The organism is Bradyrhizobium sp. Ec3.3 (genome assembly GCF_000472925.1).
Lineage (GTDB): Bacteria > Pseudomonadota > Alphaproteobacteria > Rhizobiales > Xanthobacteraceae > Bradyrhizobium.
Window position 1 is genome coordinate 1 of sequence record NZ_AXAS01000010.1, and the last position, 55,206, is coordinate 55,206.

The 55,206-nt window shown below is 61.4% G+C and carries 55 protein-coding genes and 2 pseudogenes (1 of these 57 only partly in view); 27 read left to right on the forward strand and 30 right to left on the reverse strand.

Features of this window, described 5'->3' with window-relative positions; translation table 11 throughout:
* Window positions 1-246 precede the first annotated feature (246 nt).
* From YUU_RS50660 to YUU_RS58580, 7 genes and pseudogenes are all read right to left on the reverse strand, one after another.
* Entirely contained in the window at window positions 247-1,548 is a 1,302-nt protein-coding gene (locus YUU_RS50660; protein WP_051389694.1) for a PHB depolymerase family esterase, read from the reverse strand.
* Between the two features lie 374 nt (window positions 1,549-1,922).
* The gene (locus tag YUU_RS0111405) at window positions 1,923-2,882 is read right to left on the reverse strand and encodes a hypothetical protein (protein WP_027522483.1); all 960 of its coding nucleotides are present in this window, start codon (window positions 2,880-2,882) and stop codon (window positions 1,923-1,925) included.
* A gap of 576 nt (window positions 2,883-3,458) precedes the next feature.
* On the reverse strand, window positions 3,459-3,653 hold the full coding sequence (locus YUU_RS58575) for a hypothetical protein (protein ID WP_156944234.1): 195 nt from the start codon (window positions 3,651-3,653) through the stop codon (window positions 3,459-3,461).
* Between the two features lie 176 nt (window positions 3,654-3,829).
* Window positions 3,830-5,008, reverse strand: a pseudogene (locus YUU_RS50665) (IS3 family transposase).
* A 229-nt stretch (window positions 5,009-5,237) separates the two neighbouring features.
* Window positions 5,238-5,453 carry an ABC transporter substrate binding protein gene (locus tag YUU_RS62685; RefSeq protein ID WP_371260482.1) on the reverse strand — a complete coding sequence of 72 codons (216 nt, stop codon included), beginning with the start codon at window positions 5,451-5,453 and terminating at the stop codon, window positions 5,238-5,240.
* Window positions 5,404-6,300 (reverse strand): ABC transporter substrate-binding protein, encoded by an 897-nt coding sequence (locus YUU_RS0111430; RefSeq protein WP_198031733.1) that lies wholly within the window; start codon window positions 6,298-6,300, stop codon window positions 5,404-5,406. The genes YUU_RS62685 and YUU_RS0111430 overlap by 50 nt, the downstream gene beginning before the upstream one ends.
* A gap of 94 nt (window positions 6,301-6,394) precedes the next feature.
* Window positions 6,395-6,640 (reverse strand): hypothetical protein, encoded by a 246-nt coding sequence (locus tag YUU_RS58580; RefSeq protein WP_156944235.1) that lies wholly within the window; start codon window positions 6,638-6,640, stop codon window positions 6,395-6,397.
* A 1,228-nt stretch (window positions 6,641-7,868) separates the two neighbouring features.
* On the opposite strand from YUU_RS58580, the gene YUU_RS61130 reads away from it, so the two are divergent.
* The 3 genes from YUU_RS61130 (at window position 7,869) to YUU_RS0111445 (ending at window position 11,198) form a co-directional block, all read left to right on the forward strand.
* Entirely contained in the window at window positions 7,869-8,078 is a 210-nt protein-coding gene (locus YUU_RS61130) for a GDCCVxC domain-containing (seleno)protein (protein ID WP_084801414.1), read from the forward strand.
* Between the two features lie 383 nt (window positions 8,079-8,461).
* Window positions 8,462-9,175, forward strand: a complete 714-nt coding sequence (locus YUU_RS60170) for a DUF1330 domain-containing protein (RefSeq protein WP_198031734.1) — start codon at window positions 8,462-8,464, stop codon at window positions 9,173-9,175.
* A 1,177-nt stretch (window positions 9,176-10,352) separates the two neighbouring features.
* Window positions 10,353-11,198 (forward strand): c-type cytochrome, encoded by an 846-nt coding sequence (locus YUU_RS0111445; RefSeq protein WP_027522487.1) that lies wholly within the window; start codon window positions 10,353-10,355, stop codon window positions 11,196-11,198.
* A gap of 371 nt (window positions 11,199-11,569) precedes the next feature.
* Here YUU_RS0111445 and YUU_RS0111450 read toward each other — a convergent pair whose 3' ends face one another.
* From YUU_RS0111450 to YUU_RS0111460, 3 genes are all read right to left on the reverse strand, one after another.
* A complete protein-coding gene (locus YUU_RS0111450) occupies window positions 11,570-11,902 on the reverse strand; it encodes a hypothetical protein (protein WP_027522488.1) in 333 nt (110 codons plus the stop codon).
* 294 nt (window positions 11,903-12,196) lie between these two features.
* Window positions 12,197-13,036, reverse strand: coding sequence for a universal stress protein (locus YUU_RS0111455; protein ID WP_027522489.1), 840 nt, complete (start codon window positions 13,034-13,036; stop codon window positions 12,197-12,199).
* Window positions 13,037-13,482: 446 nt separating this feature from the next.
* Window positions 13,483-13,896 carry a S41 family peptidase gene (locus YUU_RS0111460; RefSeq protein WP_027522490.1) on the reverse strand — a complete coding sequence of 138 codons (414 nt, stop codon included), beginning with the start codon at window positions 13,894-13,896 and terminating at the stop codon, window positions 13,483-13,485.
* A gap of 652 nt (window positions 13,897-14,548) precedes the next feature.
* Between YUU_RS0111460 and YUU_RS0111465 the strand changes: the two genes are divergently transcribed.
* Both YUU_RS0111465 and YUU_RS50670 read left to right on the forward strand, forming a co-directional pair.
* Window positions 14,549-16,330 carry an alpha/beta hydrolase gene (locus tag YUU_RS0111465; protein WP_027522491.1) on the forward strand — a complete coding sequence of 594 codons (1,782 nt, stop codon included), beginning with the start codon at window positions 14,549-14,551 and terminating at the stop codon, window positions 16,328-16,330.
* A gap of 2,089 nt (window positions 16,331-18,419) precedes the next feature.
* Window positions 18,420-19,106 (forward strand): hypothetical protein, encoded by a 687-nt coding sequence (locus tag YUU_RS50670; RefSeq protein WP_035662059.1) that lies wholly within the window; start codon window positions 18,420-18,422, stop codon window positions 19,104-19,106.
* Between the two features lie 230 nt (window positions 19,107-19,336).
* Here the strand turns inward: YUU_RS50670 and YUU_RS50675 are convergent, their stop codons facing one another.
* Window positions 19,337-20,194, reverse strand: a complete 858-nt coding sequence (locus YUU_RS50675) for a L,D-transpeptidase (RefSeq protein WP_051389710.1) — start codon at window positions 20,192-20,194, stop codon at window positions 19,337-19,339.
* 616 nt (window positions 20,195-20,810) lie between these two features.
* Here YUU_RS50675 and YUU_RS0111485 point away from each other — a divergent pair.
* Window positions 20,811-21,545 carry a class I SAM-dependent methyltransferase gene (locus tag YUU_RS0111485; protein WP_027522493.1) on the forward strand — a complete coding sequence of 245 codons (735 nt, stop codon included), beginning with the start codon at window positions 20,811-20,813 and terminating at the stop codon, window positions 21,543-21,545.
* A gap of 124 nt (window positions 21,546-21,669) precedes the next feature.
* Entirely contained in the window at window positions 21,670-22,863 is a 1,194-nt protein-coding gene (locus YUU_RS58585; RefSeq protein WP_156944236.1) for a hypothetical protein, read from the forward strand.
* A 38-nt stretch (window positions 22,864-22,901) separates the two neighbouring features.
* Here YUU_RS58585 and YUU_RS61135 read toward each other — a convergent pair.
* Window positions 22,902-22,973: pseudogene (locus tag YUU_RS61135) on the reverse strand (peptide deformylase); the annotation flags it as partial.
* Window positions 22,974-23,104: 131 nt separating this feature from the next.
* On the opposite strand from YUU_RS61135, the gene YUU_RS0111495 reads away from it, so the two are divergent.
* A complete protein-coding gene (locus tag YUU_RS0111495) occupies window positions 23,105-23,320 on the forward strand; it encodes a type II toxin-antitoxin system Phd/YefM family antitoxin (RefSeq protein ID WP_027522495.1) in 216 nt (71 codons plus the stop codon).
* Window positions 23,321-23,368: 48 nt separating this feature from the next.
* On the opposite strand, the gene YUU_RS0111500 is transcribed toward YUU_RS0111495, so the two are convergent.
* The 7 genes from YUU_RS0111500 to YUU_RS0111530 form a co-directional block, all read right to left on the reverse strand.
* Window positions 23,369-23,866 carry a peptide deformylase gene (locus YUU_RS0111500; RefSeq protein WP_027522496.1) on the reverse strand — a complete coding sequence of 166 codons (498 nt, stop codon included), beginning with the start codon at window positions 23,864-23,866 and terminating at the stop codon, window positions 23,369-23,371.
* An 81-nt stretch (window positions 23,867-23,947) separates the two neighbouring features.
* Window positions 23,948-24,865, reverse strand: coding sequence for a MurR/RpiR family transcriptional regulator (locus tag YUU_RS0111505; protein WP_027522497.1), 918 nt, complete (start codon window positions 24,863-24,865; stop codon window positions 23,948-23,950).
* A 14-nt stretch (window positions 24,866-24,879) separates the two neighbouring features.
* Window positions 24,880-25,938: a C45 family peptidase gene (locus tag YUU_RS0111510; RefSeq protein ID WP_027522498.1), complete on the reverse strand. Its 1,059-nt coding sequence runs from the start codon at window positions 25,936-25,938 to the stop codon at window positions 24,880-24,882.
* Complete coding sequence (gene glnQ, locus YUU_RS0111515; RefSeq protein WP_027522499.1) at window positions 25,928-26,656, reverse strand: glutamine ABC transporter ATP-binding protein GlnQ; 729 nt, start codon at window positions 26,654-26,656, stop codon at window positions 25,928-25,930. Before glnQ ends, YUU_RS0111510 begins: the two co-directional genes overlap by 11 nt.
* The gene (gene glnP, locus YUU_RS0111520; RefSeq protein WP_027522500.1) at window positions 26,653-27,309 is read right to left on the reverse strand and encodes a glutamine ABC transporter permease GlnP; all 657 of its coding nucleotides are present in this window, start codon (window positions 27,307-27,309) and stop codon (window positions 26,653-26,655) included. The genes glnQ and glnP overlap by 4 nt, the downstream gene beginning before the upstream one ends.
* Window positions 27,310-27,368: 59 nt before the next feature.
* Window positions 27,369-28,121, reverse strand: a complete 753-nt coding sequence (gene glnH, locus YUU_RS0111525; protein ID WP_027522501.1) for a glutamine ABC transporter substrate-binding protein GlnH — start codon at window positions 28,119-28,121, stop codon at window positions 27,369-27,371.
* 194 nt (window positions 28,122-28,315) lie between these two features.
* Window positions 28,316-28,936, reverse strand: coding sequence for an ABATE domain-containing protein (locus tag YUU_RS0111530; RefSeq protein WP_027522502.1), 621 nt, complete (start codon window positions 28,934-28,936; stop codon window positions 28,316-28,318).
* A 354-nt stretch (window positions 28,937-29,290) separates the two neighbouring features.
* On the opposite strand from YUU_RS0111530, the gene YUU_RS0111535 reads away from it, so the two are divergent.
* The 3 genes from YUU_RS0111535 (at window position 29,291) to YUU_RS0111545 (ending at window position 32,268) form a co-directional block, all read left to right on the forward strand.
* On the forward strand, window positions 29,291-30,145 hold the full coding sequence (locus tag YUU_RS0111535) for an alpha/beta fold hydrolase (RefSeq protein ID WP_027522503.1): 855 nt from the start codon (window positions 29,291-29,293) through the stop codon (window positions 30,143-30,145).
* Window positions 30,146-30,211: 66 nt separating this feature from the next.
* Window positions 30,212-31,192 (forward strand): zinc-binding alcohol dehydrogenase family protein, encoded by a 981-nt coding sequence (locus YUU_RS0111540; protein WP_027522504.1) that lies wholly within the window; start codon window positions 30,212-30,214, stop codon window positions 31,190-31,192.
* Between the two features lie 320 nt (window positions 31,193-31,512).
* Window positions 31,513-32,268, forward strand: coding sequence for an SDR family oxidoreductase (locus YUU_RS0111545; RefSeq protein ID WP_027522505.1), 756 nt, complete (start codon window positions 31,513-31,515; stop codon window positions 32,266-32,268).
* A 9-nt stretch (window positions 32,269-32,277) separates the two neighbouring features.
* Here YUU_RS0111545 and YUU_RS50680 read toward each other — a convergent pair whose 3' ends face one another.
* Entirely contained in the window at window positions 32,278-33,252 is a 975-nt protein-coding gene (locus tag YUU_RS50680; RefSeq protein WP_084801408.1) for a LysR family transcriptional regulator, read from the reverse strand.
* A 91-nt stretch (window positions 33,253-33,343) separates the two neighbouring features.
* Between YUU_RS50680 and YUU_RS0111555 the strand changes: the two genes are divergently transcribed.
* A complete protein-coding gene (locus tag YUU_RS0111555) occupies window positions 33,344-33,856 on the forward strand; it encodes a hypothetical protein (RefSeq protein ID WP_027522506.1) in 513 nt (170 codons plus the stop codon).
* A 34-nt stretch (window positions 33,857-33,890) separates the two neighbouring features.
* Here YUU_RS0111555 and YUU_RS0111560 read toward each other — a convergent pair whose 3' ends face one another.
* Window positions 33,891-34,289: an MAPEG family protein gene (locus YUU_RS0111560; RefSeq protein ID WP_245287996.1), complete on the reverse strand. Its 399-nt coding sequence runs from the start codon at window positions 34,287-34,289 to the stop codon at window positions 33,891-33,893.
* A gap of 91 nt (window positions 34,290-34,380) precedes the next feature.
* Window positions 34,381-34,788 (reverse strand): GFA family protein, encoded by a 408-nt coding sequence (locus tag YUU_RS0111565; protein WP_027522508.1) that lies wholly within the window; start codon window positions 34,786-34,788, stop codon window positions 34,381-34,383.
* A gap of 245 nt (window positions 34,789-35,033) precedes the next feature.
* Between YUU_RS0111565 and YUU_RS0111570 the strand changes: the two genes are divergently transcribed.
* The gene (locus tag YUU_RS0111570; RefSeq protein ID WP_027522509.1) at window positions 35,034-36,254 is read left to right on the forward strand and encodes an MFS transporter; all 1,221 of its coding nucleotides are present in this window, start codon (window positions 35,034-35,036) and stop codon (window positions 36,252-36,254) included.
* Window positions 36,255-36,276: 22 nt separating this feature from the next.
* On the opposite strand, the gene YUU_RS50685 is transcribed toward YUU_RS0111570, so the two are convergent.
* Both YUU_RS50685 and YUU_RS0111580 read right to left on the reverse strand, forming a co-directional pair.
* Window positions 36,277-36,624, reverse strand: coding sequence for an ester cyclase (locus YUU_RS50685; protein WP_051389696.1), 348 nt, complete (start codon window positions 36,622-36,624; stop codon window positions 36,277-36,279).
* A 94-nt stretch (window positions 36,625-36,718) separates the two neighbouring features.
* Window positions 36,719-37,591, reverse strand: a complete 873-nt coding sequence (locus tag YUU_RS0111580) for a bifunctional helix-turn-helix transcriptional regulator/GNAT family N-acetyltransferase (protein WP_027522510.1) — start codon at window positions 37,589-37,591, stop codon at window positions 36,719-36,721.
* A 203-nt stretch (window positions 37,592-37,794) separates the two neighbouring features.
* On the opposite strand from YUU_RS0111580, the gene YUU_RS0111585 reads away from it, so the two are divergent.
* Together YUU_RS0111585 and YUU_RS50690 are read left to right on the forward strand one after the other, a co-directional pair.
* On the forward strand, window positions 37,795-40,251 hold the full coding sequence (locus YUU_RS0111585) for a DEAD/DEAH box helicase (RefSeq protein WP_027522511.1): 2,457 nt from the start codon (window positions 37,795-37,797) through the stop codon (window positions 40,249-40,251).
* A 24-nt stretch (window positions 40,252-40,275) separates the two neighbouring features.
* The gene (locus YUU_RS50690; RefSeq protein WP_051389697.1) at window positions 40,276-40,914 is read left to right on the forward strand and encodes a hypothetical protein; all 639 of its coding nucleotides are present in this window, start codon (window positions 40,276-40,278) and stop codon (window positions 40,912-40,914) included.
* 28 nt (window positions 40,915-40,942) lie between these two features.
* Here the strand turns inward: YUU_RS50690 and YUU_RS0111595 are convergent, their stop codons facing one another.
* Window positions 40,943-41,626 carry a VOC family protein gene (locus YUU_RS0111595; RefSeq protein ID WP_027522512.1) on the reverse strand — a complete coding sequence of 228 codons (684 nt, stop codon included), beginning with the start codon at window positions 41,624-41,626 and terminating at the stop codon, window positions 40,943-40,945.
* A 208-nt stretch (window positions 41,627-41,834) separates the two neighbouring features.
* Here YUU_RS0111595 and YUU_RS0111600 point away from each other — a divergent pair, with 208 nt between their 5' ends.
* Both YUU_RS0111600 and YUU_RS0111605 read left to right on the forward strand, forming a co-directional pair.
* Window positions 41,835-42,467, forward strand: coding sequence for a PadR family transcriptional regulator (locus tag YUU_RS0111600; protein WP_027522513.1), 633 nt, complete (start codon window positions 41,835-41,837; stop codon window positions 42,465-42,467).
* A 12-nt stretch (window positions 42,468-42,479) separates the two neighbouring features.
* Window positions 42,480-43,127 (forward strand): O-methyltransferase, encoded by a 648-nt coding sequence (locus tag YUU_RS0111605; RefSeq protein ID WP_027522514.1) that lies wholly within the window; start codon window positions 42,480-42,482, stop codon window positions 43,125-43,127.
* Here the strand turns inward: YUU_RS0111605 and YUU_RS0111610 are convergent.
* Both YUU_RS0111610 and YUU_RS0111615 read right to left on the reverse strand, forming a co-directional pair.
* Window positions 43,108-43,350 (reverse strand): 4-oxalocrotonate tautomerase family protein, encoded by a 243-nt coding sequence (locus tag YUU_RS0111610; protein ID WP_027522515.1) that lies wholly within the window; start codon window positions 43,348-43,350, stop codon window positions 43,108-43,110. The two genes, YUU_RS0111605 and YUU_RS0111610, sit on opposite strands and share 20 nt — an antisense overlap.
* A 35-nt stretch (window positions 43,351-43,385) precedes the next feature.
* Window positions 43,386-44,126 (reverse strand): SDR family oxidoreductase, encoded by a 741-nt coding sequence (locus tag YUU_RS0111615; RefSeq protein ID WP_027522516.1) that lies wholly within the window; start codon window positions 44,124-44,126, stop codon window positions 43,386-43,388.
* A 102-nt stretch (window positions 44,127-44,228) separates the two neighbouring features.
* On the opposite strand from YUU_RS0111615, the gene YUU_RS0111620 reads away from it, so the two are divergent.
* A complete protein-coding gene (locus tag YUU_RS0111620) occupies window positions 44,229-45,122 on the forward strand; it encodes a LysR family transcriptional regulator (RefSeq protein WP_027522517.1) in 894 nt (297 codons plus the stop codon).
* Between the two features lie 140 nt (window positions 45,123-45,262).
* Here the strand turns inward: YUU_RS0111620 and YUU_RS0111625 are convergent, their stop codons facing one another.
* Complete coding sequence (locus YUU_RS0111625) at window positions 45,263-45,616, reverse strand: MmcQ/YjbR family DNA-binding protein (protein ID WP_027522518.1); 354 nt, start codon at window positions 45,614-45,616, stop codon at window positions 45,263-45,265.
* 148 nt (window positions 45,617-45,764) lie between these two features.
* Between YUU_RS0111625 and YUU_RS0111630 the strand changes: the two genes are divergently transcribed.
* From YUU_RS0111630 to YUU_RS0111650, 5 genes are all read left to right on the forward strand, one after another.
* Window positions 45,765-46,928 (forward strand): MFS transporter, encoded by a 1,164-nt coding sequence (locus tag YUU_RS0111630; RefSeq protein ID WP_156944237.1) that lies wholly within the window; start codon window positions 45,765-45,767, stop codon window positions 46,926-46,928.
* 118 nt (window positions 46,929-47,046) lie between these two features.
* Window positions 47,047-48,696, forward strand: coding sequence for an acetolactate synthase large subunit (locus tag YUU_RS0111635; RefSeq protein ID WP_027522520.1), 1,650 nt, complete (start codon window positions 47,047-47,049; stop codon window positions 48,694-48,696).
* Between the two features lie 11 nt (window positions 48,697-48,707).
* A complete protein-coding gene (locus YUU_RS0111640) occupies window positions 48,708-49,043 on the forward strand; it encodes a hypothetical protein (RefSeq protein ID WP_027522521.1) in 336 nt (111 codons plus the stop codon).
* A gap of 75 nt (window positions 49,044-49,118) precedes the next feature.
* Window positions 49,119-49,460, forward strand: a complete 342-nt coding sequence (locus tag YUU_RS0111645) for a Lin0512 family protein (RefSeq protein ID WP_027522522.1) — start codon at window positions 49,119-49,121, stop codon at window positions 49,458-49,460.
* Window positions 49,461-49,465: 5 nt separating this feature from the next.
* A complete protein-coding gene (locus YUU_RS0111650) occupies window positions 49,466-50,158 on the forward strand; it encodes a GNAT family N-acetyltransferase (protein ID WP_027522523.1) in 693 nt (230 codons plus the stop codon).
* Window positions 50,159-50,191: 33 nt separating this feature from the next.
* On the opposite strand, the gene YUU_RS0111655 is transcribed toward YUU_RS0111650, so the two are convergent.
* Window positions 50,192-50,731, reverse strand: coding sequence for a hypothetical protein (locus YUU_RS0111655; protein WP_027522524.1), 540 nt, complete (start codon window positions 50,729-50,731; stop codon window positions 50,192-50,194).
* A gap of 245 nt (window positions 50,732-50,976) precedes the next feature.
* Between YUU_RS0111655 and YUU_RS0111660 the strand changes: the two genes are divergently transcribed.
* Window positions 50,977-52,164 (forward strand): serine hydrolase, encoded by a 1,188-nt coding sequence (locus YUU_RS0111660; protein ID WP_027522525.1) that lies wholly within the window; start codon window positions 50,977-50,979, stop codon window positions 52,162-52,164.
* Window positions 52,165-52,239: 75 nt separating this feature from the next.
* Here the strand turns inward: YUU_RS0111660 and YUU_RS0111665 are convergent, their stop codons facing one another.
* Window positions 52,240-53,580, reverse strand: a complete 1,341-nt coding sequence (locus tag YUU_RS0111665; RefSeq protein ID WP_027522526.1) for an RtcB family protein — start codon at window positions 53,578-53,580, stop codon at window positions 52,240-52,242.
* 152 nt (window positions 53,581-53,732) lie between these two features.
* On the opposite strand from YUU_RS0111665, the gene YUU_RS0111670 reads away from it, so the two are divergent.
* The 3 genes in view from YUU_RS0111670 to YUU_RS0111680 are tightly spaced (at most 34 nt apart) and all read left to right on the forward strand, a layout consistent with a single transcriptional unit that may run on beyond the window.
* Window positions 53,733-54,080 carry a helix-turn-helix transcriptional regulator gene (locus YUU_RS0111670; protein ID WP_198031735.1) on the forward strand — a complete coding sequence of 116 codons (348 nt, stop codon included), beginning with the start codon at window positions 53,733-53,735 and terminating at the stop codon, window positions 54,078-54,080.
* Window positions 54,081-54,091: 11 nt separating this feature from the next.
* Window positions 54,092-54,625, forward strand: coding sequence for an SRPBCC family protein (locus YUU_RS0111675; protein WP_027522528.1), 534 nt, complete (start codon window positions 54,092-54,094; stop codon window positions 54,623-54,625).
* Between the two features lie 34 nt (window positions 54,626-54,659).
* Window positions 54,660-55,206, forward strand: partial view of a thioredoxin family protein gene (locus YUU_RS0111680; protein ID WP_027522529.1) — the 5' portion only. 194 nt of this gene lie beyond the right edge of the window; 547 of the gene's 741 nt are visible here — the first part of the coding sequence; the start codon lies at window positions 54,660-54,662; its stop codon lies off the right edge, out of view.

Consider the following 55,206-nt stretch of genomic DNA (forward strand, 5'->3'; position numbering starts at 1 on the left):
ACGGCCGCACCATGCGTTGCGTAAGTGGCGTCCGTCGCGTTGGTTGCGTCAGGCATCAGTGCCAGGGCGTCTCCGCAGCCCATGCCGGGCAGGCGGCCAAAAGATCGCGAGCCCAAATTTTCAGATCACAGCCCCGCTGAGAGCGTCGATCCTACCGACTTCTGCAACAAAATCGGCCACTAGGCGACATCGCTGGCCGTTCGCTCCACTGTACCGTCCCACGGTCAGGGCGAGTGCTGGGCGGAATTAACTCTGCACCAGCCCAGCTGCCTTCAAGGCCGCCGCGATGATCGGGCCGGGTGCAACGCGCGGTCGCGTGCCGGGCGGCGCTCTGGGAACCTCCGGAACCGGGAGACCCGCGGCCTTGAAGGCCGCCGCGATCACGGCGTTGGGGTCGAGCGGGTAACGGGTCTGCCGCTCTTCACCCTCTGCAAGCGAGGCTTCGGCCGAACCGTGCGCGCTCTCGGCGGCGGCCCCAGCGATGACTAAAGCACCGCGATCAGTTGGAGTCTCAATGGTTGCTAACACCGGCGCCGCGACGCGCGGCATTTCAACCAGAGACTCGTGCAGGCAAAAGAAGCGTGCGATGTGATCCGTAGAGGAGATTCCCACATCGAGGAAAAATGCACCGGCAGAGCCGCAACTCTCCTTCGTCGTCGTCGCGAGCGGTACGCCATGCGCCATGCCGCTGATAGAAAACGCCTCGATCAATGCCTGACCGTTTGCGCTGCTCCATACGCGGTGCGCGTAGCCCTTGATGAATTCTTGACGTGCGGGTCTCTCCGAAAGCCCGTGCACGTTGGTCCATTGCCGAATGATGTCTTCACCGTTGGAGGGTCTTACAATCGGATCGCTGGTGCCATGCCAGACTGAGATTTTCGGCCACGGCCCGCGATGCCTAGATGCGGCCCGCACGCGATCGCCAAGCGCCCGCGCAGCATGCCCCTGCTCGGTGAACATGGCCTCGAATGCTTGTTGAACGTTGCTGGCGCACCCATAGGGCAGTCCGGCAATGATGGCGCCGCCAGCAAAAACCTCCGGATATGTTGCGAGCATAACCGAAGCCATGGCGCCGCCGGCAGAGAGGCCGGTCACGAAGACTTTTCGGCGGTCAGCGGCAAATGTCGCGATGGCATGCTCGATCATCTCCCTGATCGAAAGCGCCTCGCCGTGACCGCGCGCGGTATCATCCGGCAAGAACCACGAGAAACAATTTTTCGGATTGTTGGCGGCCTGCTGCTGCGGATAGACGACCGCGAAGCCGAGGCTGTCGGCGATCGACGACCAGCCGGTACCGTGGTCATACTCGGCGGCGGTCTGGGTGCAGCCATGGAGCGCGATCAGCAATGGCGCCTTTGGTGGCAGGTCTTTGGGAGCGTAGGTGAACATACGAAGGTTGCCGGGATTTGCACCAAACCCGGTCAGTTCGCGCAGCCGTGTCGGGCGTTCGGGCGCGCGTGCCGCCTTCTTTCGGGCCGCTGCAAGAAGACCTTCGAATTTGCTTCGAAATTCTTGAAGAGGGGCAAGAACCTCGCGTAAATCGCGCATAGGCGCACCCCTATATTGCGTCGCAAATACTTTGTGCATCGCAACATGACAGGGGTAGGGATCGGAGTCAAGAACCGAGTAGGAAATCCGGGAAGTCGGCTCCGGGTCTTGGCTGTGTGAAAACTCCAAGACGCTTCAGCTCGATAGAAGAAGTTATTCGTCCAGAACCGTTCTAGCGCTCAGGCTCGCAACCGCCTTCAGCTTAGACGGCGAATTGAAGAATGTAATTCTAGCCGTGTTTCGATCCTTCGCGTTTTTACACAGCCAGGGTCAAAAGCGTCGTTCTGAAAGTCAGTCGGCTTCTTCCGGTGTTCACCGATAAGCAGACGATTTGAGAGCCACACCGGACTTCGCATGAGGGCCAATACCAGACATCATCTCGGCGGTCGCAGCTTGCTGTTGTCGTATGATGATGGGACGCCCGAGGCTTGCCGCTCCTTCGCTTCGTAGTACTCGGCTGAGAACTTGATAGACCATCGTGAGAAGAACGAACGCAATTTCCGAGTACGCTTCTCGACGCCGAAGTGTTCGGTGACATGCGCCTTGCGCAGCCACAATACCGCCGATGCGAGGCCGGCGGTGCGCTCGAGCCTTTCAACCGCCGCGATGCTGGCAACCTCCGCCTGCCGATAGCGAAAGCTAATCTTCCTGATCGCATGCACGCGCTGGATGGCTCGACAGATCCTGAATACGAGCTGAACGAACGGATGTCTCTTGGCTTGTGGCCAGGCTGCCGGGTACACCGGCACCACCAAAAGCTTGCTCTTGGCGATGATCGTTGCAACCGGATGCAAGAGTTGCGTCCAAGCAGGCCAAGACGCGACATTGGCAATCAGCACCGCGTGCATCACCGTTGCAGCCGCGAGAGAGATCGGAAGCCAAAGCACCGCGCCCAGTATCACGAGCAATGCGGTGTTCGGCGTGAGGTGCCGGCATTCTCTGAACACCCATGCCATGCTGCTTTCAAAGGCATCATGCACGGCTTGTTCGAACGCCCGATAGCTGATCCTCCGCCGTAACCACGACCAATTTCGGCGGATCCGCATGCGCCACTGTCGGCGTTTTGCCTCGGAAAGGGGAAGGAAGCGGAAAGCGCTGCTTATTAGAGCAACGACGACATTACCAAGAAGCTTGGCCGCAAAGAGCGGAAACCAGACAATCCGCACTGCGAATGGGAAGGCGTAGTCGAGCAGCCGCATCAAGATGGAAATAATGAAATGCAGGATTTTGTTTGCAACGAGTGCAACACAAACAAGCGGGATGATAATCACATCGTCGAGGGAGCCGCGGAAGCGGCCTTCGTCGGTCCATGCCGGATTAGGATAATCGGTCATGGTGCAACGTTTCCGGGCTGAAGACAGGGTCGTGCCGGCGCAAATTGGTATAGCACAATGTAATGGCCAGGACGGCCTCAAATTGCCGGTCGTTGATCAGTAGCTTGTTGTCTGCCAAGGGTCATGAGCGTGACCCTTCGCGATAGACGCGGCCTCTCGATTTCCGCTATCGCCCGAGAGCGACCGGGGACGTGTGGCGTTGCAATACGTCGCGAAGGGCCATTATCGGAAGTACCGAATGCGATGTTGCGGCGTAAGCAGAAGCAGCGCCCAGCGCACAAGATGAGCGCCGCCATGCAAGCGACACTACGAGCAGCCAGCCGGGTCTTCGCTTCTTCAGCACGGCTCGTCAAAGAAGGCCCTCCGCACCCATTTTGGAAGGTGGGAGGGCCAAGTTTACCTGTTACTCTACGTCCTCGGCGAGGGTATCACAGCCCTCACCGACGCTTGGCTCATTAGCCACCGAAGCCTGAGAGGTCCAATTTCTTCTTCGTAAGGTTACACCAGCCTCGCCAAGGACTGCGCTGAGCGAACCGGTGCTACATGGTCGTCTATCCGTCGCATCCGGCCGTAGTCTCAATCCAGGTATTCAGCAATCTCTTCAAGCGATGCATCAAAGCGCTCGCCAAGCACGACGAGATTGCTATCCTCCTTGACGAGCGCGTATCTGCCGAGATTGTCCTCGTGGATCGAACGTGATCGTGACTTATGGATAGCGTAACCGAGTTTGCGTGCACGCGCGCGCAACGCTTTTTCCTTCACAGAGCCCACGCGGGCGTCCTCGTGTCAATTGAGGCTGGTCTGGGCCCCGTTGCAGTCGCTTTCACAAACTCAGGCTCATGCCAAGCGCCTTTATGATGTCTTGATGCAAACTCCAGCATTACATGACGCTGGCCGTCGCATTAATGTTTTGAAATGAATGGGCATGGTGACCTGCCACTGAATTTTCATCCAGCAGCGGTTAGAGTCTCGGGGTTTTGTACGCCAAGTGGCGCGGGTGGAGCAACGGACGATCGGCGGAGCTGGTCGGGGTTGCGCAGCCGATCGTCCGTTGCGGTGAGGTGGGCGGCATAGGCCGCGGGGGTCAGGTATTTCAGCGACGAGTGAGGCCGCCGGATATTGTAGTCGGCGACCCAGCTGGTGATCTTGGCGCGGGCGTCATCCAGATCGAAGAACAGGGTCTCGTTGAGCAGTTCATCGCGCATCCGGCCATTAAAACTCTCGATGAAGCCGTTCTGCATCGGCTTTCCCGGCGCGATAAAGTGCCAATCGATGACCGTGTCCTTGCTCCAGGCGAGCATGGCGTTGCAGGTGAATTCGGTGCCATGGTCGGACACGATCATTCCTGGCTTGCCGCGTCGCTCGACAATTGCCGTCAGTTCGCGGGCGACGCGCCGTCCTGAGATCGACGTCTCCGGAATGGCGCCCAGGCATTCCTTAGTGACGTCGTCGACGATGTTGAGAATGCGGAAGCGCCGGCCGTTGGCGAACTGGTCGTGGACGAAGTCCAGCGACCAGCGCGCGTTGGGCCTCGCCTCGATCAGGATCGGGGCACGGGTCCCCACAGCTTTGCGGCGAGCCCGCCGCTTGCGGACGGTGAGCCCTTCCTCGCGATAAAGCCGGTAGATCCGATTGATCCCCGAGGGCTCTCCCTCCCGTCGCAGCAGGACGAATAGCCGGCGGTAGCCGAACCGCCGCCGCTCGTTGGCGAGATCGCGCAACCGGCCGCGCAGAGCCCCGTCCGCAGGGCGACTGGAGCGATAACGGATCAACTTCCGATCCGCGCCCACGATCGAGCAGGCCCGCCGTTCCGACAGGCTCATGACGGCTCGCGACCGCAGCGCGCTTGGCGGCGGGCCCTACCATTTTTTTGAAAGCAGCTCGCGAAGGGCGGCCGCGTCGAGCATCTGCTCAGCCAGAAGCTTCTTCAGCTTCGCGTTCTCCTCTTCCAGGGCCCTCAGCCGCTTCGCCTCGGAAACATCCATGCCACCGAATTTGGCCTTCCAATTGTAGATCGTCGCTTCGGAGATCCCATGCTTGCGAGCCAGGTCAGCCGTCTTCGCCCCAGCCTCATGCTCCTTCAATACCGCGATAATCTGCTCTTCCGTGAACCTTGCTCGCTTCATCTGTCCGTCCTTCTTCTGGCCGGACTCTAACTCCTTCTGGAGGAAATACTCAGTGGCAGGTCAATGGCCCGCAGAAGACGCCGGAGACGCCACAGGACACCGTGACCGACTAGGGCGTGTGCTCATCAAGCGTCTGGCCGACCGATGTCCGCTCAACCTCCAACAGCGGCCGAAAAGCGGACATCGGACGAAGTCGCAGAAGGGCCAAAACCGGGAAGTCATCGTGACTTCATTCGATGACCTTGTCAGCCCGAACCATAATACTGTCCGGAAAAGTTAGGCCAAGCGAGGCGGCAGTTTTGAGGTTTACCGCCAGCTCGAAAATGACCGGCTGCTCGACGGGGAGTTCAGCCGGGTCCGCTCCCTTGAAAACCCTATCGCAGTATTGCGCCACCTTAACATAGATCGCCTCTAGCTTGGGGTGGTAGCTGGCTAGTCCGCCCAAGGGTACGTAAGGGCCTGACTGGTAGATTGCTGGTATCCTTGATCTTGCGGCACGTTACAATCGTCGGCCGTGTCACATCTGCAAGTACAAATAGGGCATCACAGTTCTCCTGCTTGATCGTTTCAAAAGCCTGGTCAAGATCACCAGGAGTAGGTGCGACGACGCGAACGGCCGCAAGTCCCAAACTTTTGATGGATGTTTCGGCCAATTCACATTGCTGCGGATGAGTTGGATTGTTGGACATGAGCACAGCAATACGTCGCGCGGACGGCAGGAGAGTGTGGAGAAGTTCAACGCCCTTTCCGATGGCGTCGCCAACCATATTAGCCGTGCCCGTAATGTCTCCTCCGGGCCGAGCAAGGCTCTTTACGAAGCCAGAACCGATTGGATCGGTTGCCGGAGCCATGATGATGGGGATCGTTGATGTTGCCTTCTGGGCGGCCGCTATGGCAGGAGTTGTGATCGCAACAATAACATCGGGATGGAGAGCAATCAGCTCGGTTAAGAACGAAGGCAGTCGTTCAAGCTTCCCGTCGGCGCTTCGCTGATCGATTATGAGGTTCTTGCCTTCGATATAACCGAGCTCTCGCAGTCCCCCACGAAAGGCATCGTACATGGCACGGTCCGGGGGATTATCCAACTTTCCCGGATATATGTGTGCAATGCGCCAAACCTTGCTAGATGATTGTTCTGCCATCGCGATCAACGGCCACGCAATTGTGGTGTAGCCCACGCCTCTGATGAAATTGCGCCGCCGCATTTGAACTGCCTCCACGCCCAATAATTTGAAATCCAGTATGCCGTAAGCGAAACGTCCATCTTGAATAAGCGCGTGGAATTTGTACAACAGTTGCTTCGTCCGCTTAAGCCGGCAATAGTTCATCAACGATTGAGGAGCATGCTGACGAGGTCGCGGGGGATTCCGTGCCCAAGCCCCTTCCTTACCGCGACCGGACATGAAATCCCGTCGGCGCCAATGCCGGCGGGTTTTTCCTTTTACAACTCCAGCTCCATCGCTGGATGACTGCGGTTCTTCGTGGTGCGGCGAAATAGACCGGGACGCCGTGGTAGCCCATGTCGCGCATGTCGCGGAAGGTGGTCTTGACCGCCCGGTCACCGGGGCCGGTCACCGGGCGGTGTGCTGCTTCGGCGCCGCGAATCTTTTCCACACCGCCGAAATTTTCCACACAAAGTGCCGTGCCGCGACATGCCCCGTCACGATTACGCCGTGATCGGACCAAATACGATTCAGGGTACTTAACCCATTTCGGCAAAGGGCGGGGACGGCCCGTAAGTCATCATGTCGACCTTACAAGCGATGTGTTTTGGGGCGATGCTGGCATGGACGCCGGGGCTCCTTTGGTTCGCCTACTTGCTTTGGCGCGAACCGCAAGAACTGGACGAACCTCACGACCAGCTGTCGATCGCAGTTGACGCACAACAGGACCAGCCAAGGACGACCTAAACGCCGGTTCATCCCGAGTGATGGGCGCACGGGACGCACCCAAGACAGCAATTGCTTTCGACATTGCGTACTCCTACGACCCGACAAGAATAGCTCAGCAAATCACTTTCTGCTTCGAGCATTGAACGTGGCTCCACAATTAGTTGTGCCGGCCGTCGAGTTCTCTTCACCTCGCTTCTGATCTTCAGGTGAGTTCCGGTATGGGTCTTGGCTGTGCGAAAACGCCGAGGCGCTTGGTGGTGATAGAAGAAGTTATGCGTCCAAGACTGTCCTAGCACTCAAACTCGAAAGCGCACTCAACTTAAGAAGCGAATTGAAGAATGTAGTTCTCGCCGTGCTTTGATCCTTCGCGTTTTCACACAGCCAGGGTCAATCGCGACTGTGCTGGCCGAGCGGAAATTCCGGTGATGTCCGCTATGCTCTGGAAACGGAAGTCAGCGGGCACACGCGTTTTGCTATGCAAGCCCCTTGACCTCCATCCGCCAATGCAAGGGTGCCGCGAGACAAAACGCGACGTCGCGTGGTTCCTATGGACCTTTTGGGGTTCGCCACGCATGGGAGGAGATCATCACGTCAGAACCTTTGCAGCAGATGCCCGAACGTCGCCACGGGCCGGATCGGCAGCAGCCCCTCCCGCGCCTTCGGGAGTCTGGCGGGAGTCCTTCCCTCCACGAGCAAGGGAGGTAGCCTTGACCCCACACATACTTACCCATGGACTCCGCTGAGTCACAGAGAGGCATCGTAGTCGGAAGCAAGCCAGCATCCCGTACTTAAAGCCGGCGGCGCTGCGGCTCTGCCTCGACTAGGGCCTCTACTCACAAATACCCTGCGTCTGCTTTGAGGCACAGACCAACATTTGACCCTCACCGGAAGTTCGGGTCGGTGTCGGTGTTTATCTTTCGGAACGGCCCCAGCATCAGTCCTTGGCCCTTTTCGCTTACAAGGCGCAAATGCAATTGCAATCGATACTGACCTGCCCCAAATGCGGTCATCAGGCCACAGAGATCATGCCAACCGACGCCTGCCAGTTCTTCTATGACTGCCCGGCTTGCGGAACACGGTTAAAGCCGAAGCCCGGTGACTGCTGCGTGTTCTGCTCATACGGGTCAGTGCCATGTCCGCCAATACAAGAACACGGCAAGGGAGGCTGCTGTGGCTAGAGCCGCATTCGCCCCGCTTCGGATGTCGCCTGTTGGCCATCAGCGAAGTGGCCGCGCGCCTCGTTGATGTCCGGTCTGTGGGGTATAGCAGACTTGATTTGCTCACGTTGAGTTCTTCGCATCTTGACCGATAGCAGAACTCGGCACTCGGCGAGCACTATGGGACGCTAGGCCACTTTCCGACTACGTCTATAGGCCGACGCTGCTATTTATCCAGTCTCCGTGAACTGAAAGCGAATGCGAAGCGGCTTGCCGTCGTAAGCCACATAATCGAGCTCGACGCCGAGATTGATGCCGGGACTTACAGTACCCCTAGAAATGCCCCACTGCCGATCGGCCGATCCCGTGATAGGCTTCTGGCCGGGCTATGCGGGAGAGCGGTCATGCCGAAGGCTTACTTGATTGCTGAGCACATCATCACCGAGCCCGCTGTGTTTGAGGAGTACCGGGTCAAGGTTGGACCGATGATCGAAAAATACGGCGGGCGGTATCTGACGAAGGGCAGCGCACATCAACTCCCCGAAGGCGGCCATTGGGAGCCGGAGCGCGTTGTCATCATCGAGTTTCCCGATAAGCAATCGCTGGACGCTTGGTACAATTCACCTGAGTATCAGCCCCTGATTAAGTTGCGGAAAGAAAGCACTAGCGATCTCGACATGCTGTTCACGCTTGAGGGCGTAGCCGCAACGAGTGAGGTGAACATGGAGATTACCAAAGTGCTTGGCTCGAAGTACGACGACATAGCGCCCGATGGATCGGAAGTTCGGTTGCTGCCGGAGATGACACGAGGCGGCATGGCACACTTCGCATTAGGCCCTCGCAATGTATCGAAAGCCGTTGCTCACAAGACGATCGAGGAGATTTGGTACTTCATACGCGGAAGAGGTCGCATGTGGCGCCGCCCTGGTAACAGCGAAGGTGAAGGGCAGATTGTGGACGTATTCCCCGGAGTGTCGATCACCGTTCCGACAGGCACACAATTTCAGTTCAGAAACGACGGCGATGAGGCGCTCGAAGCCATCGGCGTCACAATGCCACCTTGGCCCGGCCCTGACGAGGCTTTTCAGGTTAAAGGAATTTGGCAGCCGACCGTATGAACCCCGCTCTGCGCGATCGACAGACAGGACGCACGACGCTTGCCGGAAGGGCTGCTTCTGGCCCTTCTGCGAAGTGGCCGCGCGCCTCGTCGAGGTCCGGACACGCGGGTATAGCGGACTCGATTTGCTCACACTGGAGTTCTTCGCATTTTGACCCACAACGGACTCCGGCCACCTGCGCGAGAAACTAGGCGGGTATGGGTGCGCTGCGGTTCGGAGCAGTCTAGGGCGCGCCTCAATAGAGTACCGTAACAGCGTTTTCATGTATCGTCCGATTTAACCGGCGGAGATAAGAACGTGCGATATGCTTTGGTCATCGCGGTGTTGCTTGGGTCGACGCTTCTTGCTCAGGCGGAGCCTATCGATCGTAACAAGTGGATCGCGCAGACTGGAAGAGCGAGCAAATCCTGCCTCGCTAAATTTCGGCAGAAATTCGGGGAAGACAACGGACACCAATACTCAAACTGTATGACAGATCAAACTAACAAAGCGATCGATGACTGCGTTGGCAGTAGTGAGTTTTCTAGCTGTGTTTTGGAAAAATCATTGAGGGTATTGGAAGTCTGCGACCTATCGAGCTGCTGAAAGTACACGTTTTCAGGTTGGGCCTTACCTAATACCGTGAGGGGGACTCGAGAGGCGATTGAATAACATCGGTATGTCGCCTATTGGCCCGTCGCGACATATTGCATCGCGACACCAAGTAGGTCGCTAACGGGGCATAGCGGAAGTTGGTAGGCAGCCGTCTTTTGCAGAACACGACACTCATGACCCGACTCGGACTTCGCACGCTCTCTGGTTCTTTTCCCAATCAACCGCGTAGCTGCCCACGCCCAGCATCAACCGAGAGTCAGGGATCGATCAACTGGCGCCAAATGCACAGCGAGCAATACTTGTGATTGACCTACTCAGGAAGGTCTACCTCGTTTGATCAAATTGACATTCTCGCCTGCGAGTTTTGTCTCGGCTGTGGAGGGGCATGCCCGCTTTGGCCGCCGAGGCTCTAGGCCCAACTCCTACGAGGGTACCCTAGAGCTGGCTTCTGTTGCCCCAATGCCCAGGGCGCCGATGCGGCGATTTCTCCTTAGAGTTGGCGCGGGTTGGCCGAGGGCAGAAGTTGCGCACGCATAGTAAGAACTGAATTTAGTCGCCGAAAAACAATTGGGAGAAGTTTGGTATGCTCAAGCTCTTTATGACCTCGGTCATCGCTATTGCCACCACGCTCGGTGTCGCCCGTGCCCAGTCCGATCTGGTTAAGCGAGGCGATTATTTGGTCAACGGTTTTCTAGCCTGTGGCAATTGCCACACGCCAAAGGGCCCAGATGGTGACATCTTGGAAAAGGCTTTCTCCGGCGGCGCGTCCTTTGACGAGCCGCCGTTCAAGGTAACTGCCTCGAACATCACGCAAGATAAAGAGACCGGCATCGGAAACTGGAGCGACGCCGACATCAAGAAGCTCATTCGCACTGGCGAAACGCCGAAGGGATGGCATATCGCCATGATCATGCCGACCGGCTTCTACCACATCATGACCGAACATGATCTCGACGCGGTCGTCGCATACTTACGTACAATCAAACCAATCAACAACAGAGTGCCTGATCCGATCTACAGGACCGCGCAAATCGAGACCGTCCTGCCCGGGGGCGAAAAGGCGTTCACGGAATCGATGATGAACGACAAAGTGGTGAAGGGTTTCTATCTTGCTACCATCGCGCATTGTATGGCGTGCCATACACCGATGGGACCGGGAGGGCGCGAGTTCGCCGACAAGCTCGGCGCGGGTGGCTACGAGTTCCGCGGCCCCTGGGGCGTCTCGGTTTCACGCGACATCACCCAGAGCAAAAGCAAGGGTATCGGCGAATGGACAGACGCCGAAATCAAGCGCGCAATCACCCAAGGCATCAGCCGCGACGGTAGCCGTCTCAAGCCACCGATGGGCTTCCACTACTACGCCACGATAAGCCCAGATGATCTTGATGCCGTGGTCGCCTATCTGCGCACGCTGCCGGCGAAGGAGTAACGCTCGAACTGCCGCAGGTCGCGTCCCGTCGAGCCCAAACTGAACCGTCGAAGCAACGGAATGCCAAGCGTCGTGCGGTAGCCGGCGATCTCCGAAGCGATCTTTGTCGGCAGCGACGGGGCATTCCGCGACGATTGCTCCGTTTTGCTTTACTCCGCGGTCCTTTCTATCCGCTTCTCCAGTCAAGGACGTAGTAGTCCGAGGAGCGTTGCGAGCCATGCTTCCAAAAACGAGCCACGGTTTTCCTGACCGTTGACGGTACGAACCGCTGCTGCAGCGGTTGCGAGCCCAAGCGAGGTGAGGTCCGTGGTTTCTCGCGATGCGACGTGGCGTGAGGTGGCGGTCGTGTCGTCCATGGACTGTGTGACGACCTAGAGTTCACGCGCTGGATGAGCCTTCACGAACGATGACGCATCCGACTCTATATCCACCAGAACTTCCCCGGCGAGAATTTCGGGGTCTCCAAGATCAAGGTCATGCAAGCTTGCTTGAACAAATGCCAGTACTCTATCGTTCGCCGCGATGGCGCTTTCTCGGTCGTCGAATATCATCACAGCAACGCCGACGCCTTCGCCCCCGTCCAATACATAATAAGATCTGAAGCCGTGCGATTCCCTTAGGATCTGACCGATGCCACTTTTCGCGCGGCGAGCAGCATCCGCGACCGAACGAACCTTGGTGTACTTTCGAATGACCATGTACATGAGGCCACCTGCGCGTTTCCGGCTCCTTGCATCAAAGCATATCGGGCCATCACTGGACTAGGGTCTCCTTCCAGGAGATGTGTCAAACATGCGACCTCGTGGAGGGCAGCTCGTGGCGCAAACCGGACCTAGTCAGGGATGGATCTCTTATCGGTCAGAGATAAAGCCAAAGGCCCTAAGGAATTGCCGCGGCTGACAGGGCGAGGAAGGCGCACTCCTGCGTTGGGCAAGCTGAGGTAGAAAGCAATTCTACGCCCAGTCGCGCCGCATAGCGTGCGAATTATAAGCGCGGTTCTAATGCGCCATTAGGACGGGCAAATCCGCGTGCTCCATGATATAGCTGGTCGCGCCACCGAATATCATTTGCCGCAGTCTATTGCGGGTAAAGGCGCCTTTTATCAGCAGATCGCAGCCTTGTGCTCTGGCCGCATCAAGGACCGCCTCACCAGTGTCGCGGTCTTCCAGTTCAACGCTCACTAGCTTGGCCGCAACGTCGTTGTACAGCATTTGCCGGACTATCTGATCGGCAGATGGGCCTGGTACCTCTTGTCCGCCAATCACGGTTAGCACCGTTACCCTTTCTGCCAGACGAAGAAGCGGCATAGCAAAAGCGTTGACCCGGGCCTGCTCGGTACTACCGTTCCAGTGGATCACAATGTTTGTCGCGATGCTTTCTGGCGCATCTAGTGGCGCCAGTAGGAGGGGTCTGCCGCTCTCAAACAGTGCGGACTCAATGGCGCGCCGGTGAGGGCCGGCAGCATCAACGTCGGATCGTGGCATCACAATGACGTCGAAAGCACACCCATAACTTCCAACGAAGTCTTCACCCTCAGGCGCGGTTTCCAACCAGCCGAAGCATGGTCGGCTCGAGCCTGCAGTGACTGGAGGAATATCGTGCTTCAGCATGAACGCTTCGAACAAACGGTGCATTTCGGCCAATTCTTCTTGGCTCTTCGCATGGTAAGAATCCAAAGAGATGCCGGTAGCCAATTCTGCGACTAAATATTGAGGGATGCCGAACCGGAGCGGAAAGCCTTCGATGTAGGCGCCGGTACGTTCCGCAAGACGTGCAGCGGCCTCGAGTACGGACGTCATGAGCGCAATGTTTTGGATCGGGACCAAGATCGTCTTCATTCTCAAACCCCCGTGTTTCAGGTGAACATTGACTTACAACCTCTAGTCGCCTTTGAAGGCTAACGGCTTGCGACTGAGGCCGATAGATTCCTCCGATCGCGGTGCAGATCGGAATCAAAATGCCGAGCGATTAGCCCTCCATGTTAGCACTGCCCGGCGTGTTGTTCGACATCAGGCGTGGTAGATCACGATCGTTCGTCCGACCCGTGCTTACCTTGGCAATGACCTGTATGGCGAACCGGGCAGGCCATTCTCATATGGCAGCTCTTGGCGGGCGCAAGCTGAACATTCGGCCGGCCCGGAACGTCTCACAGGGGCCATGAGCGGACTAACTCTTGCCTGGCTGCCGTGGGAGCGAAATGCTCTAGCAAGAAACGCAGCATTTCACTTGTGGCGTCCGGTCCTCGCGGATCAGGGGCAGAGCTGGCAGGGTTGCCTCCCGAGGATCAGGCCACGGATAGGACTGCGATTGCACGATTGAGTTGAGGATCACCTAGACCCATAGAGGCCGGGTCAGCTTGGACCTCGATCGTGGGGGCGACGCCATCGCCTTCCAGCCGCTCGCCGTCGACCTGCACGTGCCCGACCGCGAGCAACAGCAAGCCGCCGTCAATGAGAAATGCCGTCGCAGCGAGGACAGCTCCCTCGGTCCGGCTACCGATGACCTCGCCAAGCCCATATTTCTTGAAGCCATAGGCAAGGATCTCCTTGCCGCTGCGGGTTCCACCGTTGACCAGCATGGCGACAGGCTTGCGCCACTTCACGTTCTCGAGCTCGCTGGCGCTATTGCGATCAGTGACCTGTCGGCGCTCGCGTGTTGAACAAATCAAGATACTCGGGAATCGCGCCGCCCCAGCCATCTCGCAGGTCCCAGATCAGCGCGTCGTCGGCGCGGGCCGAGTAGCGCCTAAGAGGTGGGACGCCAGGCCATCTTGTGCTGTGCCGCAGCCCGGCGAGGACACGAGGACGCGCAGCAAATGCCGTTCGAGGGGCAGCCGCTTTCATTGAACCGTCCCATCGCGTTGACGGAGGATACCACAGTTCCCGTCTTGGGGCGCCCAACGTCCGGTTGGGGTCAAGACGCCATTTTGACCGCAGGCGAGCCACTTCCCGTTTACCTCGACAAGCGGACAGTTTCCGTCCGGTTGGCATGTCCCATACGGGCCCAATAACAGACGTCTCACCATTGATAAAGCACGGGCCCTGTGCTGGCAGTAGGACTGCGAGCGCGACGTGAACTCGCCGTCGAACTTGTCGTAAATGCCTGCGACGCGACCCCAGTTGACGCGACGTCCGCCGTATAGCGGCGGAAGCTCCGCTCGCCTCCCATTTGAGACGATCCAGGCGGGTTACCTCCGCCGTGCCTTCTGATCAAAAGCATCGCCAAAGGTTTACCTCTACTTATTAGAAACCGAACATCTGGTATCGAGTTAGTGTTTCCCTGGTGCCGTATTTATTGTTTTTCGAAGTGACTGAGCGGCGCTGGTGCGGCCTTTCAGCATGGAGAGACCTATGGCCGACAACCGGGTGCAGCCCATCTGGGATCCGATTGCCCTTGCAGCGCAGCTGCATAACATCTCAAAACAAAGCCAAATACTGATGCGGCACTTCGTGTCTCATGAGCCGGACGCGATCAGGTTCGGCATGGGCGAAAGGTCACCGCTTGGTCTTGAGTTTTTCGAGCTGATGACGAGGATGATGTCCGATCCGGTGGTAGTCGCCAGCGCCCAGATCGCCCTGTTCCACAACATGCTAGGCATCTGGCAGAAAACCGCGGAACGCATGCTCATGCTGCGTGCACGCGAGGCCGATATCCCAAAAGATAAGCGGTTCAAGCATCCGGAGTGGAGCGAGAATGCTGTCTTTAATTTTGTGAAAGACAGTTATCTCGTTGCGGCAGCGTCGGTTCTTTCTGCAATCCGCGAAGTCAAAGGCATGGACGAGGCCGCTGCTCGCAAGGTCGACTTCTATGCCCGCCAGTTCATTGATGCCTTGTCGCCTTCCAATTTCGTCGCCACCAATCCAGAGGTCCTCAACGCAACGCTGGCATCAGGCGGACAGAACCTACTGCGTGGTTTGGAGAACCTTCTTTCCGATCTGGAGCGTGGCAATGGCCGTCTTGCGATTACGATGACCGACATGAAGGCTTTCCGCCTCGGCGAAAACATCGCAACGACTCACGGAAAAATCGTCTACCAAAACGAGCTCATGCAATTAATCCAATATGCTCCGTCGACAAAAGAAGTTCGCAGGCGGCCACTCCTCATCGTACCCCCATGGATCAACAAGTTCTATGTTCTCGATCTGCAGCCGAAGAACTCTTTCATAAAATGGGCCGTCGATCAGGGACATACTGTCCTCGTCATCTCCTGGGTAAATCCCGACGAGAAGCTCGCTGACAAAGGCTTTGAAAACTACATGCTCCAGGGTCCCTTGGCGGCCCTCGACGCTATCGAGCGTGCGACCGGAGAGCATAGCGTCAACGCGATTGGCTATTGCCTCGGCGGAACATTGCTTGCCTCAACGCTGGCCTATTTGGCCGCGAAGAGCGAGGACCGGATTACAAGCGCCACCTATTTCGCGACGCTTGTCGATTTTACCGAGGTTGGAGATATGGCTGTCTTCATAGACGAAGAGCAATTGGCATCTCTCGAAAGACGGATGCTCGAGCGTGGATATCTGGAAGCGCATCACATGGCGACGACGTTCAATATGTTGCGCGCCAATGACCTGATCTGGTCGTTTGTCGTCAGCAATTATCTGCTCGGCAAAGAGCAAGTGCCCGTTGACCTTTTGTTTTGGAACTCCGATTCGACGCGCATGCCCGCGGCGATGCATTCATTCTACTTGCGTAAGATGTATCACGATAATCTACTGGCAAAACCCGACGGTATCACGCTGGCGGATACGCCGATAGATCTGTCGAAAGTCAGGACTCCGAGTTTTATTCTGGCTACGCGCGAAGACCACATCGCACCGTGGAAATCGACCTATGCGGCGACACGCTTGTACTCGGGGCCGGTTAAGTTCGTTTTATCCGATGCGGGCCATATGGCTGGCGTTATCAGCCCACCAGGCACCAAATACGGCCACTGGGTGAACGACAATTTGCCGCGCACTCCGGACGAATGGTTTGCCGATGCTGCGCCTCGTCAAGGGTCGTGGTGGTCGCTTTGGGAGGAATGGGTCACGTTATTTGACGAAGGCCGCGTTCCGGCTCGCGAACCCGGCAGCGGTGGGCTGCCGATTATCGAGAACGCACCGGGTTCCTACGTCCGCGTGAGATACTCGTAGCGGGGAAGGGACCTCGATTAATGCTCGAACGCCAAGCAGAAGGTTTGTAATCGCAAAGGTGGCTTAGGCCCGATGACCTGAACCCATTCGATCGCCCATGCTGGGCACGCTTGAGATGGCGGCCTGACGGCAATGCTTCTAAACGCTGTTCTGGTCGATCGCCGCGGCGGGCGCTAGTGGCGCATCGCTGAAAGGCCGACGCCGGTCAAACCGGCACGGACATTCGCCTGGTGACGACTAGACTAAACAACCTCTGCCCTCAATGGGGAGCTTGAGCTTCGGCAAAGGAGATGTGCATTGTGAGGCGAACCGGTCAGCCAGCCGAGGTCGCCTTTGGGGCATTCGCGACTGAGCTAGACGGCGGAAATTCCGATGAAGTCCGCTATGCTGCCGAAGCGGAAGCAATTTCAAAAGATAAATTGCTGCCCCGGTGTTCGCCATGCGGCCGGTATGGTCCCCAAAGAGCGTTCCAATATCGAGCGTTCCAATATCGCGTAGCGCTCAGTGAGCCTGCTAAGCATCCGACCCATAGGCGCCCATCAGGCGGGCACGTCAGCCGCGAAAGAACGCGACCAGCTTTCGGCTGACCTCGCCAAGGTCTGGAATTTGGCGCCCCGATGCGACCTGTGTACGACGATCATCATCCCGCAAGCTGGAACACGGAGCAAGGTCGCTACGGCACTGTTGGAGAAGCTCGACGGAAACACCCTCGCTAATGGCCACGGGACAACATTGTGAAGCCTCGCGCCCGGCATAAGGCGATTTGGAGCCCGCCCAGCCAATTGCAGTCACTTGCCCGGCGAGTTCTGAAGCGATCGACGCACTTCTTGGAACAAAGGGGGGTTTGCCACGAGTAGTACCGGACGAGACCAAACTTGCCATCACAAACTGCGCATCGGACGGTTCTGCCAGAACCAAAACTCTCGGAGCAGTGGGGCATTGTTGTCTCCTCCTGGGTTTCTTAGACGGGCCGCTCCGGAAACGGGTCCGGACGGTCTACCCAAGCATCGTTTCGACGAACGTGTTTAGTTTTTTTGTTTCAATAAACAAAATACTAAATTCGAAAGGGCGTCAAGTGGCTTTTCTTGGAGACCGATGAAAATTGTTGATGTTGGCGCGCGTACTGACACTCGCCGCAGTACATCACCAAAGCTTGGTGTGATTCGATCGTTGCGAAGCAGCGGCGCGAAAAAATGAGGAGCCGCTCGGAATTTCCTCCAACCTCTAGATAATGGACAGATTAGCGACAGTGATCTTGATCGATGTGCGGGCGGACTAGTTCGCTCTCCTCACGGCAACGAACGTTCAAGGCGACCACGGCTTCCAGGAAATTCGTCTGATAGCAACAGCGCACCGCCCCAGCGCGCAGCGAGAACGACTTCGAGCTTGAGAAGCTATGTTTAGTAACACGTTTTACTGAACGTTAGGTCCACGACAACCCGTAGCGGTCATTCGAGGGAGCCGTAGAGCCAGCCCAACGCGTCATCGGGCTATTCCAGCTCATACCAGAACACATAATCCCATTGCTGCCTCGCCCAGGTGCATCCATGAGCAGGCGGTGGGCACCTCGGGCATCTTACGGGCCCCTATTTGCTCCCCAGGGGCCCCTTTGTGGTCGCCCCCTGCATCGGCTTCAAGTGCTGGAGTTCAAATTCTGCGGCAGCTGCGGAGACTACGTTCTACACACGAGGGCGCGTTGATCGACGTCCGCAATGCCCCGGTCGCGATTAATTCCTCTTCGCACCGAAGTGTCGCGATGGGCCCAATAGGCGACATCCCCTCTAGCGGCATGACGCAGCCGTCACTGCGTTGGAAGTCAGGAGTTCTAATCTCTTCGTGCGCGCCATTTCGGCACCAAAACTGGTCACGCCGAAAACGCGTCCGGCTGCAAATTGCCAGATCGGCGCAGACTGGTATTCGTCAGACGGTGCCATGATCTGCCGGATCGTGTTGCTCGTGGGATCGTCGCCGAGTTTCTTGGATGATCGATACGAGCCCTACCGCGCCCTTCGCCAGGCGCCGCACACATAGAACTCGGGCTGAATTGGCTCGTTTGCTTCTTGCCTCCACGGCTGGCCGGAGTACGGTCATGCTTCAATATGCAATCGAGACGGTCATGGCCCCGGTGCTGCGGCTCTACGAGGATACGCTGTCCAACTTGGCCGAGGCGGTGGGGCTGCCGCCGGTGCCGCGCACGATCTTCGTCGTGCACGGCGTGGCGACCATCGGCGGCAGCGCGGTGAGCGACGGCGAGGCTTGGCACGGCGAGGCCAACGCGATGCTCGCGCCGGGAGTCGGCGGAGTCACCGTCTGGCGCTTCGAGCTCGCACCGGAGGGCGCCGGCGATGCCCCGCTGCTCGCTGTCGGCATCCGCTCGCAACTCAAGCTCGCGACGCGGCTCGATACCCTGCGGGCAGGCGAGCTGCTGATGCGCGGCGACAGCGTCGCCTTCCCGCCCGGCGGCTGCGCCTACCTGCACCGCCACCAGGGACCCGGTATCCGCTGCCTGATCGAGGGCGGCATCCGCATCGACACCGACGGCCGCTCTACTTCGTATGGCCCGGGCGGCGCCTGGTATGAGTCCGGCACGGCCCCGGTATTCGCCCAGGCGGCTGCCGATCGGCCGAGCCGCTTCATCCGCGTGTTGATCCTGCCGCGCACGCTCCTCGGAAAGAGCTCGATCGAATACGTCAACGAGGATGACAAGGCGAAGCCCAAGTCGCAGCAGTACCGCGTCTTCGTCGACGCGCCCATTGCGCGCGATCCGGCCGATTGAGCGCTTCACATGCTGTTCGGATGGATGATCGAACGAGCCGCGTGCCGAATGACCGCTCAGGGTTAGTCGCGTCTCTTTGACCGTGGCCCGGCCACTTCGGGTATACCCCGATTAACGGACATCTTCAGAACCGGTTGGCATGTCTCAAACGGGCCAGAAGCTGACTTAAAAGCGACGACTTGAATTGCCTCCTTGTCCTCAGTTGCAGACCGAGGGGACGGAGGATTGAGTTACTGGACCTCGGCGATCTTCGGTCCAGATGACAGCATCTGCGCGTTAGTTGCCGAGGGCCGGTTCGACGGCGATGCCGGGTCCGGCGATCGGAAAGCGGCGTCGGGTGACGCTCCTCCCTGGGATGGTCGACGGACAGCGGTTGCCGGAAGCACGATCACTTTCGCTCCGACTTTCACCCGCTCATAAAGGTCCACGACGTCCTCATTGATCAGCCGGATACAGCCGGACGAAACCCGCTTCCCGATCGTATCGGGCTTGTTGGTGCCGTGAATTCTATATTCGGTCTCGCCTAGATACATCGCCCGAGCGCCGAGCGGGTTGCCGGGGCCACCTGCCATAAACCGCGGCAGATAAGGCTGACGCGAGACCATCTCCGCAGGCGGATGCCAATCCGGCCATTCTGCTTTACGGGCCACAGTCTGCTCACCGGACCATGTGAAACCTTCGCGGCCGACACCGATGCCGTAGCGCATCGCCTGCGCGTCGTTCAGAACGAAATAAAGGAATGTGTTTTTGGTATCGATGATCACGGTGCCCGGCGCCTGATGGCTGGCGTAGTCAACCACCTGCCGGACAAATGCTCCGGGACCATCAGCGGCTTTCGGCGGTTCGGCCAGAGGCGCCGGGGCCAGAATCGGAGCCGGAGCTGATGCATGGACTGGAGTTGACACGTAAACTGGAGTTGACGATGTCATGGCCTGGGGCGCGGACGGCTTCCGTATCGGTTGCACGCTCGCCGGGCGAGACAGCAAACTGTACCCCAGCGCGGCGACGGCCACGGCGCCAATTGCAACTCTCGCGACCATTGGTAGTGCGTGCGTCTCTGCCTTTCCACGTTTGGCCCGCTTACTCATGTCCTCCCCCAGGTCACCATGCCTGGAAGAGGTACCCAGCAAAATTTAAGAAACTTCGAAGCGATTTCGCTCAGGCTGGAACCGTCAGCGGTGGTTAACGCCGAGCTCTTGTTCGGCAACATAGAAATTGGGAGTACCACTCGATATTTAGGTAGCGACGTGGACGACGCGCCTCTCATCGCGGAACGAGTCAAGGTCTGAATTGCCCAGCGGAGCGAACACGCTCCGCTCTTTCGTTAACGGTGGCTTTGGGTCACGAAGCGAACTGACTGAGAGGGCGGCATTTTGAATGCGAAGCGAACTGTATGGCCGGCGCGCACCAGGGGGAACGGCGCCGCGACCGAAGGTGTGTTCCTGATCTCTGACGGCATCGGACAGTGCGAGCTGCATCAGTCTTGATTACGCGCGCGGCGCGCCATCCTGTCGATAGACTCCGATAGGTAGCGGAATTGCCAGTGCTTCGCGAGAAGCAATTTTTTCTGTGAATTCAAGACCAAAAAATTGCGGCAGGTATACCGTCGGCATTTGTCCGTCAGGCGTCAAAATTTATGCATGCAAATCAACGACGAAACGTCGTCCGATATGTTTGAGTGGGAGTAGGGTGCAGGCGGCCGAGATGGGCAGCGACATCTACGATCCGAGCTTCGTCAAGGGCGTGTTTGATCGTTGCTCTGATCGCTACATTACATTCAGCCTGATCTGCTCGTTCGGCTTCACTGAGCGCTGGCGCGAACAATGCGTGGCGGCAATGCCTGCGCCAACGACTGGCGGCGCCCGCGGCTATGATCTGATGGCGGGGACCGGCGAGGTCTGGCCGCATTTGTTGAAGCGCTTCGACGATCTCGGCGCGATCACGGCCGTGGATATTTCTTCCGGCATGCACCGTCGCGCCATGGAGCGGCTTCACGCCCACCGTGCCCACCGCATTGAATTCATCGAGGACGACGTGCTGGCAAGCGATCTGCCGTCGGAGAGCGCAGACTTCGTCATCTCCACCTTCGGGCTGAAGACATTCAATGCCGAGCAGCATGCCCGGCTGGCGGCCTTGATTGCACGCGTGCTCAAACCCGGCGGCGTCTTCTCCATGATAGAGGCTTCCGATCCCAAGGGATGGTGGCTTCGGCCGCTGTACCTGCTCCATCTCAAGGTGGTTTTGCCGCTTATCGAGCGCATCTTCCTTCGCGGCGCGCAGGATTTTGCGATGATCGGCACCTACAGCACCAACTTCGGCACTGCGGCCCAAGTGGCAGGCATGTTGCGTGACCACGGTCTCGAGGTAGAGTTCTCAAAGTATTTCTTTGGTTGCGCGACCGGAGTCGCGGGCCGCAAGGGCAGGGCGGAGGATGGGTAGAGCGCAGCGAAACCCATCGCGATTGCGGTCAGGAATTGACGTGTATCGCTTCGCTCCACCTATCCTGCGCGCTCCGCCAGAAAATCATGTGATGCGAAATCGGCATTCATCGGCGGCGTGATTCATGAGTGCTGGTGGCGATGGAATAGTTGGTGTCGAGCCGCTTGTTGAAGTGGCCTTGCCCGCCGGCGTTGATGCTCCATTCATACCGCGCCGGTTTCGGGCAGGTGGTCGGCTGAATGTGCAAGACAGCCCGAATATACAAAGCACGCGGTTAGTAACTTGTGTTTTGTGCGGAGGCGTAATTGCCGACGGAGATTCTACGCTAGAGCATCCTTTGCCTCAGTGGCTCCATCGATTTGCCGGCGATGTTGGGGAAAAGTCCGCGAGGTCTTTTGTGGTAGGAAGCAAGGAGTCCACTTGGAGGCAGCTTTGTTTAGACGCTCATCGCAAATGCAATACTGAGTTCGGAAGACGAATCGAAAACCCAACCATCAATTCGCTCAAAGCTATTGTTGAGGGAAAAACACTGACGTGGAGCCAGGTTGATGCCGTGTTCGACTGGCTAGATAAAGTGAAGTCATCCACTGCTCACATGGGGATTGCCCTTCAAGGGCACAGAACGCGACTTGGATATGACAATCTCTCTTTCCCAAATGTGAGGACCGGTGCATTCGATCGGCTAGCGCTTTTCTTCCGGATCTCCGATACGACTTCGTCTCTTGATCTTTGGGAATGCTTGAATGAAGGGTTTTTGACGACGCCAAGTGCGATCGCGCTGCGAATAAAAGATCTCGTAATTGTGTACGCCAGCAACAACTATCTCCTGTCAAAGGCTTTTGGCCTCGGATTTGGAGTTCCGAAAGATGGAAAGCCGACCTTTGTAAATGGGACTGGAGTGTTTGCTTCCGGCTTCGGGTCACGAGTGACGCGTCTGCCAGCTGCAAAAATAATCGCTCAGCCCATGCGTCGCCAACATCTGAAGGAAGGCTTTCATCCGAGTTCAGATGCACTTCAAGAGAACGGCGACGGGAAGATATATGAACTGGAGGGAATGAGATGGAGTCGAGTCCGCAGTACCAGCTTCAGTCGGCTTCCGAAATTGCGGTATCAAATAGGATACGCTCTCGCCGGCCTTGAAGTCGTTGAATGGATCATACTGTCCAAAGAGCAGGATTATTCGAGGTATGGGAGTGAAAACAGCTTCTTTATGAAGAGTATGCCTAATCTGCTTGCGGAGAAGACTCTGTTACTGGATTTGGTCGCTAGCTTGCGGGGTGGATTGCGACCCCAGCAAGACGATCGAGATGTCGGATAGCCGACAAGGTTCGTAACCCTGCCTGCCCGCTGAGGTCTTCACCCCCGCGACATCTTCTCAAACCTCTTCACCAACCTCTCCCGCTTCAGCCGCGACAGCCGCTGAATCCAGCGCGTAGGATGGGTAGAGCGCAGCGAAACCCATCGTGATTGCGGTGGGGAGTTGATGGGTATCGCTGCGGTCTGCCCAACCTAAGAGTTACGCTTCTGTCTATGTCGCTCCAATCAAATCAGGTGCTAGGATGCGAGAGATCAAGCTGCGCGATGCAAAGACCAGATTGTCCGCCTTGGTGGACGAGGCGGCGCAAGGCGGCACCGTGGCGATTACGCGGCGCGGCAAGAGACAGGCCGTATTGTTGGGCTATGACGAGTGGCTGCGGCTGTCGCGAGTTCCGAGCTTCGGGCGTCTGCTGATGGCAGCGCCGATGGTTGCGGACGATCTGCCACCGCGCGCTTGATGGCTCTGACTACAGGTTGGCAGTTTGCCGGTCATTTCACTCGATTGTTCAACCCCGCAACATCTTCTCAAACCGCTTGATCAGCCGCTCCCGCTTCAGCCGCGACAGCCGCTGAATCCAGAACATCCCATCCAGCTGATCGATCTCGTGCTGGTGGCAGACGGCGCGCAAGGCCTCCGACTCCTCGGTCTGCATGTTGCCGTCGACATCCTGATAGCTGATCCGCACGCGCGCGTGGCGCTGGACCTCGTCGTTGACGCCGGGCATCGAGACGCTGCCTTCGCGGTGCAGGATCATCTCGGGCGAGGCCCATTCGATCTGCGGATTGACGTAGGTCCGCGCGCCGTCCTTTGCGTCCAGCTCGAGCACCACGACGCGCAAGGGGATGCCGATATGCGGGGCCGTGATGCCGATGCCGGGCGCGGCGCGCATCGTCTCGAGCAGATCCTGTGCAAGTTCTCGCAACGCGTCGTCGAACACGGTCACGGGCCGTGCCGGGATCGCAAGCCGGCGGTCGGGATAGCGGACGATCGGGCGGATGGTCATGATCTCTGGTGTTCGACGGTGACGATTCCAAAGCAGCGTGGCGCGGGTGGCGTTGCTGCCATAAGCAGGCCGCCGCACGGGTCAGCCGACCTCTATGTTCATCTCCGCGATCAGCCGCTCGCGACCCGCCAGGGAGTTCAGCGCCTTGTCACCCAATTCCCTCGCAACAAGGTTGAGCAGCGCTTCACAGAAGACGACATAGGCGCCCATGCTGTTCGAATAGAAGCTGCTCGCGTGGGGGATGAAAAAGGCATGCTTGGCGGGAGGAACGAGCGGTGACGACCGGGAATCCGTAATCGCGATGACCGTCTGGCCGTTCGAAGCCGCGACCCGGCCGACCTCCGCGACGCTGCGCGTATAAGGCGCGCAGCTGGCGACGATGACGACGTCGCCCGGGTCGAGCTGTGACAATGCCTCGGCGACGCCGAGGCGCGGCGCGTCGAGAAGCGCGACGTCCGAGCGCACCATTCCCAGGCAGTAGGTGAGAAAGCTCGCCAGCGAATGGAATTGGCGAACGCCATGAACGCGAATGCGGCGGGCGCTTGCCAGGAGCCTCACAGCCCCTTGCAGAGCGGCTCCGTCCAGCTGTCCGAGGAATCCGTCGACATTCGCTGCCGTTTCCCGCGCCAGCTGCGCGAACGCCTCGACTTCGGCATTGCCGACGGACGGCGTGGCCATGAGCCGGCCGGCCTGGCGACTATAAAAATATTGCTGCTCGTTCGCGATGGCCTTGCGGAAGACCGCCTGGAAATCGCTGAAGCCTTCGAAGCCGAGACGCTTCGCCAGTCGGGTCAGCGTCGACGGATTGATGCCGAACTGATCGGCAAGCTCCGAGATCGAGCGTACCGCCGACTGTTCCGGCGCTTCCACCAGCTTTGCGAATACATCATGCGCTTTGGCGCCGAGCGAGAAGCCTGCCTCGTCACGGCCGATCGAGAGCGCGAGTGCCCTGAGATCCTCGATGGTGCGCGGCGGCTCCGCGACGGCTTCCTCTGGCATCGCCCTGATCCTGTTCACGCCGCGAAGGGCACCAGCCCATCCCGCATATCGAAGCGAACTGCTTCGTGCGATCCATCGTAGACAGACCACTCGACCTTGTCAGCCCCGACACGGAAGACGGCGCTTGCGAGCGTGTTCTCGACGTCGCTATCGGCCGGGTCTGTGCGGTAGATCGGCAATTCCGCGTCGGCTGCGTCCCACAATATGCCGAGCGCGCGGCCTTGCGGCTCCGACTGGTGCGTTTGGTCGAGCAGCATCTCGCCGCGCCGTTGTCGCACGCCGGAAGAACCGGTGACGATCTGCGACATGCGCCCGGTGTCGGCATGGATCAGATGATTCGAATGGACACGCGGCGCCTCGACCCGATCGACCGACAGGGCCCGGGCGGTGAACTCGACGCTGAGAAGCCGCTCGTCCCCGGCCTGCGCCAGAGTCAGGTGAAATGCGCCGGCGCGCGGCGTGGATTTGAGCACGGTGAGCGCCCCGTCGATATCAGGTGCGTCGAGGATCGCACGGGCGAGCACCATGCGCGGCGTGCCGGCGCCGCCGGCCAGCGGCCTGATGTTGTTGACGGTCTGGACCACTCCCTTCGACGTGGCCGCAAATGTGTGTCCCGGCAGCGAGCCTGGGTACACAAAGGCGGTGAACGGTGTGCCTCCTTCGGATGCAAGATGGGCGAGGGCGCAGTGGCCGGCAAAGTCGGGATCGCCATCCTCGTTGTGGCCGATCACATGGGGAGAGCCGGGCAATTGCACGGTCGTGCAGCCATCCGGCGCCATCGCCCAGATATCGCCGCGGCAGTTCCACAGGAAAACGTCGTCGAAAGGCAGCGCCAGCCCGACAGCGAGGCCCTGCAGCTCAGCCCAGTATCTTGGAAACCGTTCCCGAACGATGGACGCCATCTCGCCGATCAAGGGATTGCCGCGGTGCGTGCTGAGTTCGCGCCACGCAGCAGAGGTACGGAAATGGTCCTGCAGGGCCGCTCGGCCGAAGCGCCCGAGAGCTGCTCCGACATCAAATGGTGAACCTGCGACATCGATGAAGGAAAGCCGGCGGCCGGCGTCAGACGACATGTTGCAGAAACTCTTTCAAGCGAGGATTTTGCGGATTGGCCAGCAGCTCCCGTGGCTCGCCGTCGACTGCGATCTTGCCACCTTCCATGAAGATCAGCCTGGTGCCGACCTTGCGGGCGAAGGCCATCTCGTGGGTGACCACGATCATGGTCATGCCTTCCTCGGCCAGCGCCTGCATGACGCGCAGCACTTCATGCCTCAGTTCTGGATCGAGTGCGGACGTGGGCTCGTCGAACAGCATCAGCTTCGGCTTGACGGCAAGCGCGCGGGCGATCGCGACACGTTGCTGCTGGCCGCCGGAAAGCTCGCTCGGATAGTGGTGAGCCCGGTCGGCGAGGCCGACCTTGGCGAGCATTTCCAGCGCCAGCTTTTGCGCATTCTGCCGTGACTCGCCGCGCACGCGGCGCGGGCCAAAGGCGACGTTCTCGAGCGCCGTCATTTGCGGAAACAGGTTGAATTGCTGGAAGACCATGCCGGCTTCCTGGCGGATCAAGCGGACCATGCGGCCGCCGGCCTTGACGCTGATGCCGTCGACGACGAGATCACCGCCATTGATCTCCTCCAGCGCGTTGATACAGCGGAGCAGCGTCGACTTGCCGGAACCGGAGGGACCGATCAGCACGACCTTCTCGCCAGGCTCTATCGACAGGTCGACCTCGTTGAGGATCGTGACCTGGCCGAACCGCTTGGTGACTTTCTTGAACTCCACGATGCTCACAGGATGCGCATCCTCTTTTCGGTCATCCTGAGGATAAGCGTGAGCGCGCCGGTCATGATCAGGTAGAACATCGCCACGGCGGACCAGATTTCGACGGCGCGAAAGTTGGCCGCCATGATTTCCTGGCCTTGCCGCGTGAGTTCGCCGACACCGATGACGATGAAGAGCGACGTATCCTTCAGGCTGACGATGAACTGGTTGCCGAGCGCCGGAATCATGCGGCGGAAGGCGAGCGGGCCGATGATGTAGAGAAGCACCTTCCAGAGCGGCAGGCCGAGCGCCAGACCGGCTTCCCGCAATCCTTTATGGACGGAGAGAAACGAGCCGCGCACGATCTCGGCGATATAGGCTCCGGCGTTGACGATGATGGCCATGATTGCCGCCGCGAGCGGGTAAATGCGGACATTCGCGAGGATCGGCAACGCGAAATAGATGAACATCACCTGCACGATGATCGGCGTGCCGCGTATGAGCTCGACATAGGCGAAGGCTATGGCGTTGAGGACGGCATTGCCGTAGGCGCGCGCCAGGCCGGCCGCGAAGCCGATCACTAGGCCACCGGCGAGCCCGGCCAGCGCGATCAGCACGGTGAGGCGGGCACCTTTCAAGAGCTCAGGCAGGGCCTGCCAGATAACCGACCACTCGAAATCCATGAGAGCTTTCCTCTCGGGAAGGCGCGCCGGCTAGGCCGGCGCGCGCCACGGAACGTGGATCAGCTCTTCGGCGGCTCGGCGCCGAACCACTTCTTGTAGATGGCGGTGTAGGTGCCGTCGCCCTTCAGCTTGACCAGCGAGGCGTTGACCTTGGCGATGAGCTCGCTGCCCTTCGGGAAGGCCATGCCATATTGCTGGGCCATCATCTGCGGGCCTACGGTCTTCACTTTCCCCTGACCGTTGGTCTTGATGTAGTAGAGGACGTTGGGGGTGTCGTGCATGGCGGCGTCCGCGCGTCCGGTCGCGACTTCGAGATAGGCGTTGTCGCTGTTGGGGAAGAGGCGGAGCTCCGTCCCCTTGAAGTGCTCCTTGGCGTAGTCGGTCGCCGACGTGCCGGTCTTCACGGCGAGCGTCTTGCCGGGAAGGTCTTCCGGGCCCTTGATCGTGCTGTTGACCGGCACCATCAGCAGGAAGCCGCTGTCGTAATAGCCGTCCGAAAAGTCGATGACCTTCTTGCGCTCGTCCTTGATGGTGATGCCGGCCAGCCCGACGTCGACCTGCTTGGTCTGCAGCGCCGGGATGATGCCGTTGAAGTCCATCGGCTGCAGCGTGTAGGTCACGCCGATATCCTTGGCGATGGCGGCCCACAGGTCGATGTCGAAGCCGACATACTTGTCGCCCTCCTTGAACTCGAACGGAACGAAGGCCGTGTCTGTTGCGACGATCAGGTCGCCGGCACGAGCGGGCTGGCCGAGGGCCAGGGTTGCCGCGACGGCCGCGGCGGCGGTCAGGCTGGCAAGCGCGAACTTCATTTTAGGGGTCCCCTTTTGCTGGGATGGCCACGAAACCCCCACATCGTCGCACAGATGACGAAAATATAAAATGCATCTTTTTAGGCGATGCATTGAGAATTTGTATATTTTGGGGGCAGTTGATCCCATCGCGGTTCCGAGGTGTGGATGCCTCAGGCGGAGCCCCAGTCGGCGCGCGCCGGTCTCCGTGCGGCCTACTGCGCCCTGATCCGCTGACGGTGCGCGGCCTGTTTGGCGCGATTGCCGCAGATCGCCATGCTGCACCAGCGTCGCCGATGACCGCGCGTGTGGTCGGCGAAGAGCAGCGTGCAGGCCGGTCCTTCGCAGGCCTTCACGTTCGAAAAATCTTCCACGCAGACGAATTGTGCCAGTGCCTCTCCAATGGGAGCGAGAAGAGCTTCGGGCGTGCGCCATCGGCGGATCGACTGCCGCTGGAGAGGCGACGGTGCGCCCTTCGGCGCAGCCACGATGCGGTCGAAGGAATCATCCCGCTCCAGCAGGCGATTGAGCGGCTCGAGTTCGGCGAGAGTCTTTGCCGTCAGGGGACGGCCCTTGTGCTTGCGCACAAAACCTCGGAACCACTCGCGCAGGCTCCTTGCCTGATCTGCAACCTTGTCCAGTTCGCCGGGCAGCGCCTGTGAGCGAATGCTGACAAGCGCATCTGCAGGCACGAGCTGCGCCTGCTCGAGCCAGTTCAGCAGGCCCTCGCCATCATCGATCCAGTCGAAGGGCGTATCGACCGGAGTGGCGATTGAATTCAGGAAATCCAAACCGGGCGCATCGCCGACGAAGATCGCGGGAGGATGTTGGTTCATCGAAGGCTCCTGTTCCGGGCGCTGCCCAATTCCTTCACCCAACAGTGAACGTTGTTCCGTAGATAACCGCTTTGTTGTTGTTGACAAGTTACGTCCAACAAGAGTAACCGTCTTATAGCTAATAAAGAGGTTACTGACGCAGGCCGCTCTGATCCGAGAGGACTGATGTCCTTGAACGATCTAAGCATGCTGATCGCCCGTGGATCATGGGCCTGGCGATGGGGTTGGGCAAAACTCGGCGGCTCCGTGGCCGCGTTTCATGCTGTAGAGGTCGCCGCGGCGAAATGGACCGCGCATTCAGGACGTAACCTGATTTCGAGATCTTAAAAAGTTACCCAACGGAGGAGAAAGCTCATGGTTGCCATCAACTATCGTACCGCCGACGTCGACGGCTGGAGAATCTTCTATCGTGAAGCCGGGCGTGCGGATGCGCCGACGCTGCTGCTGCTGCACGGCTTCCCGAGCGCCGGCCACATGTTCCGCGATCTCATCCCGTTGCTCGCCGATCGCTTTCACGTCGTGGCCCCCGATCTGCCGGGCTTCGGACAGTCGGACAAGCTGGCGCGCGGCATGTTCGCCACCACCTTCGATCATATTGCCGAGGTCATCGACCGCTTCACCGAGGTGATCGGTCTGGAGCGCTTTGCGATCTATGTCTTCGACTACGGTGCGCCCACGGGCTTTCGGATCGCTGCAAAACATCCGAAGCGTGTCACGGCGATCATCTCGCAGAACGGCAACGCCTACGAGGAAGGCTTGAGCGACGGCTGGAATCCGATCCGGGCTTATTGGCAGGATGCATCGGACAAAAACCGGCAGGCGTTGCGCGCATTCCTCAAGCCGGAGACGACGATCTGGCAATACACTCACGGCGTCCCCGACGCGACCAGGGTTTCGCCGGACGGCTATTCGCTCGACAACTACTATCTTTCGCGGCCCGGCGCCGACGAGGTGCAGCTCGATCTGTTCGGCGACTACAAGAGCAACGTTGCGTTGTACCCAGCCTTCCAAAATTATTTTCGGACCCACAAGCCGCCGCTCCTGGCGGTGTGGGGCAAGAACGATCCGTTCTTTCTGCCAGCGGGGGCGGAGGCGTTCATGCGCGACATACCGAATGCGACGGTGCGTTTCTTCGACACCGGCCATTTCGCGCTGGAGACACACGCCGCCGAGATCGCTGCTGTGATCCGCGACTTCCTTTCCCGCTGACATCAACAAATCGCGCCTGCCACGCCGTGCGAGCGGGCACGGCGTCCAACGCACGGAGACCTCAACATGCGTGCCATCGTCCTCGAGAAATTTGGCGGCCTCGACAGCCTCGTCTACAGGGATATCCCGGAGCCGGAGCCCAAGGCCGGTCATGCCGTCATCGAGATCAAGGCGTTCGGCCTCAACCACGCGGAACTGCACATGCGTCGGGGCGAGTGGGCGGAGGCCGCGCCAGTGAGCGGCATCGAATGCGTGGGCCTCGTGAAGTCCTGCCCCGGCGGAGAGTTTCCGGTCGGCGCGAAAGTCGCAGCTCTGATGGGCGGTCTTGGCCGCACCATCAATGGCAGCTACGCCGAATGCACCCGCGTCCCCGTCTCGAATGTCGCGCTGATCGAGGCGGACCTGCCGTGGGCTGAGCTGGCGGCCATTCCCGAAACCTACGCCACGGCCTGGACCTGCCTGTTCCGCAATCTGGAGATCAGGAAAGGGCAGCTCCTCGTCATTCGCGGCGCGACGTCGTCCTTCGGTCAGGCCGCTCTCAAGATGGCGGTCAATGCCGGGGTTCGCGTGATCGCGACGACCCGCAGCCGCGAACGCTTCGCGCTTTTGGAGAAACTCGGCGCCGAACGCTGCGAAATCGAACGCTCCGACCTCTCGAAGCATATTGCCGAAGCAAAAGAGATCGATGCGGTGCTGGACCTCGTCGGCAACAGCGTCGTGCTGGACTCACTCGCCATGCTTCGCCGTGGCGGCCGTTCGTGCCTGGCCGGCTGGCTCGGCGGCCTCGATCCGATCCCCGACTTCAACCCGCTGCTGCAGATGGCGAGCGGCGTCTACCTCACCTTCTTCGGCAGTTTCGTGTTCGGCACGCCGGGCTTCCCGCTGTCGGACGTGCCGCTTCAGCAGATCGCGCAGGACGCAGCCGACGGTCGGCTCGACGTCAAGCCGGCCCGCGTCTTCCGCTTCGACGAGATCCGAGAGGCGCACCGCGTCATGGAGGCCAATGAGGCGCGCGGAAAAATGGTCGTGGTCCACGACCGACACTGACGTGTTCGGAGGAGGATTCAGAGGCCGAGACCAGTCGCTCTCATCACCGGCGCCAGCCAGGGCATCGGCAAGGCAGCCCCCGGCTACTTTGCATGGGGTTGTTTTCGAGTGTTTTTGTCGAGGGGCACAAAGCTTCAAGTCGGACCTATTTTATCCGCGGCTTTGAACGGTAATCCAGCAACGAGATTCGTTTTACGCGAAATTCCCGTCTGGGCTGCGCGGCAAATGCGACATCAAATGGTCTGATGCGCGCTGCAGGATGCACCGCATTGAGGCCCGGACAAACCTCAATTGCATCAAACCTCGACAATGGAGGTCCCATGAAGATCGTCGTCATCGGCGGCACCGGCCTGATCGGCTCGAAAGTGGTCGCCATTCTGCGCCAGGGTGGCCACGAAGCCGTCGCTGCATCGCTTAGGAGCGGCGTCAACATCATCAGCGGCGAGGGGCTCAAGGAGGCCATGACCGGCGCGGAAACCGTGGTCGACCTTGCCAATTCGCCCTCGTTCGAAGACAAGGCCGTGCTGGAGTTCTTTGAGGTCGCCGGCCGCAATGTGCTCGCGGCGGAGGCCGCGGCCGGCGTCCGGCACCATGTCGCGCTCTCCATCGTTGGAACCGACCGGACACCCGAGAACGGCTATTTCCGCGCGAAGGTCGCCCAGGAGAAGCTGATCGAGGCGTCCGGCATCGCCTACACCATCGTTCGCGCGACCCAGTTCATGGAATTTCTCGGCGCAATCGCCGCATCGAGTGTGCAAGGAAATACGCTCAGGGTTTCACCCGGCCTGTTTCAGCCGATCGCGGCGGAGGATGTCGCCAGGTTCGTTGCCGATGTGGCGCTCGAACCGCCGCGAAACGGCATTGTCGAGATCGCCGGGCCCGACCGCGCGCCGTTCGATGAAATCGTCGCCCGCTACCTGAAGGCGACAGGTGACGGGCGTGCCGTCGTGCGCGATCCGGAGGCGCGATATTTTGGCGGCCTGGTCGAGCAGCATTCTCTGGTGCCGTTGGGCGAAGCGCGCCTCGGCCGCATCAGTCTCGACGAATGGCTCCGGCAGGCGCGGACGAAGGCCTGAGTGTTGCCGTCAAGGGCTCCTTGCACGCTTGGGCGTGCGAGCTCCAGAGGCGTTCGTTGCGCCTCGCGGCGTATCGGCGCCGCGGTATTTGATGTGCTCGATGAAGGCGCGCAGTTTTGGCAGGACCTGACGTTTTCCCGGATAGTACAGAAAGACCCCAGGTCCCATGACGGCGAAGGGAGTGAGCATCGCTTGCAATCGGCCGTCGGCAATCGGCGCTCTGGCGAGCGGGGCGGGCACCTGCGCAAGTCCGACGCCTCTGATCGCCGCACCGAGCAGAGTGGCATAGTCGTGAGCGATGAGCGGCCCCGAGACGATGGCCTCGACGGCCTTGTTGCCGTCGACGAAAGGCCAGGGCGCGATCGATCCGTTGGCGCGTCGCAGGCGGAGGCAAGCGTGCTGACGAAGATCGTCGATGCGCTGCGGCCGCTTCCGCCCGCGCAAATAGTCTGGGCTGCCGACGACCATGAACGGGAACGGCTGCGTCAGTCGCACGGCGATCATATCCGGCGCAATAAGCTGGCCGAGACGGATGCCGGCATCGAAGCCGCCTGCGGCAAGATCGACCATCTCCTCGCTTGCGGCGATCTCCACCTCGATCTCGGGATAGGCCTGGCAGAAGCCGGCGATGACAGGCTCGAGGATCAGCGGGACGACCGAGCGGGGAACGGCGAGGCGGAGCAACCCGGCCGGTCGCTGCCCAAGATCGCGCGCGGCTTCGCCGGCTGCGACGATCTCCTCGAAGGCGGGTTTTGCGCGCGACAGGAATCGTTCGCCGGCCTCGGTCAGTCCGACACTGCGCGTCGTGCGGGCGAACAGCGCGGCGCCAATGCGCGCCTCGAGTGTGCGCACGGCCTGGCTGACCGCCGACGGGGTCACGCCGAGCTCGGCGGCCGCGCGACGAAAATTGCGGTGCTGGGCAACGGCAAGTGCCGCCTCCACGCCGTCGAGCGCACTCTGCCTGACTGTGAAGTTCTGCTTCATAGCCTGTTGAGATTATCCCGGATAGTCGCGCGCCGGAAGCAGTCCTATTTGGGTCGGCGAGAACCCGGAGCTTTCACCGAGAGGACGCCAGATGTCGCCGGCCACAATCTTCCAGATCCATCTGGTTTTTGGCTACGTCCCGTGGCTGCTTCTCTTCGCTGCGTATGGCTGGCCCTGGCTCAAGTCGATGGACCCGCTCGAGGCGCAACGCGCCATCGCCACCTTGCACAGCTTCCGCTTCTTCGGACTCGCCTTCCTGGTCCCCGGTGTAGTCGGGCCGAATCTGCCCGCGGGCTTCGCCTCCTTTGCCGCCTATGCCGACTTCGCGACAGGATTGCTGGCCATGCTGGCGCTTCTCACCGTGCGGGTGCGTGCGCTCTTCTGGCTGTTCGTCGTTACCTTCAATCTCGTCGGGGCAGTCGACATCCTCGTCGACTACTATCACGGCAATCAGCTCGGCCTTGCGCCGCTGGCAGGGGAGCTGGGGGCCGTTTACGCGATCCCGATCATCTATGTCCCGTTGCTGATGATCACGCACGTGGCCGCGTTCTATTTGATGGTGTATCGTCGGGGCCGCCAAGTGTCCGCCGTGGCGGCCGGATAGAAGAAATCGAAGGCATGCTCCATCGCCGCGCGCTTCAGTGCGACACGAAGGGCGCGGCTAGAACCGCGAGCATGCCAAAGGCGGCGATGTTCCAGAACAGCGAGCGGATCAGCGGTATTCCGCAGATGTAGAGCGCGGTGTAAGCGATGCGCCCGCCGAGATAGGCAAGCGATCCCCAATGGGTCAGCTCGTTGTGAACGCCAGTCGCCTGAGCGGCGAGAACTGCCGCTGCAAAGAACGGAAACGTCTCCATGTAGTTGCGGAAATTGCGGTCGATCCGCCCGGGGATGGGCTTGAGCGCCGGCATCTCAAGGTCGCGCGGGCTCGCAGCCCATCTGAGGCCGTACTGCGCGTTTGCGGCTTGCGCGGCAGCGACAAGCTGAAGGAAGCCCCAAAGGCTCGCAGCTGCCAGCACCACTAGCTCGAAGCTCATTCCCATCCTTTTGTCCTCCTCCAAAAAGGGCGGCCGGATTTCAGCAGCGCAGGATAGGTGAGCTCGACCAGACTTACGAGTTACGAACTCTCTAGCTCGCATGCCATTCCGGCAGCTTCGGCACGTCGGGGTCGAGGAAATCCCAGGCATATCCGCGCGCCGCGTAGAAGATTGCGGCCGGCTTGAACGTCGTGGCGTCGTCGAGGCTGCCGACATAGATGCCGATGAACTCGGGCTTCTCGACCGGCTTGTTGTAGATCGCAACCCCGCAAATGGGACAAAAGCCCTTGCGCTTGGTGGCGCCGCGGTCACTCGTGCGCGCGATCTCGCGAACCTCGCCCGAAACCGTCAGTGCGTTCCGCGGAAACACGAACACCGAGCTGTGCCCGCCACCGGAGTCCATCTGGCAATCCCGGCACTGGCATTGGAAGCCGCGTACGGGCTCCGCATCGATGTTGTAGCGAACCGCGCGGCACGAACAGCCGCCCGAAAATCCCATGCGTCCCTCCATCATCACGGCCTTTCGCAAGACGTTTGGAGTGACGTAGGGGCAAGCGCGTAGCCGCACAAGGCGGCAGCGTCCTGGTGTTGCGCATGGCAACAGGCGGCAGCAGGAGCAGCAAGCGTTGACTGCGTAAAGCGGTTCCAGCCCCGCAAGAAATTTCGCTGGTATGATGGTGGTCCTGTCGGATCGCGCGAGGCCTGTTCGTCTTCATCCAGAGACATCTGTATGGGAGACCCAAAATGAACCCTTCCAACTATCGCTGGGTGATCGTCGCCGCCGGCGGACTGCTTGGCTGTGTCGCGATCGGCGGCATGTTTTCGTTGCCGGTGTTCCTGCAGCCGATCGCCAAGGACACCGGGTGGTCGGTGACGGGCATCTCCAGCGCGATGACGATCGGTTTTCTCGCGATGGCCTTCACCAGCATGGCCTGGGGCACGCTGACCGACCGGTTCGGACCGCTGCCGGTGGTACTGACGGGATCGGTCGTGCTGACGCTGAGCCTGACGCTCGCGAGCCACGCGACCTCGCTGATCGCGTTCCAGTTCATCTTCGGCCTCTTGGTCGGTGCCTCCTGCGCTGCGATCTTCGCGCCGATGATGGCGACAGTGACCGGCTGGTTCGACACCCACCGCAGCCTTGCGGTCTCGCTGGTGTCGGCCGGCATGGGCATGGCGCCGATGACGATGGCACCGTTCGCGGCCTGGCTCGTCTCCAGCCATGACTGGCGCACCTCGATGCAGCTCGTAGCGCTGGTGGTCGGCGCCATCATGATCCCGGCCTCGCTTCTGGTGCGCCGTCCGCCTGCGCTGGCAAACTCGCAGGCCGCAGCATCCGATGCCGGCGCGCCGCAGGCCGAGATGTCGCTGTCGGAGGCGCTGCGCTCGCCGCAATTCCTGATCCTGGTCGCGACGAACTTCTTCTGCTGCGCGACGCACTCGGGCCCGATCATCCACACCGTCAGCTACGCCGTGAGCTGCGGCATTCCGCTGATCTCGGCGGTGACGATCTACAGCGTCGAGGGGTTTGCGGGCATGGGCGGGCGGATCGCGTTCGGTCTCATGGGGGATCGCTTCGGCGCCAAGCGCGTGCTGGTCTCGGGCCTGCTTGCGCAAGCGTTCGGCGCGCTGGCTTACGTCTTCGCGCACCAGCTCGCGACCTTCTACGCGGTCGCCGCCGTGTTCGGCTTCATCTATGCCGGCACCATGCCGCTCTACGCCTCGCTGGCGCGCGACAATTTTCCGCTGCGGATGATGGGGACGGTAATCGGCGGCACGGCGATGGCCGGCAGCCTCGGCATGGCGACCGGCCCGCTCGCCGGCGGCCTGATCTATGATGCGTTCTCCAGCTACGCCTGGCTCTATATCGGCTCCTGGGCGATGGGGCTCGGCGCGTTCCTGATGGCGATGACGTTCCGCCCGTTTGCCAAGCCGCAAGGAGAGCCCGCGCCGGCGACGGCGTGAGCGAGGCCGCCGAGGCGCGGCGCTAGAGCTGCGCCTCGATTGCCGCCTTGTCGATCACAGACCACACCTGCCAAATCTTCTGGTCTCTGAATTCGTAGAAGACGTTCTCGCAGAAGGACACGCGCTTGCCGTTGACGCCGAGCCCAAGAAAAGTCCCCGCCGGCGTGCAATCGAATGTCAGGCGACAGGCGATGCGGGGCGGATCGGATATCAGTAGCTCGATATTGAAGCCGAGATCGGGAATATCCCGAAAATCCTTCTCCAGCATCGCGCGGTAGCCGGCGAGCCCAAGCGCCTTCGCGTTGTGGGAGACGTCGTCGTGGACGAACTGGCCGAGCGCCGGCCAATCCTGCCGGTTCAGGCAGGCGATGTAGCTGCGGTAGAAGTCGGCGAGGTCGACTGGTCATGGCGATGCTCCTGCGGCTCCAACGATAACGCAGCAGGAGCTGGATTCGGCGGTCCGCTCAGAGGTGCTTTTCGAAGAACAAATCCGGGTAGGGGTCGTCGTTGAAGCGCGGGATCTCGCTCCAGCCGGTCCTGCGGTAGAGCTGGCCCGCTTCCGGCAGCGCGCTGTTGGTGTCGAGCCGCAGCACGCTGATGCCGAGCTCGCGCGCGGCGCTCTCGGCCGCTTCCATCAGGCGCCGGCCGAGGCCCAGACCGCGCGCGGCCGGAGAGACCCACAGCCGCTTGATCTCGGCATAGCCGTGGTCGGTTCCCTTCAGTCCGACGCAGCCGATCGGCAAGCTGTCCGACATCGCCACGATGAAGATGCCGCGCGGGCGCACCATGTCCTTGGCGTCGGGATCGCGCGACAGCTTGACGTCAAAGCCCTGTTTGAAGCGGCGTCCGAGCTCGGCGTAATACTCGCCGAGGCAATAGCGTGCCTCGTCGCTGCGCGGGCTCATTTCAGACAGCTTGGTGCGGCTCTGCCCGAGCGCAGAACCAATCATGTCCATTGCCGCCAGCAGCGCGTCTTTTTGCGAATGGCGGGCGAGCAGGGCCTCGGCTTGCGCGTTTGACAGCGCCTCATAGGCATTGAACTCGCGCCGGCCCGCGCGCGTCAGCCGGACGACGCGGCGCCGCGCGTCTTCCTCATGCGGGCTCGTCTCGATCATCCCTTCGTCCTCGAGACTGCGGAGCAGGCGGCTCATCAGCCCGGAATCGAGGCCGAGATAGTCGCGGATCTCGGCGACGTCCTCGCGCCCATGCCCGATCGCATTGAGCACGCGCGCAGCCCCCAAGGGCCGGCCACGGCCGAGAAAGGAGGTATCGAGCGCGCCGACTGCGGAGGTGACGGCACGGTTGAAGCGACGGATGCGGGAAATTGGATCGAGCATATATCTGACTTTAGTCAGAGAATATTCTGAAGTCAATCGAGATTGGGACGATGCACCACGCAGCCACGGCGCGCAGACCCGGCTGTCGGAACTCGCTCATCCCCATGACAGTGGATTTCGGCCCGAAGCCGGTTATGCCGCCGCGACGCGCGAGCTAGGATCGGTCGCAACGAAGCGTTTCCCGCCAGACCGAAAGCCCGCGAATGAAATCCGCAACAGTCCGCACCGCTTTGCCGCGCAAACAAGCCAAGCTGTCCCGCACCCACGTGCCAACCGACCTGTCGCCGGTCGAATGGCAACGAGGTTTGCGCCGCCAGTTCGGTCGGGAGCAATCCTTCCTTCTCGACAATATGGGCGCCGATCCGTTCTTCTCGGAGTTCAAGGTCACCAATCCGGCCTCGAAATCGAGCTATCGCGTGGCGATCCGCGGCCCCGGGCCCGGCGGCAATTTCTGTTCTTGTCCGGACTACGCTACCAACGAGCTCGGGACCTGCAAGCATCTCGAGTTCACCCTCGTTCAGCTCGAGAAAAAGCGTGGCGCCAAGGCGGCGTTTGCACGCGGTTACCGGCCGCCGTTTTCCGAGCTCTATCTGCGCAAGCAGGGCAAGCGCGGCTTGCATTTTCGTGCCGGGACCGATTGCCCGCCCGACGTGACGAAGGCGTCCGCCACTTTGTTCGATCTGGAGCGCGACGGGATGCTGCGGGACGATCGCCTCAGCCAACTCGACGAATTCATCAGCCTGGTGTCGAAGAGCGGTCATGAGCTGCGCGCCTATGACGATGCGCTCGACTTCGTTGCCGGACGACGGGACGCGGATCGTCGCGCTGCGCAACTCCGGCGGCTGTTTCCGTGCGGCGCAGCGGACTCCAAGCTGCAGCGATTGCTGAAGGCACCGCTATATCCGTATCAGGCCGAAGGTGCGCTGTTTGCCGTGCGGGCCGGTCGTGCTTTGATCGGCGACGACATGGGGCTCGGCAAGACGATCCAGGCGATTGCCGCGACGGAGATCCTCGCACGCCACTTCGGCGTATCGAGAGTCCTGGTGATCTGCCCGACGTCGCTCAAGTATCAGTGGCAAAGCGAGTTGGCGCGGTTCTCGGGGCGGCGAGACAAGCGTGGCGCGCGCGTCATTGTTGGAGGTCGCGCGCAGCGGAAGCAGGACTACGCGGTCGATGACTTCTGCAAGATCACGAACTACGAGAAGCTCCAGCCCGATCTCGATCTGATCGCTGCATGGTCGCCCGAGCTCGTCATCGTCGATGAGGCTCAGCGCGTCAAGAACTGGAACACGATCGCAGCGCGGGCGCTGAAACGCATCGACAGCCCATACGCGATCGTGCTGACGGGAACTCCGTTGGAGAACAAGCTCGAAGAATTGATTTCAATCGTCCAATTCGTCGATCAGCACCGGCTGGGTCCGACCTGGAAGCTCCTGCACGAGCATCAGGTCAAGGATGAGGGTGGCCGCGTTACAGGTTATAGAGCTCTGGACAGGATCGGTGAGACCTTGGCGCCAATCATGATCCGCCGGCGAAAGTCCGAGGTGCTGCGGCAATTGCCTGACAGGACCGATCAGAACGTGCTCGTGCCGATGACTGAGCCGCAAATGGACCTGCATAAGGAGAACGCGGACACGGTCGCCCAGGTCGTGAACCGCTGGCGCAAGACCAAATTTCTCTCGGACAAGGACCAGCGGCGACTGACCTGTGCTCTGCAAAACATGCGGATGTCCTGTAACAGCACCTATCTGTTGGATCAGGAGACCGATCACGGCGTCAAAGCCGACGAACTGGCTGCGCTGCTCGACCAGCTCTTCGCCACGCCCGACGCCAAGGCCGTGGTGTTTTCGCAGTGGACACGGACCCACGACATCGTCATCCGCCGCCTCGAAGCCCGTGGCATCGGCTATGTCAGTTTCCATGGCGGCGTGCCGTCGGAGAAGCGGCCGCAGCTGGTTCAGCGTTTTCGGGACGATCCGGCCTGCCGTGTGTTTCTGTCGACCGATGCCGGCAGCACGGGTCTCAATCTGCAGCACGCCTCGACGCTGGTGAATATGGACCTGCCGTGGAATCCGGCCGTGCTCGAGCAGCGTATTGCGCGTATCCATCGTCTCGGCCAGGCGCGGCCGGTCCAGATCATCAACTTCGTAGCGAAGGGTACGATCGAGGAGGGCATGCTTTCAATCCTGGCCTTCAAGCGCTCGCTGTCCGAAGGCATTCTGGATGGGGGCAACAACGAGGTTTCGCTGGGCGGCTCGCGGCTCAACCGCTTCATGAAGGACGTGGAGAATGTTACCGGAAGCACGAGGGCCGGCGAGACTGCAACCGCGGCGGAGGAGGCAGGGTGGGGCGATGACGTCCGTGACAAGGCGCCGGTGGGCAGCGACTCCGGCAGCGCGTCGCAGGCGCAAACCGGCGATGAAATCCCGGCGGCCTCGCGCGACCTCTCTTCCAATCCCTGGCAAGCACTGGTTGAGATGGGCGCGCAATTCCTCGGTGCCATGGCTGCAGCCAATGGTGCCGGCTCGATTGACTATCCCCGGATCGAGCGCGACCCCAGCACCGGCGGACAGAATCTCAAGATTCCGCTTCCGTCACCGGAGACCGCCAAGCAACTGGCCGACGTGCTCAGCGCGTTGGCCGAGCGCTTGCGCGGCTGATCCGGAACTCGAGAAAGTGTAACGATGAGGCGTTCGCTTATCGCGGAACAGAATCGATTCATGCTGCTTCATCAGCGTGAATTCAGAATTGCCGCCGATGTCGTTACCGATGCGTGGATGTCGTTCCCCGATGTGTGTGCCGTAGCCGTGATCGGCTCGGTGGCGAAGGCGCTTTGGAAGGAAGTGCCGCGGTTTTCGGAGTTTCGGCGCGAAGGCATCGAGGTCTGGCACGAGTGCCGCGATCTCGATCTGGCACTCTGGATCGAGTCCCAGGAGCATCTCAATGCGCTTCGCCGGGCGGCAGCCGGGGCGCTGCGAGCAGCCTACGAACGAGGCGCCGGTACAAGTGTGGTCAGCCACCAGCTCGATATCTTCCTGATCGAGCCGGGCAGCGATCGCTATCTCGGCCGGCTCTGTCACTTCAAAGCCTGCCCGAACGACAAACGCGATTGTGCCGTGCCGGGCTGCGGCGCGATCCCGTTCAACCGGATCATTCCCGATTTCAGCGCCCGCGCCGATCTTCTGGGGCCGGCAGACCATGCAATGCTGTACGAGCGCGGCAAAGGGCGGCTGCGTTCGGCTCTTGATCTGCCCACCGTTGACGAGAGCATTCCCAAAGGCGGCACGAGGTCGGAACGGCAAGCGACAGAGCGAAAGCCTTAGGTCCCGAGCGCGGCTGCGCCGGTCTCGGTCAATTCGGCAGCGGCTGGCCGGTCTGTTCCTTCACGATGTAGTCGGCGTACCAGTCCGGCCAGTTCTCATCGTGCTTGCCGCCGGTCCGCTTCTCGTGCTCGCCATGGGCTGTGGCCGCGCGCCGCAGCGCGCTTGCGAGCTCGGCTGTCGAGTTGAACGTCGTGTCGGCCTCGACGCGGCCGGGCAGGCGAGTCGTGATCTCCTGGAGCAGCCAGCCATTGCCGTCGGGATCGCGGAACGAGGCGAAGGAGCGATAGCTGCCGCGCGCCGGATCCGGGCCGCTGACGCGGCGCGAGCCTGAGATGTAGGGCTCGTCCGGGCCGCTATGCGTATCGCCGCTGCCGTGAAAGACCTCGCTCACCTCGATACCGTGGGCAACGAGCGCATCGCGGGCGGCCTCGATGTCGGAGACGATCAGGTATAGGCCCTGCGCGGAGCCGGGCTCCGCCGGCGTGACGTTCCTGCCGAAGATGACCGAGGCGTTCGAGCCCGGCGGGGTGAACTGGATCACGCGCCAGTCGTTGCCGGAGGCGAAGTCGGCATCGAGCCGCCAGCCGAGTTTTGCGTAAAACGCCTTGGCGCGATCGACGTCGGATACCGGGACGACGACGATCTCGAGCTTGAAATCGACACTGCGCAGTTTCGGGGTGCCGGCAGCCTTGCTGTTCTCCGCGGTGGCCATGGGGTCCTCCCTTGATGTCCGTAAAACGGCGCCCCGCATCTTGCGCGCCAAATGTGACGGCTTCAGCGATCTGGCCCCTGGACCTGTGCAGCGCCTTGCCTTCCCACGAACCTGGATTGTCCCGGTTGGGGGCGATCACGGTCTTGTGCCTTGCACTTTAAATCGCAAAACATATCTTACGATATATCTAACAATGGAGGCCTAAGATATGTTTCGAGACAAGCACCACAATCGACACGAGAGAGAAGACCGGGAATTCCGTTTCGCATTCGCCATGGGCCGGCATGGCGGGCGTCGCTTCGGCCGTGGCGGGCATGGCTTCTTCGGACGCGGCGGTGGCGCCGACTTTCCGGGCGCACGGCGGCTTTCGTCGCAGGACCTCCAGCTCGTCATCCTCGCACTGCTCGCCGATCAGCCGGCGCACGGCTACGAGCTGATCAAGACCATCGAGGAGCGCTCGGATGGTTTTTACAGCCCGAGCCCCGGTGTGATCTATCCGGCGCTGACCTATCTCGAAGAGGTTGGGCACGCCAGCGTCGAGCAGGACGCCGGCCGCAAGCGCTACAGCATCACCGCGCAGGGCCAGGCCCATCTCGCCGAGTATCGCGCCACCGCGGATGCGATCCTTCAGGCGCTGTCGCGGATCGGACGCCGCATGGACGAGGTACGCGAGGCCTTTGCCGGCGTCAGCGATCTCGATGCGGATGCCTCCGACGAGCTGCATCGCGCCCGCCATGGCCTCAAGCGAGCACTGCGTTCCAAGCACGGCTGCGATGCCGATGAGGCGCGACGCATCGCCAAGATTCTCGACCGTGCGGCGGCCGAAATTCTGCGGAGCTGAGGGAATACGATCATGTCGCAAGATCAACCGCACAGCCCGATCCAGGATGCGCGCGTCAACGCCGTGATCGAACGCATGCAGGCCGTGCGCCGCCGTCCACCGGGCGGCGGACCGCGCGGCGGATTCAGCAGCCGCGATCCGCATGCCTATGCCGAGCAGGGTTTTTCGATCCATCCCGAGCAGGGCGAGCTGATCTACCTGTTGTGCAGAGGCATGCGCGCGACGCGCGTTGCCGAGTTCGCAACCTCCGTCGGCATGTCGACGCTGTATTTTGCGGCTGCGATGCGCGACAATGGCGGCGGCACCGTGATCGGCTCGGAGATCGTGCCGGCCAAGGTCGCAACCGCCCGGCGCAATCTCGACGACGCGGGGCTATCCGCCTACGCCGAGATCCGCGAGGGCGATGCGCGCAAGACGCTGGGCGATCTCGGCGGCCCCGTCGACTTCATCCTGATCGACGGTTGGCCAGGCGAGGAGGGTCCTTCGCTCGCGCGCCAGGTGATCGAGATCGTCGCGCCGCAGCTTCGCATCGGCGGCTACGTCATGAACGACAATGCCGAACCCGATTTCCTCGAGTTCATCCGCGATCCCAAAAACGGCTTCGTCTCGATGACGCTGCCGCTCAAGGGCGGGACGGAGCTCAGCCTGAAAGTGGCATGACCACTCTGCCGCCATCGCTCGCGCGATAGGCGTCCGGGATCACGAACACCCCGTCGGCGCGGCCGTAGCCGCCGTCGGGCACCTCCTCGATCAGCACCATCGTGTGCGGCCGCGCCGCTTCGCCGAAATAGTCGACGAACAGCGCGGTGAGGCGGTGCACGATCTCGGCCTTCTGCGTCCGTGACAGCGCGGCCTGCGGGATCTTGATGTTGACGAATGGCATGTCGGGTAACTCCCTGCAACGCGTCGTGGCGCGCGTCAGATCACGCCGCCATTGGCGCGGATGATCTGGCCGTTGACCCAGCCGCTGTCGGCGCTGGCGAGGAAGGCGACGAGGCCGGCGATGTCGTCGGGCTGGCCGAGCCGGCCGAATGGATTCATGCCGGCGATGGCGCGCACCTGCTGCTCGGTCTTGCCCTCGAGGAACAGCCGCGTCTCGACCGGTCCCGGCGCCACCGCATTGACGGTGATGCGCCGGCTGCCGAGCTCCTTGGCAAGGATGTGCGTCATCGCCTCGACCGCTGCCTTTGTCGCGGCGTAGACGGCGTAGCCAGGCTGGTAGAGGCCGACGACGCTGGAGGAGAAGTTGATGATGCGGCCGCCGTCGCGCAGCCGGCGCGCCGCTTCGCGCATGGAGCGGAACACGCTCTCCAGATTGATCGAGATCTGCCGCGCAAACGCGGCGTCGGTCACCTCGGCGAGCGATGCGAGCTCCATGATGCCGGCATTGTTGACGACGATGTCGACCCCGCCGAAGGCGCGCTCGGCCGCCTCGAACAGGCGCGCCGGCGTCGCGGGATCGGCCAGATCGGCCTGTACGGCGATGGCGCGGCCGCCGGCGGCTTCGATGGCCGCGACAAGTTCGTCCGCGGCGGCGCGGCCGCTCGCATAATTGATCGCAACGGCGATGCCGTCCCGCGCAAAGCGGCGGGCGATCGCGGCGCCGATGCCGCGGGAGCCGCCGGTCACGATGGCAACACGCTGAGTTTGATTGGTCATGGTCCGCTCCTGTCTTTCCCTGGACAGGAGATATCTGATCGCTTTGGCCGGATAATTACCCGCCGCTTGCCATCACTTGTCGGATATGGTGAACAATCGGCCATGGATCGTTTCGAGGCCATGCGCCTGTTCGTCCGCCTCGTAGAAAGGCGCAGCTTTACTGCTGCGGCCGCCGACCTCGGCCTTCCCCGTTCGACCGCGAGCGAGGTGTTGCGCGGCCTCGAGGCGCGCCTTGGCGCGCGTCTGCTCGAACGCACGACGCGACATGTCACCCCGACGCTCGACGGCGCGGATTTTTACCGGCGCTGCGTCGCCATTCTCGCGGAGGTCGAGGAGGCCGAGACGGCGATGCGCGATGCGCGGCCGCGGGGCCTGTTGCGCATCGACGCGCATCCGCTGCTCACCCGCACCTTCATCCTGCCCCATCTGCCGGCATTCCTGGCGCGCTATCCGCTGCTCGAGTTGCAGATCGGGCAGGGCGACCGTCTGGTCGATCTCGTGCGCGAGGGCGTCGATTGCGTGATCCGCTCGGGGGAGCCCGACGACAGCGGGATGATCCAGCGCCGTCTCGGCACCATCGCCGAGATCACGGTGGCAAGCCCGGCCTATCTTGCCGCCCACGGCGTGCCGGCGACGCCGGATGCGCTCGACGGGCACCAGATGGTGGCCTTCGTCTCCTCGCGCACCGGTGACGTGCTGCCGCTGGAATTTTCCGTCGTGGGTACGCTTCGGCACATCGTGCTGCCGAGCCGGGTCCGGGTGAACAATTCCGATTCCATGGCCGATCTCGCGCGGCTCGGCTTCGGCCTCGTGCAGGCGCCGCGCTATCGCTTCGCTGAGGATCTCGCCGCCGGCGCGCTCGTCGAGGTGCTGGCCGGCTTCCCGCCGTCGCCGACCCCGCTCTTCGCGCTCTATCCGCAGAACCGCCAGCTCACGCTGCGGCTGCGTGTCTTCCTCGACTGGATCGCCGGCATTTTTGCGCAGGCGCGGCTATGACCGGGAGCGGGAGATCCGCATGCAACATCCCGGACGATCCAGGCCATATTTCTACTTTGCATGGGGTTGTTTTCGACAAAAAAGGAATCGTTTGTGCCGTCGAGCAAATCGCCTTTACGACTTTGGGCCAATCGCGATCGTCACGACAGGCGCAACTCCTTACGCAGCTTGCGCGTCAGCTTCGCGACGATGAGCGCATGGGCCTGGTCGAGATAGGCTGCGAGCTCGGGGTCGGGCAGCGCGTCGTTGTCGATGAGCTGCACCCATTTGGCCCGCGCCAGATACGGAGCAGGCCGTGCAAGACCCTGCTCGATCAGCATCGCGTAAGCCATGTTCGACGTCTTGAACATGAAGCCGCCTGACTGCTCGACGAAGCCGCGCGCCAGCGCGAACATCTTGCCGCCGACCTTGAACACCGACGTGCCTTCCCATTGCACAATCTTGGTTGCGGCAGGTAGTCGCAGGCAGTGGGCTTCGAAGCGTTTGGGAGTCATGTCAGGGCAACAAGCGAAAAAGGTGCGGCAAGATCTTTGGCTGAGTGAGCGAAGGCCGACAAGCCGAAACTTCCGTGCTGCTTCACAGTTTTGCCCGAGGCACGCATTACCAGCAGCTCTTCGAATCCTCAGCCCTTGCGGAGTTCCCATGCACACGTTGTCAGCCGACCGGCCGGCCACCCGGCTCGCGACACGGCTGTCCTTCCTCGTTGCGGGCTTCGGCATCGCATGCTGGGCACCGCTGGTGCCGTTTGCCAAGGAACGGCTCGCGGTCGACGACGGCATCCTCGGTCTGCTCCTGCTCTGTCTGGGCATCGGCTCGGTTGCCGCGATGCTGCTGACGGGCGCCTTGAGCGCGCGCTACGGCACCAAGCCGATCATTCTCGCCGGCGGCTTTGGCCTCGCGGTAATCCTGCCGTGGCTCGTCGTCGCGAGCACGCCGGCCACGCTGGGCCTCGCCCTGTTCGTGTTCGGCGCCGCGCTCGGCTCGATCGACGTCGCCATGAATATTCACGCGGTTGAGGTGGAGCGCGCTGCAACGCGTCCGCTGATGTCGGGCTTCCACGCGTTGTTCAGCATTGGCGGATTTGCTGGATCGAGCCTGATGACGCTGCTGCTGTCGATCCATCTCGGCCCGCTCGCGAGCACGCTGATCGCCTCGGCCCTGATGCTGGCGGCGATGATCATGGCCTGGCCGCTGTTGCTGCGGAGCGCACAGGCGCAGGACGGACCGCTGTTCGTCTTGCCACACGGCATCGTGTTGGTGCTTGCGGCGCTGGCCGCCGTCACGTTCCTCGTCGAAGGCGCCATGCTCGATTGGGGCGCGCTGCTCATCGTCGGCGCGGGCCTCGTGCCGGACACGCAAGGCGGGCTCGGTTACATGCTGTTCTCGATCGCGATGACCGCGGGCCGGCTGGGCGGCGATGCCGTGGTGGCGCGGGTCGGCGATCGCGCCACGTTGATCGTCGGCAGCCTGCTGGCGATTGCAGGCTTCGTCGTGCTGCTGGTCGCACCAGTTGCTGCCATTGCGATGGCCGGGTTCGTGCTCATCGGCCTCGGCGCCTCGAACCTGGTGCCGGTGCTGTTTCGCCGTGCGGGCTCGCAACAAGCGATGCCCACGGGCCTTGCCGTTGCTGCGATTACCACGGCTGGCTATGCCGGCGTTCTGGTCGGACCTGCCGGTGTCGGGTTCGTCGCGCGGATCGCGAGCCTGCCGATGGCGTTTGCCATGCTCGGAGCGCTCTTGTGCCTCGTCACGCTATCGGCGGGGATCGTGACGTCGGGCGACCGCTCAAGCGGACGCAGCCGCTAGCGCGGCGCGCCGCATCGTGAGTTGAGTTGTCATCACGGGCGGCTACCATGCCGTTCAAGTTTTCCGGCGGAATGCCGGAGCATCGTTGAGGGGAGGCGACATGAGCGGCCAGGCACGGATGGTGAAGGGATCGGATCTGTTTGTCGCAGCGCTGGAGAATGAGGGCGTCGACCGCATCTTCGGCGTCCCCGGCGAGGAAAATCTCGACCTGGTCGAGTCCTTGCGCAACTCCAAGATCGAATTGATCCTGACCCGCCACGAGCAGGCCGCGGCCTTCATGGCTGCAACCCATGGTCGGCTGACCGGCAAGCCCGGCGTCTGTCTCTCCACGCTCGGCCCGGGCGCGCTCAACCTGTCGACGGGCGCGGCCTATGCGCATCTCGGCGCGATGCCGATGCTCATGATCACCGGTCAGAAGGCGATCATGAGCAGCCGGCAGGCGCGCTTCCAGATCGTTGACGTTGTGGCCAGCATGAAGCCGCTGACAAAGCTGGCGCGGCAGATCGTCAGTGCGTCGAGCATCCCGACCGTGGTCCGCGACGCCTTCCGTGTCGCGATGGAGGAGCGGCCGGGACCGGTGCATCTCGAACTGCCTGAGGACGTCGCGGGCGAGGAGGTGGCGTCCGTGCCGGTGGTCCCGGTGCATCCGATCGAGATTCCCGTCGCCCATCGCGCCGCGCTCGATCGTGCCGCCGAGATGATCCTGGCGGCGAAGCGCCCGCTAGTCATGATGGGCGCGGCGACCAGCCGGCCGCGGTCGACCCACGGCATCGCGAATTTCGTGCGGCGGACGCAGATCCCGTTCTTCACCACGCAGATGGGCAAGGGTACCGTCCCCGGTGGCACCAATCTCTATATGGGCACCGCGGCACTGTCCGAGCGTGACTATGTCCACGAGGCCATCGACGCCGCCGACCTGATCATCGCGATCGGCCACGACGCGATCGAGAAGCCACCCTTCATCATGGGGCCATCGGGCCCGAAGGTGATCCACGTCAGCTACACGCCGGCGAGCGTCGAGCAGGTCTATTTCCCCGATGCGGAGGTCGTCGGCGACGTCGGGCCGAGCCTCGAATTGCTGGCCGACCGCCTCGAAGGCCGGCTGCCGGATGCCGGCGCGCTGCTGCCGCTGCGCGAGCAGATTCTTGAGCATATCGCCGATCGCGCGACTGAATCGCGCTGGCCGCCGACGCCGCAACGAATCGTGCACGACATCCGGCAGGTGATGCCGGAGAACGGCATCGTCGCGCTCGACAACGGCATGTACAAGATCTGGTTTGCACGCAACTACCGCACCAGGGTCGCGAACACGCTGCTGCTCGACAATGCGCTGGCGACGATGGGCGCCGGCCTGCCGTCGGCGATGATGGCCGCGATGCTGTATCCCGAGCGCCGCGTGCTCGCGGTCGCGGGCGATGGTGGCTTCATGATGAACAGCCAGGAGATGGAAACCGCCGTCAGGCTCAAGCTCAATTTCGTCGTGCTGATCCTTCAGGACAACGCCTACGGCATGATCCGGTGGAAGCAGGCGGTCGATCACTTTGCCGATTTTGGCCTAACTTTCGGCAATCCCGACTTCGTCCTGTACGCGAAATCCTATGGTGCCAAGGGCCATCGCATCGAGACGATCGACAGTTTCGTGCCGACGCTCGATGCCGCCTTCAAAGAGGGCGGCGTGCACCTGATCTCGATCCCGATCGACTATTCGGAGAATGTGCGGGTGCTGGTCGATGAGCTCAGGGCCCGCGACAAGACGGCGAAATCTTGAAAGAGCCTACAATGTACCACGATCTCAAATGGTCAGCCTCCGAAAAGAAGGCAGCACGGAAGGCTTACGATACGGCACGGGACGCGGCGCTGGCCAAGGTCATGGCCGAATTCAAGGCGAAGGCGAACGCTGTAACAACACCTGCTGAGATGTGGGCCGTCGAAGACTATCTTCGTCAGAAGGGGCGGGAGATCGATGAGATGTTCGACTATCGTTACTCGCAGCTTCCTCGGGTGTTTGCCCGGCTAATTCGAGAAGGGTATCTTGAAGAAAATCTTCTGGCAGGCTTGGCGGAAGACAAGCTCGAGGACATTCGCAGAATTTTGCCCCACTTTGCGAAGGACTGACGTGGAGTATCGCGATAGCCATGCTCGATGTGTCAGGCTGCGTAACCCAACATTCCCGCCAACACAGGAATAAAAATGCCCCGCGTACCCTGTATCACCGAGATGGGCATGGGCGTCGACGTCCATGGCAAGGACGCGACCAAGGCGGCCAGGCGCGCGGTGTCGGATGCGATCAGGCATTCGAGCCTCGGATTCTTCCGCATGCTCGGCAAGACCGCCAACGACATGTTCGTCGACGTCACGATTGCGGTGCCGAATCCGGAAACCGTCGACAAGGACGCGGTGGCCAAGGAGCTGCCTTACGGCACCGTGACCGTCAATGCAGTCAAGGGCGGCCTCGAAATTCCGGCCGAGCAGGGCAGCGACGCCATCATCATCGCCAATGCGGCCGTGATCGTGAGTCTCGATAAGGAATAGAGCCCGTGTCCGATTCCGATTTGGCGCTGCTCGACCGGCCGATCTGGAGCGCACTGACGACACGACAGCGGGATCTGTCGCAAGGCGGTGCGCGGGCGTTGCGCTATCCCTCCGCGATCGGACCCTTCGCCGACATGGTCGATCTGTCGCCAGCAAGCTACGCGGAGCTGGGCGAGTTGATGTCGCCGTCCGAATATGTCGTGCTGTTCACGCATGACGCGGTGGCCGCGCCGGCCGGACACAAGGTGCTGCTGGCCGAGACCGGCGAGCAGATGATCGGCACGCCCGTCGAAAGCCCGCTCCATGATGCCGAGATCGTGACGCTTGGGATCGATGACGTTCCGGCGATGGTCGCGCTGACCGAGTTGACCAAGCCCGGTCCGTTCAACAAACGGACGCACGAGCTCGGAACCTTTCTCGGCATCCGCGTCGGTGGCGAACTGGTTGCGATGGCGGGCGAGCGGATGAAGCCCGGCAATTTCACGGAGATGACGGCAATCTGCGTGCATCCCGATCACCGCGGACGCGGTTATGCGCAGGCGCTGCTTGGAGCTATCGCGCGCCAGATCGTGGCGCGGGGCGAAACTCCCTTCCTGCACGTATTTTCCAACAACGCGTCGGCGATCGCGCTCTACCAGCGGCAGGGGATGAGCATCCGCCGCCGCCTGCATGTCACCGTGCTGCAGAAGCAGGGGTGAGGCCCGGTGGCGCGAGCGACCGAGCCCCTTGGCTCAGGTCTTGTAGTCGACGAGCAGCGAGCTCGACGCGGAGGAGGACGACGCGTTGCCGCTGGAGCTGTAGGAGGTCGACTGGCTGGTCGCATTCTGAAGCAGCGCGATCAGCTCCTTCATGAGGTCAGCGGTGCTGGTGGAGGACGAGCTGGACGAGGAGCTGGAGTCAGTGCTGCTCGTGCTCGATGAGTCGCTGCTTGCATCCGGCGGCGGTGGCGGAGCGCCGGCACCATTGGAGAGCGTGTTGGCGAACACATTTTTCAGCTCATCCGCCTGATCGCTGGTGAGCTTGCCGCTCGACACCTCATTCTGGATGAGGTCGTCAATTTTCGACTGCATCTCGTCGGGGGAAGGAGGCGTGGAGGAGCTCGAGCTGGAGCTGCCGCTCTTGAGCGCCGAGTCGATGTCGTCGAGCGCGGACGAGAGTGCAGACTCGTCGCTCGAGCTGATCGTGCCCGCGGAGACTTCCTTGGTGAGCTCGCTCTTGAGGAGGTCGAGAGGAGAATAGGAACTGGTGGAGGTTGCAGAGATCGAGGTCATTGCCGGTCACCCGTGATTGGATTGAGATACGCCTAACATGGGTGTGAGGCTAAAGGTCGCGCCCTTAACGCGCTCTTGCCTGGAAGGTTGCAGAGCTTTTCGTTGTGTTGCTCGCATCCGGATGAACACGCGGCGAAACAAAAATGTCGGCGCTGGCGTGCGCCGGCACCGGCGCGAAGGAAAGGCTTTCCTGCCAGGGATTCGGCGTTATATCGATGTCAACCAGTTCAGGGAGACAGCAGCAGATGGACGCCAGGACACCGAAATTTTCCGTCGCACGGACCGCGATGCAGCGCTACGTCGATCAGGAGATCGTCGCCGGCGTGTCCTGGGCGGTGCTGCGCGGGCGGGAGGTCGTCGACCAGCAATGCGTCGGGCTGGCCGATCGCGAGGCGAACGTGGCGCTCCGGCCCGATCACATCTTCCGCGCTTTTTCCAACACCAAGATCGTCGTCACCTGCGCGATCATGCTGCTGGTCGAGGAAGGTCGTGTCGGCCTTGACGACGCGATCGAGAAATTCCTGCCGCAGCTCGGCAATCGCAAGGTGCTGAAGCAGGGCGCGACGAGCCTTGCCGATGTCGAGCCGGCGCAGGGTCCGATCACGATCCGCCAATTGCTCACGCACACCTCCGGCCTCAGCTACGGCATCTTCGATCCCGGTACCGTGCTGTTCAGGGGGTACAATGAAGCAAAGGTGCTCAATCCGCTGACGACGCTCGCCGACATGATCGACAAGCTCGCCGATCTGCCGCTGTCCTATCATCCCGGCACGGGCTGGGAATATTCGGTTGCAACCGATGTGCTCGGCCGCGTCGTGGAGGTCGCATCCGGCGAGGCGCTCGATGCTTTCCTCAAGGCACGCATCTTCGATCCGCTCGGCATGGTCGACACCGGCTTTTCCGTGCCGGAAGCCGCGCAGGGCAGGCTGGTCGCCTATTATCGTGGCGCCGACGTGCTCGATCCGATGAAGCCGGGCCTGTGGCGGATCGACGATCAGCCCTTTCCGCAAGCCTATCGCCGGCCGTTCCCGCGGCTGTCGGGCGGCGGCGGCCTAGTCTCGACTCTGCCGGACATGCTCGCGCTGGTGCGGGCGCTGCTCCCGGGATCGGGCGAGCTTTTGAAGCCCGAGACGCTGCGGCAGATGATGACGAACCAGCTTGGCGGCGGCCAGACCATCCGTTTTGCGACCCTCGGGGCCATTCCCGGCAAGGGCTTTGGGCTCGGCGGCGCCGTCACCTTCGCGCCGACGCCTTTTGATCCCCCAAATTCGACTGGCGAATTCCAGTGGGGCGGCGTTGCCGGCACGCATTGGTGGATATGTCCGGCGGCCGATACGGCCGGCGTGCTGATGGCGCAGCGCGCGATGGGCTTCTGGAATCCGTTCTTCTTTGAGTTCAAGCGCCTCGCTTACGAGGCATTGGGAGCAGGCTGACGCGCTCCGCGAAGATCGCCGGAGGTGAACGGCGCAAACAAAGTGGGAGGCATCGCCTCCCACTCACTGTTTGCTTCAGTCCTTCCAGGGATCGAACTCGCCTTCGCCGGCCATGGCTACGGCGAAGGGCCGCAGCGTGTGCAGCACCTTGACGGTGCCGGCGTGCTGCGCGAGCACCTCGGGCAGGCGCCGATAGGCCATCGGGCTTTCGTCGAGGTCGGCACCGATGAGGGTGACGCCGCGCTCGTTCAGCCAGCGGTCCATCTCGACGCGCGTGAAGCGCCGCTTCGCCTCCTTGCGTCCGAACAGGCGGCCGGCGCCGTGCACGGTCGAGTAGAGCGAAGCCTTCGCCTCGGGACTGTCGACGCCTTCGAGGATCACGGCGTCGTCACCCATGGAGCCGCCGACGAATCCCTTTTGGCCAGGGAAAGCCGGTGTCGCGCCCTTGCGCACCACCCACAAATCCCGGCCGTCGTGCGTCTCGCGCCAGGCATAGTTGTGGTGGTTGTGGATGCGCTCGGTGACGCTGCCGCCGATGATCTGGCGGACGCGCTCCACGACCCACTCGCGGCCCGCGTAGGCGTAACGCCCGGCGAGCTGCATCGCCGCGATGTAGCGGCGGCCGAGCTCGGAGTCCTCGTCGACGACGGCGGGCGGGACGTTCATGCCGTCCTTGCCGCCGGCGGCCTTGAGGTAGCGCGTCGCCGAGGTATGCCCGAGACCGCGGCTGCCGAAATGGACGCCGATCCAGACAAAGCCTTCCTCGTCGCGCATCAGGTCGACATAGTGGTTGCCGGACCCGACCGTCCCGAGTTGGCTTATAGCCTTCTGGCGATAGGCCTCCATATCGCTCTCGCGCCACGCATCGCCATCGTCGAACAGCTCGTGCTCGGCCCGCTCGGCGTTGGCCCGGCCGATCCCGAAAGAGATCGTCTTCGCCACGTCGCGGATGATCGTGGGCACGATCGCCGAGATGTCCTCGAAGCGCGTGTCGAGACGCGCGGCCATGTTGCCGCAGCCGATGTCGAAGCCGACGCCGGAGATGCTGATCTGCTTCTCATAGGCGATGACTCCGCCGACCGGCTGGGCGTAGCCGAGATGGCCGTCGGCGCATAGCACGCCGGATACGACATTGCCGACCGCCATGCAGTTGCGCATCTGCGCCACGGTCGCCTCATCATGCTCGCCGAAGATCTTCAGCGGCGCATTCTGGAAGCGCGCCTCCTGCGGGCGAAGGTTGGCGATCTCGCTCGCGGCCGCACTGGTCTCACGGGCCAGTTGTTCCTTGCGCGCGGCATCTCGATAGAGACACCAGGCAGGCTGGCCGCGTCCTTCGCCGACGCGCGAATCCGGATCGACGCCGGCGGCGCGGCACAGTTCGCGGGCACGTTCCTGATAGGGATCGGGTCGTCGCATGGTCTTGCTCTCCTACTTCATTCCGCGCGTGCCGTCTGGCTCGCGCGGGTCATTGCCGGCTAGCTCGAGCTGCTCGGAGCCGCCGGAACTCCGGTGAAAAATAATTAAACCGATCGGTTGACAATCGAGACCGGTCGACTATGTTTAACCACATGGTTGAACAATTCGCGCATCTCGACGCCGTTTTTCATGCCCTCGCGGATCCAACGCGGCGGGCAATGCTTGGTCATCTGGCGGAACGGGAGCTCACGATCGGGGAGCTTGCGACACCGTTCAGCATGAGTTTCGCGGGCGCCTCGAAGCACGTTCGGGTGCTGGAGAATGCAGGCCTCGTCACGCGCACGATCCGCGGCCGAACCCATCTGTGTCGGCTGCAGGCCGCTCGGCTCGCCGAAGCCGATGCCTGGCTGCGACGTTACGAACGCTTCTGGAATGACAGGCTCGACTCGTTGGAGGCGTTGCTGCGCGCCGAAGACGAGGCGAAGGCAAAAAAGAAGTGAGGAGCAGAACGATGGATGCAAAGACCAAGCCCGATGCCTATGGCGAACTGATCGAACCGACGACGCTGAGGCTTCAGCGCCTGCTGCCCGGACCGATCGAGCGTGTCTGGGCCTATCTCACCGATAGCGACCTCCGCCGCAAATGGCTGGCGGCGGGCGTGATGGAGACGAGGGTCGGAGCGCCCTTCGAGTTCATCTGGCGCAACGATGAGCTCAACGATCCCCCAAGCAAGCGCCCGGTCGGCTTTCCCGAAGAGCATCGGATGCAGAGCCGGATCACCGAGTGCGATCCGCCACGAAAGCTTTCGATTGCCTGGAGCAACAGCGGCGACGTGACCTTCGAACTGGAGCCGAAGGGAAAGGGCGTGGTGCTCACCGTGATCCATCGTCGTCTGCCCGACCGCTCGACCATGCTCAAGGTCGGCGCCGGCTGGCACATGCATCTCGACATTCTGGTCGCGCGGATCTCTGGCGAGGAGCCGGCGCCGTTCTGGGATGGCTGGGCTCAGCTTCAGCAGGACTACGACCGGCGGCTGCCGGGCTGACGGAACGCACCGAACAACAAACAGGAGGTTAGCTATGCAGACTCATGTCGTTTCGGCGCAGGAGTGGGAAGCTGCGCGTCAGCGGTTGCTGGTCAAGGAGAAGGCTTCAACCCGAGCCCGTGACGCACTGGCCGCTGAGCGGCGGCGGATGCCGTGGCTTGCGGTGGAGAAGAGTTACGCTTTCGACGGACCCGAGGGCAAAGCGAGCTTGCTCGACTTGTTCGCGGGCCGCCATCAGCTCATCGTCTACCGGGCTTTTTTCGAGCCGGGCGTGTTTGGCTGGCCCGACCACGCTTGCCGTGGCTGCTCCATGGTGGCCGACCAGGTCGCCCATCTTGCTCATCTGAACGCGCGCGATACCACGCTCGTCTTCGTCTCGCGTGCGCCGCAGGCAGACATCGCAGCCCTGAAGGCACGGATGGGGTGGGAGATACCCTGGTACACGATCACGGACGGCTTCGACGCCGACTTCGGCGTCGACGAGTGGCACGGCACCAACGTGTTTTTCCGCGACGGCAGCAAAGTCTTCCGCACCTATTTCATCAACAACCGCGGGGATGAGCAGATGGGAGGTACCTGGA

Excerpts from the sequence above, each read along its gene's own strand:
- YUU_RS50660 (WP_051389694.1), bottom strand. The coding sequence starts at position 1,548 with ATGCGCGATTTACGCGAGGTTCTTGCCCCTCTTCAAGAATTTCGAAGC.
- YUU_RS0111405 (WP_027522483.1), bottom strand. The coding sequence starts at position 2,882 with ATGACCGATTATCCTAATCCGGCATGGACCGACGAAGGCCGCTTCCGC.
- YUU_RS61130 (WP_084801414.1), top strand. The coding sequence starts at position 7,869 with ATGCAATTGCAATCGATACTGACCTGCCCCAAATGCGGTCATCAGGCC.
- YUU_RS60170 (WP_198031734.1), top strand. The coding sequence starts at position 8,462 with ATGCCGAAGGCTTACTTGATTGCTGAGCACATCATCACCGAGCCCGCT.
- YUU_RS0111445 (WP_027522487.1), top strand. The coding sequence starts at position 10,353 with ATGCTCAAGCTCTTTATGACCTCGGTCATCGCTATTGCCACCACGCTC.
- YUU_RS0111450 (WP_027522488.1), bottom strand. The coding sequence starts at position 11,902 with ATGTACATGGTCATTCGAAAGTACACCAAGGTTCGTTCGGTCGCGGAT.
- YUU_RS0111455 (WP_027522489.1), bottom strand. The coding sequence starts at position 13,036 with ATGAAGACGATCTTGGTCCCGATCCAAAACATTGCGCTCATGACGTCC.
- YUU_RS0111460 (WP_027522490.1), bottom strand. The coding sequence starts at position 13,896 with ATGGCTGGGGCGGCGCGATTCCCGAGTATCTTGATTTGTTCAACACGC.
- YUU_RS0111465 (WP_027522491.1), top strand. The coding sequence starts at position 14,549 with ATGGCCGACAACCGGGTGCAGCCCATCTGGGATCCGATTGCCCTTGCA.
- YUU_RS50670 (WP_035662059.1), top strand. The coding sequence starts at position 18,420 with ATGCTTCAATATGCAATCGAGACGGTCATGGCCCCGGTGCTGCGGCTC.
- YUU_RS50675 (WP_051389710.1), bottom strand. The coding sequence starts at position 20,194 with ATGAGTAAGCGGGCCAAACGTGGAAAGGCAGAGACGCACGCACTACCA.
- YUU_RS0111485 (WP_027522493.1), top strand. The coding sequence starts at position 20,811 with ATGGGCAGCGACATCTACGATCCGAGCTTCGTCAAGGGCGTGTTTGAT.
- YUU_RS58585 (WP_156944236.1), top strand. The coding sequence starts at position 21,670 with ATGAGTGCTGGTGGCGATGGAATAGTTGGTGTCGAGCCGCTTGTTGAA.
- YUU_RS0111495 (WP_027522495.1), top strand. The coding sequence starts at position 23,105 with ATGCGAGAGATCAAGCTGCGCGATGCAAAGACCAGATTGTCCGCCTTG.
- YUU_RS0111500 (WP_027522496.1), bottom strand. The coding sequence starts at position 23,866 with ATGACCATCCGCCCGATCGTCCGCTATCCCGACCGCCGGCTTGCGATC.
- YUU_RS0111505 (WP_027522497.1), bottom strand. The coding sequence starts at position 24,865 with ATGCCAGAGGAAGCCGTCGCGGAGCCGCCGCGCACCATCGAGGATCTC.
- YUU_RS0111510 (WP_027522498.1), bottom strand. The coding sequence starts at position 25,938 with ATGTCGTCTGACGCCGGCCGCCGGCTTTCCTTCATCGATGTCGCAGGT.
- glnP (WP_027522500.1), bottom strand. The coding sequence starts at position 27,309 with ATGGATTTCGAGTGGTCGGTTATCTGGCAGGCCCTGCCTGAGCTCTTG.
- glnH (WP_027522501.1), bottom strand. The coding sequence starts at position 28,121 with ATGAAGTTCGCGCTTGCCAGCCTGACCGCCGCCGCGGCCGTCGCGGCA.
- YUU_RS0111530 (WP_027522502.1), bottom strand. The coding sequence starts at position 28,936 with ATGAACCAACATCCTCCCGCGATCTTCGTCGGCGATGCGCCCGGTTTG.
- YUU_RS0111535 (WP_027522503.1), top strand. The coding sequence starts at position 29,291 with ATGGTTGCCATCAACTATCGTACCGCCGACGTCGACGGCTGGAGAATC.
- YUU_RS0111540 (WP_027522504.1), top strand. The coding sequence starts at position 30,212 with ATGCGTGCCATCGTCCTCGAGAAATTTGGCGGCCTCGACAGCCTCGTC.
- YUU_RS0111545 (WP_027522505.1), top strand. The coding sequence starts at position 31,513 with ATGAAGATCGTCGTCATCGGCGGCACCGGCCTGATCGGCTCGAAAGTG.
- YUU_RS50680 (WP_084801408.1), bottom strand. The coding sequence starts at position 33,252 with ATGAAGCAGAACTTCACAGTCAGGCAGAGTGCGCTCGACGGCGTGGAG.
- YUU_RS0111555 (WP_027522506.1), top strand. The coding sequence starts at position 33,344 with ATGTCGCCGGCCACAATCTTCCAGATCCATCTGGTTTTTGGCTACGTC.
- YUU_RS0111560 (WP_245287996.1), bottom strand. The coding sequence starts at position 34,289 with ATGAGCTTCGAGCTAGTGGTGCTGGCAGCTGCGAGCCTTTGGGGCTTC.
- YUU_RS0111565 (WP_027522508.1), bottom strand. The coding sequence starts at position 34,788 with ATGGGATTTTCGGGCGGCTGTTCGTGCCGCGCGGTTCGCTACAACATC.
- YUU_RS0111570 (WP_027522509.1), top strand. The coding sequence starts at position 35,034 with ATGAACCCTTCCAACTATCGCTGGGTGATCGTCGCCGCCGGCGGACTG.
- YUU_RS0111580 (WP_027522510.1), bottom strand. The coding sequence starts at position 37,591 with ATGCTCGATCCAATTTCCCGCATCCGTCGCTTCAACCGTGCCGTCACC.
- YUU_RS0111585 (WP_027522511.1), top strand. The coding sequence starts at position 37,795 with ATGAAATCCGCAACAGTCCGCACCGCTTTGCCGCGCAAACAAGCCAAG.
- YUU_RS50690 (WP_051389697.1), top strand. The coding sequence starts at position 40,276 with ATGAGGCGTTCGCTTATCGCGGAACAGAATCGATTCATGCTGCTTCAT.
- YUU_RS0111595 (WP_027522512.1), bottom strand. The coding sequence starts at position 41,626 with ATGGCCACCGCGGAGAACAGCAAGGCTGCCGGCACCCCGAAACTGCGC.
- YUU_RS0111600 (WP_027522513.1), top strand. The coding sequence starts at position 41,835 with ATGTTTCGAGACAAGCACCACAATCGACACGAGAGAGAAGACCGGGAA.
- YUU_RS0111605 (WP_027522514.1), top strand. The coding sequence starts at position 42,480 with ATGTCGCAAGATCAACCGCACAGCCCGATCCAGGATGCGCGCGTCAAC.
- YUU_RS0111610 (WP_027522515.1), bottom strand. The coding sequence starts at position 43,350 with ATGCCATTCGTCAACATCAAGATCCCGCAGGCCGCGCTGTCACGGACG.
- YUU_RS0111615 (WP_027522516.1), bottom strand. The coding sequence starts at position 44,126 with ATGACCAATCAAACTCAGCGTGTTGCCATCGTGACCGGCGGCTCCCGC.
- YUU_RS0111620 (WP_027522517.1), top strand. The coding sequence starts at position 44,229 with ATGGATCGTTTCGAGGCCATGCGCCTGTTCGTCCGCCTCGTAGAAAGG.
- YUU_RS0111625 (WP_027522518.1), bottom strand. The coding sequence starts at position 45,616 with ATGACTCCCAAACGCTTCGAAGCCCACTGCCTGCGACTACCTGCCGCA.
- YUU_RS0111630 (WP_156944237.1), top strand. The coding sequence starts at position 45,765 with ATGCACACGTTGTCAGCCGACCGGCCGGCCACCCGGCTCGCGACACGG.
- YUU_RS0111635 (WP_027522520.1), top strand. The coding sequence starts at position 47,047 with ATGGTGAAGGGATCGGATCTGTTTGTCGCAGCGCTGGAGAATGAGGGC.
- YUU_RS0111640 (WP_027522521.1), top strand. The coding sequence starts at position 48,708 with ATGTACCACGATCTCAAATGGTCAGCCTCCGAAAAGAAGGCAGCACGG.
- YUU_RS0111645 (WP_027522522.1), top strand. The coding sequence starts at position 49,119 with ATGCCCCGCGTACCCTGTATCACCGAGATGGGCATGGGCGTCGACGTC.
- YUU_RS0111655 (WP_027522524.1), bottom strand. The coding sequence starts at position 50,731 with ATGACCTCGATCTCTGCAACCTCCACCAGTTCCTATTCTCCTCTCGAC.
- YUU_RS0111660 (WP_027522525.1), top strand. The coding sequence starts at position 50,977 with ATGGACGCCAGGACACCGAAATTTTCCGTCGCACGGACCGCGATGCAG.
- YUU_RS0111665 (WP_027522526.1), bottom strand. The coding sequence starts at position 53,580 with ATGCGACGACCCGATCCCTATCAGGAACGTGCCCGCGAACTGTGCCGC.
- YUU_RS0111670 (WP_198031735.1), top strand. The coding sequence starts at position 53,733 with ATGGTTGAACAATTCGCGCATCTCGACGCCGTTTTTCATGCCCTCGCG.
- YUU_RS0111675 (WP_027522528.1), top strand. The coding sequence starts at position 54,092 with ATGGATGCAAAGACCAAGCCCGATGCCTATGGCGAACTGATCGAACCG.